This window comes from Streptomyces sp. NPDC044064 (assembly GCF_056434245.1).
Genome location: NZ_JBWKFN010000007.1, coordinates 111,718 through 169,060, shown reverse-complemented (window position 1 = coordinate 169,060; position 57,343 = coordinate 111,718). Strand labels below are relative to the sequence as shown.

Annotated in this window: 48 protein-coding genes and 4 pseudogenes (2 of these 52 running past the window's edge); 14 read left to right on the top strand and 38 right to left on the bottom strand. The window is 70.8% G+C overall.

The genetic code is table 11. The features are described from left to right. On the top strand, window positions 1-739 hold the 3' portion of the coding sequence (locus tag AC07DS_RS13980) for a glycoside hydrolase family 5 protein (RefSeq protein WP_479145025.1). Its footprint begins 299 nt before the window's first position; only the last 739 of its 1,038 coding nucleotides appear in the window; the start codon falls outside the window, past its left edge; it ends in the stop codon at window positions 737-739. Window positions 740-838: 99 nt separating this feature from the next. Here AC07DS_RS13980 and AC07DS_RS13975 read toward each other — a convergent pair whose 3' ends face one another. The 16 genes from AC07DS_RS13975 to AC07DS_RS13900 all read right to left on the bottom strand — a co-directional run bounded on the left by AC07DS_RS13975 (window position 839) and on the right by AC07DS_RS13900 (window position 20,174). Then, entirely contained in the window at window positions 839-2,506 is a 1,668-nt protein-coding gene (locus AC07DS_RS13975; RefSeq protein ID WP_479145023.1) for a glycosyltransferase family 2 protein, read from the bottom strand. Between the two features lie 416 nt (window positions 2,507-2,922). Beyond that, window positions 2,923-3,420 (bottom strand): EVE domain-containing protein, encoded by a 498-nt coding sequence (locus AC07DS_RS13970; protein WP_479145021.1) that lies wholly within the window; start codon window positions 3,418-3,420, stop codon window positions 2,923-2,925. Window positions 3,421-3,509: 89 nt separating this feature from the next. Beyond that, on the bottom strand, window positions 3,510-4,931 hold the full coding sequence (locus AC07DS_RS13965) for a phytoene desaturase family protein (protein WP_479145019.1): 1,422 nt from the start codon (window positions 4,929-4,931) through the stop codon (window positions 3,510-3,512). Window positions 4,932-5,360: 429 nt separating this feature from the next. Continuing rightward, window positions 5,361-7,745: an ATP-binding cassette domain-containing protein gene (locus tag AC07DS_RS13960; RefSeq protein WP_479145017.1), complete on the bottom strand. Its 2,385-nt coding sequence runs from the start codon at window positions 7,743-7,745 to the stop codon at window positions 5,361-5,363. Between the two features lie 209 nt (window positions 7,746-7,954). Further along, window positions 7,955-8,914 carry an SDR family NAD(P)-dependent oxidoreductase gene (locus tag AC07DS_RS13955; RefSeq protein ID WP_479145016.1) on the bottom strand — a complete coding sequence of 320 codons (960 nt, stop codon included), beginning with the start codon at window positions 8,912-8,914 and terminating at the stop codon, window positions 7,955-7,957. A gap of 53 nt (window positions 8,915-8,967) precedes the next feature. Further along, the gene (locus AC07DS_RS13950; protein WP_479145014.1) at window positions 8,968-9,732 is read right to left on the bottom strand and encodes a class I SAM-dependent methyltransferase; all 765 of its coding nucleotides are present in this window, start codon (window positions 9,730-9,732) and stop codon (window positions 8,968-8,970) included. A gap of 89 nt (window positions 9,733-9,821) precedes the next feature. After that, complete coding sequence (locus AC07DS_RS13945; protein WP_479145012.1) at window positions 9,822-11,027, bottom strand: aminotransferase class V-fold PLP-dependent enzyme; 1,206 nt, start codon at window positions 11,025-11,027, stop codon at window positions 9,822-9,824. 5 nt (window positions 11,028-11,032) lie between these two features. After that, window positions 11,033-12,352, bottom strand: coding sequence for a pyridoxal-phosphate dependent enzyme (locus AC07DS_RS13940; RefSeq protein ID WP_479145010.1), 1,320 nt, complete (start codon window positions 12,350-12,352; stop codon window positions 11,033-11,035). Further along, window positions 12,349-13,821 (bottom strand): Y4yA family PLP-dependent enzyme, encoded by a 1,473-nt coding sequence (locus AC07DS_RS13935; protein ID WP_479145008.1) that lies wholly within the window; start codon window positions 13,819-13,821, stop codon window positions 12,349-12,351. Before AC07DS_RS13935 ends, AC07DS_RS13940 begins: the two co-directional genes overlap by 4 nt. Before the next feature lie 115 nt (window positions 13,822-13,936). Beyond that, window positions 13,937-15,094: a pyrroloquinoline quinone biosynthesis protein PqqE gene (gene pqqE / locus AC07DS_RS13930; protein WP_479145006.1), complete on the bottom strand. Its 1,158-nt coding sequence runs from the start codon at window positions 15,092-15,094 to the stop codon at window positions 13,937-13,939. Next, window positions 15,091-15,363 (bottom strand): pyrroloquinoline quinone biosynthesis peptide chaperone PqqD, encoded by a 273-nt coding sequence (pqqD, locus tag AC07DS_RS13925; protein ID WP_385170054.1) that lies wholly within the window; start codon window positions 15,361-15,363, stop codon window positions 15,091-15,093. The genes pqqE and pqqD overlap by 4 nt, the downstream gene beginning before the upstream one ends. Next, a complete protein-coding gene (gene pqqC / locus AC07DS_RS13920; protein WP_479145004.1) occupies window positions 15,360-16,136 on the bottom strand; it encodes a pyrroloquinoline-quinone synthase PqqC in 777 nt (258 codons plus the stop codon). The genes pqqD and pqqC overlap by 4 nt, the downstream gene beginning before the upstream one ends. Beyond that, window positions 16,133-17,047: a pyrroloquinoline quinone biosynthesis protein PqqB gene (pqqB, locus tag AC07DS_RS13915; protein ID WP_479145002.1), complete on the bottom strand. Its 915-nt coding sequence runs from the start codon at window positions 17,045-17,047 to the stop codon at window positions 16,133-16,135. The genes pqqC and pqqB overlap by 4 nt, the downstream gene beginning before the upstream one ends. An 8-nt stretch (window positions 17,048-17,055) precedes the next feature. Beyond that, complete coding sequence (gene pqqA / locus AC07DS_RS13910) at window positions 17,056-17,196, bottom strand: pyrroloquinoline quinone precursor peptide PqqA (protein ID WP_479145000.1); 141 nt, start codon at window positions 17,194-17,196, stop codon at window positions 17,056-17,058. Window positions 17,197-17,253: 57 nt separating this feature from the next. Next, window positions 17,254-18,405: a PQQ-dependent sugar dehydrogenase gene (locus AC07DS_RS13905; protein WP_479144998.1), complete on the bottom strand. Its 1,152-nt coding sequence runs from the start codon at window positions 18,403-18,405 to the stop codon at window positions 17,254-17,256. A gap of 287 nt (window positions 18,406-18,692) precedes the next feature. Next, window positions 18,693-20,174, bottom strand: a complete 1,482-nt coding sequence (locus tag AC07DS_RS13900) for a glycosyl hydrolase family 28-related protein (protein ID WP_479144996.1) — start codon at window positions 20,172-20,174, stop codon at window positions 18,693-18,695. A 107-nt stretch (window positions 20,175-20,281) separates the two neighbouring features. Here AC07DS_RS13900 and AC07DS_RS13895 point away from each other — a divergent pair, with 107 nt between their 5' ends. Then, complete coding sequence (locus tag AC07DS_RS13895) at window positions 20,282-20,983, top strand: CDP-alcohol phosphatidyltransferase family protein (protein WP_479144994.1); 702 nt, start codon at window positions 20,282-20,284, stop codon at window positions 20,981-20,983. A 15-nt stretch (window positions 20,984-20,998) separates the two neighbouring features. Here the strand turns inward: AC07DS_RS13895 and AC07DS_RS13890 are convergent. The 5 genes and pseudogenes from AC07DS_RS13890 to AC07DS_RS13870 all read right to left on the bottom strand — a co-directional run. Beyond that, window positions 20,999-21,421 (bottom strand): annotated as a pseudogene (locus AC07DS_RS13890) (FAD synthase family protein); the annotation flags it as partial. After that, window positions 21,418-22,983: a YncE family protein gene (locus AC07DS_RS13885; protein WP_479144992.1), complete on the bottom strand. Its 1,566-nt coding sequence runs from the start codon at window positions 22,981-22,983 to the stop codon at window positions 21,418-21,420. The gene AC07DS_RS13885 and the pseudogene AC07DS_RS13890, both read right to left, overlap by 4 nt. Before the next feature lie 87 nt (window positions 22,984-23,070). Beyond that, on the bottom strand, window positions 23,071-24,612 hold the full coding sequence (locus AC07DS_RS13880) for a lipopolysaccharide biosynthesis protein (protein WP_479144991.1): 1,542 nt from the start codon (window positions 24,610-24,612) through the stop codon (window positions 23,071-23,073). After that, a complete protein-coding gene (locus tag AC07DS_RS13875; RefSeq protein ID WP_479144989.1) occupies window positions 24,609-26,201 on the bottom strand; it encodes a hypothetical protein in 1,593 nt (530 codons plus the stop codon). Before AC07DS_RS13875 ends, AC07DS_RS13880 begins: the two co-directional genes overlap by 4 nt. Continuing rightward, window positions 26,198-27,667 carry a hypothetical protein gene (locus AC07DS_RS13870; protein ID WP_479144987.1) on the bottom strand — a complete coding sequence of 490 codons (1,470 nt, stop codon included), beginning with the start codon at window positions 27,665-27,667 and terminating at the stop codon, window positions 26,198-26,200. The genes AC07DS_RS13875 and AC07DS_RS13870 overlap by 4 nt, the downstream gene beginning before the upstream one ends. A 252-nt stretch (window positions 27,668-27,919) precedes the next feature. On the opposite strand from AC07DS_RS13870, the gene AC07DS_RS13865 reads away from it, so the two are divergent. Next, window positions 27,920-28,900 carry an NAD-dependent epimerase/dehydratase family protein gene (locus AC07DS_RS13865; protein ID WP_479144985.1) on the top strand — a complete coding sequence of 327 codons (981 nt, stop codon included), beginning with the start codon at window positions 27,920-27,922 and terminating at the stop codon, window positions 28,898-28,900. Between the two features lie 11 nt (window positions 28,901-28,911). After that, entirely contained in the window at window positions 28,912-30,132 is a 1,221-nt protein-coding gene (locus AC07DS_RS13860; RefSeq protein WP_479144983.1) for a glycosyltransferase family 4 protein, read from the top strand. A gap of 194 nt (window positions 30,133-30,326) precedes the next feature. Here the strand turns inward: AC07DS_RS13860 and AC07DS_RS13855 are convergent, their stop codons facing one another. The 3 genes from AC07DS_RS13855 to AC07DS_RS13845 form a co-directional block, all read right to left on the bottom strand. Then, window positions 30,327-31,508 (bottom strand): glycosyltransferase, encoded by a 1,182-nt coding sequence (locus AC07DS_RS13855; RefSeq protein WP_479144982.1) that lies wholly within the window; start codon window positions 31,506-31,508, stop codon window positions 30,327-30,329. Next, complete coding sequence (locus AC07DS_RS13850) at window positions 31,505-32,044, bottom strand: LbetaH domain-containing protein (protein ID WP_479144980.1); 540 nt, start codon at window positions 32,042-32,044, stop codon at window positions 31,505-31,507. The genes AC07DS_RS13855 and AC07DS_RS13850 overlap by 4 nt, the downstream gene beginning before the upstream one ends. Before the next feature lie 110 nt (window positions 32,045-32,154). After that, entirely contained in the window at window positions 32,155-33,516 is a 1,362-nt protein-coding gene (locus tag AC07DS_RS13845; protein ID WP_479145298.1) for a sugar transferase, read from the bottom strand. Window positions 33,517-33,806: 290 nt separating this feature from the next. On the opposite strand from AC07DS_RS13845, the gene AC07DS_RS13840 reads away from it, so the two are divergent. Beyond that, complete coding sequence (locus AC07DS_RS13840) at window positions 33,807-35,360, top strand: M1 family metallopeptidase (protein ID WP_479144978.1); 1,554 nt, start codon at window positions 33,807-33,809, stop codon at window positions 35,358-35,360. 215 nt (window positions 35,361-35,575) lie between these two features. Continuing rightward, complete coding sequence (locus tag AC07DS_RS13835; RefSeq protein WP_479144976.1) at window positions 35,576-37,546, top strand: N-acetylmuramoyl-L-alanine amidase; 1,971 nt, start codon at window positions 35,576-35,578, stop codon at window positions 37,544-37,546. 24 nt (window positions 37,547-37,570) lie between these two features. Here AC07DS_RS13835 and AC07DS_RS13830 read toward each other — a convergent pair whose 3' ends face one another. Continuing rightward, the gene (locus tag AC07DS_RS13830; RefSeq protein ID WP_479144974.1) at window positions 37,571-39,190 is read right to left on the bottom strand and encodes an amidohydrolase; all 1,620 of its coding nucleotides are present in this window, start codon (window positions 39,188-39,190) and stop codon (window positions 37,571-37,573) included. 40 nt (window positions 39,191-39,230) lie between these two features. Continuing rightward, window positions 39,231-39,866 (bottom strand): TetR/AcrR family transcriptional regulator, encoded by a 636-nt coding sequence (locus AC07DS_RS13825; protein WP_479144972.1) that lies wholly within the window; start codon window positions 39,864-39,866, stop codon window positions 39,231-39,233. A gap of 91 nt (window positions 39,867-39,957) precedes the next feature. Between AC07DS_RS13825 and AC07DS_RS13820 the strand changes: the two genes are divergently transcribed. Then, on the top strand, window positions 39,958-41,418 hold the full coding sequence (locus AC07DS_RS13820; RefSeq protein WP_479144970.1) for a purine-cytosine permease family protein: 1,461 nt from the start codon (window positions 39,958-39,960) through the stop codon (window positions 41,416-41,418). A 19-nt stretch (window positions 41,419-41,437) separates the two neighbouring features. Here AC07DS_RS13820 and AC07DS_RS13815 read toward each other — a convergent pair whose 3' ends face one another. Further along, window positions 41,438-42,163: a DUF2625 domain-containing protein gene (locus tag AC07DS_RS13815; RefSeq protein ID WP_479144968.1), complete on the bottom strand. Its 726-nt coding sequence runs from the start codon at window positions 42,161-42,163 to the stop codon at window positions 41,438-41,440. Window positions 42,164-42,210: 47 nt separating this feature from the next. Beyond that, window positions 42,211-42,708 carry a hypothetical protein gene (locus AC07DS_RS13810; protein WP_479144966.1) on the bottom strand — a complete coding sequence of 166 codons (498 nt, stop codon included), beginning with the start codon at window positions 42,706-42,708 and terminating at the stop codon, window positions 42,211-42,213. A gap of 87 nt (window positions 42,709-42,795) precedes the next feature. Here AC07DS_RS13810 and AC07DS_RS13805 point away from each other — a divergent pair, with 87 nt between their 5' ends. From AC07DS_RS13805 to AC07DS_RS13795, 3 genes are all read left to right on the top strand, one after another. Next, window positions 42,796-43,581, top strand: coding sequence for a maleylpyruvate isomerase family mycothiol-dependent enzyme (locus AC07DS_RS13805; protein WP_479144964.1), 786 nt, complete (start codon window positions 42,796-42,798; stop codon window positions 43,579-43,581). Window positions 43,582-43,676: 95 nt separating this feature from the next. Beyond that, window positions 43,677-44,036 carry a DUF779 domain-containing protein gene (locus AC07DS_RS13800; protein WP_145885060.1) on the top strand — a complete coding sequence of 120 codons (360 nt, stop codon included), beginning with the start codon at window positions 43,677-43,679 and terminating at the stop codon, window positions 44,034-44,036. 144 nt (window positions 44,037-44,180) lie between these two features. Next, window positions 44,181-45,347, top strand: a complete 1,167-nt coding sequence (locus AC07DS_RS13795) for a phosphodiester glycosidase family protein (RefSeq protein WP_479145296.1) — start codon at window positions 44,181-44,183, stop codon at window positions 45,345-45,347. 39 nt (window positions 45,348-45,386) lie between these two features. Here AC07DS_RS13795 and AC07DS_RS13790 read toward each other — a convergent pair whose 3' ends face one another. Both AC07DS_RS13790 and AC07DS_RS13785 read right to left on the bottom strand, forming a co-directional pair. Beyond that, the gene (locus tag AC07DS_RS13790; RefSeq protein ID WP_097256038.1) at window positions 45,387-45,581 is read right to left on the bottom strand and encodes a hypothetical protein; all 195 of its coding nucleotides are present in this window, start codon (window positions 45,579-45,581) and stop codon (window positions 45,387-45,389) included. A 102-nt stretch (window positions 45,582-45,683) separates the two neighbouring features. Then, entirely contained in the window at window positions 45,684-46,547 is an 864-nt protein-coding gene (locus AC07DS_RS13785) for a phosphatidylinositol-specific phospholipase C/glycerophosphodiester phosphodiesterase family protein (RefSeq protein WP_479144962.1), read from the bottom strand. Window positions 46,548-46,887: 340 nt separating this feature from the next. On the opposite strand from AC07DS_RS13785, the gene AC07DS_RS13780 reads away from it, so the two are divergent. Further along, a complete protein-coding gene (locus tag AC07DS_RS13780) occupies window positions 46,888-47,571 on the top strand; it encodes a hypothetical protein (RefSeq protein ID WP_479144961.1) in 684 nt (227 codons plus the stop codon). Between the two features lie 178 nt (window positions 47,572-47,749). On the opposite strand, the gene AC07DS_RS13775 is transcribed toward AC07DS_RS13780, so the two are convergent. Beyond that, window positions 47,750-48,520: a transposase gene (locus AC07DS_RS13775; protein ID WP_479144959.1), complete on the bottom strand. Its 771-nt coding sequence runs from the start codon at window positions 48,518-48,520 to the stop codon at window positions 47,750-47,752. 35 nt (window positions 48,521-48,555) lie between these two features. Between AC07DS_RS13775 and AC07DS_RS13770 the strand changes: the two genes are divergently transcribed. Next, window positions 48,556-49,032 carry a hypothetical protein gene (locus AC07DS_RS13770; RefSeq protein WP_479144957.1) on the top strand — a complete coding sequence of 159 codons (477 nt, stop codon included), beginning with the start codon at window positions 48,556-48,558 and terminating at the stop codon, window positions 49,030-49,032. A gap of 24 nt (window positions 49,033-49,056) precedes the next feature. Here the strand turns inward: AC07DS_RS13770 and AC07DS_RS13765 are convergent, their stop codons facing one another. Then, window positions 49,057-50,196: an ISL3 family transposase gene (locus AC07DS_RS13765; protein WP_479145294.1), complete on the bottom strand. Its 1,140-nt coding sequence runs from the start codon at window positions 50,194-50,196 to the stop codon at window positions 49,057-49,059. Window positions 50,197-50,438: 242 nt separating this feature from the next. Next, a pseudogene (locus AC07DS_RS13760) lies at window positions 50,439-50,684 on the bottom strand (transposase family protein); the annotation flags it as partial. Between the two features lie 214 nt (window positions 50,685-50,898). Between AC07DS_RS13760 and AC07DS_RS13755 the strand changes: the two are divergent. Then, window positions 50,899-52,413: pseudogene (locus AC07DS_RS13755) on the top strand (ISL3 family transposase); the annotation flags it as partial. Here AC07DS_RS13755 and AC07DS_RS13750 read toward each other — a convergent pair. Next, complete coding sequence (locus AC07DS_RS13750) at window positions 52,412-52,858, bottom strand: SCO4402 family protein (RefSeq protein ID WP_479145292.1); 447 nt, start codon at window positions 52,856-52,858, stop codon at window positions 52,412-52,414. The pseudogene AC07DS_RS13755 and the gene AC07DS_RS13750 sit on opposite strands and share 2 nt — an antisense overlap. Window positions 52,859-53,234: 376 nt before the next feature. On the opposite strand from AC07DS_RS13750, the gene AC07DS_RS13745 reads away from it, so the two are divergent. Beyond that, a complete protein-coding gene (locus tag AC07DS_RS13745; protein ID WP_479144955.1) occupies window positions 53,235-54,563 on the top strand; it encodes a hypothetical protein in 1,329 nt (442 codons plus the stop codon). A 110-nt stretch (window positions 54,564-54,673) separates the two neighbouring features. Here AC07DS_RS13745 and AC07DS_RS13740 read toward each other — a convergent pair whose 3' ends face one another. From AC07DS_RS13740 to AC07DS_RS13725, 4 genes and pseudogenes are all read right to left on the bottom strand, one after another. Next, a complete protein-coding gene (locus AC07DS_RS13740) occupies window positions 54,674-55,015 on the bottom strand; it encodes a transposase (protein ID WP_479145290.1) in 342 nt (113 codons plus the stop codon). Between the two features lie 9 nt (window positions 55,016-55,024). Continuing rightward, window positions 55,025-55,342 (bottom strand): annotated as a pseudogene (locus tag AC07DS_RS13735) (transposase); the annotation flags it as partial. A gap of 123 nt (window positions 55,343-55,465) precedes the next feature. Further along, a complete protein-coding gene (locus AC07DS_RS13730; RefSeq protein WP_479144953.1) occupies window positions 55,466-56,548 on the bottom strand; it encodes an acyl-CoA dehydrogenase family protein in 1,083 nt (360 codons plus the stop codon). Further along, window positions 56,545-57,343 carry the 3' portion of an acyl-CoA dehydrogenase family protein gene (locus tag AC07DS_RS13725; protein ID WP_479144951.1) on the bottom strand. The gene runs 419 nt beyond the window's last position, so only the last 799 of its 1,218 coding nucleotides appear in the window; its start codon lies off the right edge, out of view; its stop codon occupies window positions 56,545-56,547. Before AC07DS_RS13725 ends, AC07DS_RS13730 begins: the two co-directional genes overlap by 4 nt.

Sequence of the window (57,343 nt, the reverse complement as noted above, 5' to 3'; positions counted from 1 at the left end):
GCGGGTCGCGACGTATGCGCGCCAGGGCGGTTACGAGGCCGATCCGAAGCGCTTCACCGACCTGGTGAACCGGCTGATCGACCGGGCGAGCGCCCGTGGCATGTACGTCATCGTGGACTGGCACATGCTCAACCCGGGTGATCCCTATGCGGACCTCGAGAACGCGAAGAAGTTCTTCAAGGACATCGCGGAGCGGAACAAGAAGCGGCCCAATGTGATCTACGAGCTCGCCAACGAGCCGCACAATGTGAGCTGGCCGACCATCAAGAGTTACGCGGAAAAGCTCATTCCCGTGATCCGCTCCCAGGACCCCGCCGGCGTGATCCTCGTTCCGACGCCCGGCTGGTCCACGTTCAGCGCCTCCGAGGGTTCCGACGAGCGAACGGTCGTCAATGATCCCGTGGCCGCGAAGAACATCATGTACACCTTTCACTTCTACGCGCGAGTAGCTGCCGAGGGGTACATGGAAATCCTGCACCGTGCCGCGACCAAGGTCCCGGTTTTCGTCACCGAGTGGGGTATCGCGTCCTGGACGGGGTACGGCAGCGACCACGTCATGGCACAGAAGTGGGTCGATCTCATGGCGAAGGACAAGATCGGTTGGACGAACTGGAGCCTGTCCGACAACGACCGGGAACACTCGGTCTTCAAGCAGGGCACCTGCAAAGCAGGGACCTTCTCCCGCTCCGGCTCCCTCACCTCGAACGGCGCCTGGATCCGGGAACGGATCAGAGGCTGAGGCCACCGTCCCCGCCGGGGTGACGACGAGAGGTCCGTGGGGCCCGGATCCGGGCTCCACAGACCTCTTCGTGTCGCACGCTCCCCCGAGACCCTCGTTTCACACTCCTCCGGCACTCTTCGCGGGTTCCATCAGCTTCCTCGGCGCGATGACGGGCACACGCGCCGCGGTGACGGTCCGCGGCGGGACGAGGACACGGCCGACGATCACGGCGTAGAACAGGCCGGATGCCAGCACCAGGCAGAAGTCCGGCGGGTACAGGGTGACGGTCCGCCAGAGCGCGGCGCTCACCCACACGACAGCCGTGCCGCCGTTCCAGACCCAGACACCGATCCAGAAACGCCGGTTCGTGGACCGGCCCGCGGCCGCCGAGCCGGTGGGCCGCCAGGACTGGCGCCTGCCGCGCACGATGTCCCAGATGGCGAACAGGTGCGCCCAGCCGTACAACAGGCGCACGGCCCAGGCTTCGAGCCGGTAGCGGCAGCGGTGCCACCACGGGAAGATCAGCACCGTGTAGACGACGCTGGGCAGGACCAGCAGCGCGTTCTCGGCCCTGAGCTTCTCGGGCATGGCCACCAGCAGGACCACCGGGATCAGCGGCGCCACGAAGGTGAACAGTGCCGTGTGGAGGTAGTAGAAGAAGCCGGAGACGTAGCAGAGCCGGGTGGTGAGCCGGAGCTTGGTGTCCCAGAACTTCCTGCTTCCCAGCAGGCTCATGGATCCGGAGCACCAACGGTACTGCTGGTGGTAGAACGCGCTCACGTTGTCGGGGCAGTTGCCGGTGGCGAGGGGGATCGGCACATAGCGCAGGCTCCAGCCGAGGCGACGCAGGTCGAAGCCCGTGTGCACGTCCTCCGAGTGCTCGATCAGCGTGGTACCGCCGTTGGCCTCGAGCGCCTTGCGCCGGTACACGGCGCAGCTCCCCACGCAGATGGCGCCGCCGTGCCGCTGACGGGACACCTGGACCACCCGGTAGAACAGCTCCTGGACGGAACCCGCACCGCGCTCGATCCACGTCTGCCGGCCGAGCACTCGGAAGTACTGCGGTGACTGGACGATGCCGACCTCCGGGTCGTGCTCCAGGTAGGGCAGCAGTTCCTCCAGAAGGTCCGCCCGGGGGGCGAAGTCGGCGTCGAGGATGAGGATGTACTCCTCGTCGGAGATGCCCAGCCCGTAGTGCAGGTTGCCGGCCTTCTTGAACCAGCCACGGTTGGGCCGGCTCCCGTAGACGAAGCCGAACCTCTCGGCCAGGGCGGCGAGTTCCGGGTTCGCGGAGTCGTCGAGCACGTACGGGGTGGCCCTGCCGGGGTAGCGGTCGGCGAGCCGGCGCACGTGCGTCCAGGTGTTCTCCAGTACCTCCACGGGCTCACCGCACACGGGCAGGAAGACCGCGACCGTCGGGTGTGCCTTCGGGCGCCAGCCCTGGACGAGCCGGCGGTGGGCCTCCAGGTCGAAGTCGGCGGTGAAGGCGTTCACCCGCATCGAGGTGACGTAGTACAGGACCGTGAAGCCCAGACACGGCAGCAGGACGATCAGCCAGAGCGAGGAGTGGAGCAGTCTGAACTGGCTGTAGACGAGACAGCCCATGCTCACGAGCGAGGCGGTCGTGAGCACCCAGAGGTGACGACGGACGTAGGAGTACTTCTCCTTGTCGTCCGGGGGTTCCGGGAGTACGTGGTTGCCGGTCTGCCCGGACCGAGGAGCTGTCTGCCGGGCGACCGTCGGCGGGATCTGGCTCGCGATGGTCTCAGGTGAATCGAGACTCATCCGATTTTCCTTGAAGTCTTGGTCACGTCCTTGCTGTAGCCAGCCCGGGCACGAGGATCGCGTTCGGATGGGCCGATTGCTGCACGAGTCGCTCGAAGGAAGGATGCGGGGCGGCCGGGCAACCGCCAAAGGGGCGCAGGTGCTGCACGAGCCTTCGGCCAGGACTGCTTCTCAACAGGCCTTTTGCGTCCGCCGGCCGTAGCCGACGGGTCAGGCGGTGACCTCCGGTGCCGTCTCGACGACCGCGCATCAGCGGGCCGGGACAGCGCCGATCGGGTTACCGTAGGGGGCTCGGCCGCCGGGCTGCGCTGCGAACCCTGCCGGATGCTGCTACTCACCAGGGTGGCCACCGGACAGACCGGTCAGGCCGTCGGACAGGCCCGGGCCGCCGTAGGGGGTCCTTCGTACCCTCGCCCTCATCGCCCCATCGCGACGCGGAGCAGCTCGAAGTCCTCGACGGCCAGCGGAACCAGGCCGAAGCGCAGCCCGTATCCCCAGTTCGGCTGCTGGGTCAGGAGCAGGTCGGCGGCGACGGTGCGCAGGTCGGCGGCGTGCACGTCCTCGAAGTCGACGGTTCGGCGCCATGGCCGTACGGTCCCTCTGGCGCCCATGTTCATGACCTCGTCGGCGAGATGGGGCTCGTCGTCGGCGATGACTCCGAGCGCCGTGAAGGCGCGCAGTCGCGCCCTGTCGCCCATGCGCTCGGTGGGCGAGTAGAAGACGAACCCGTCGCCCCGGCGCATCCGGGCGAGATTGCGGCGGTCGCCGTGATTGAGCTGGATCCAGCCGTGCCTGCTCGCATGCCGGGCGTGCTCGGCGGACACCACGCCGAGCCAGGCCCGCTCGGGCGAGCCGGACGCGTTGCGCGAGAGGTCTTCGCCTTCGGTGGAGAAGAGCGTCGGGTGGCTGTTCATGGGCCCTCCTGAAGCCGTGGGACTGCCGTTCGGAGGAGCCCAGTCTCAGGGCAATACCTGACATGGAGCGTCATGTTTTGGCGATGGCGTCATGCATGGCCGATGCCGTCGCTCATGGCGCGTACGGCGGCGTGATGGCCGCACATGCCGTGCGCCCCGGGGCCCGGCGGGGTCGCCGCCGAGCAGAGGTAGTGGCCGGGGAGCCCGGTGGCGTACGGATCGAGGCCGAGGCGGGGGCCGAAGAGGAGTTGGGGGATGTTCTTGGCGCCGGTGAGGATGTCACCGCCGACGTAGTTCGGGTTGTGGGCGGGGAACGCTGAGGTGGGGCGGGTACTCATGCCGATCACGCGGTCCCGGAACCCGGGGGCGAACCGCTCGATCTGGGCGATGATCGCCTCGGTGGCGTCGCCGTCGTAGCTGTGCGGCACATGCGCGTAGGTCCAGACGGGGTGCACGTCACCGACGGAGCGCTGCGGGTCGGCCAGGTACTGCTGGCCCACCAGGACGAACGGCCGCTCGGGCATCCGTCCGGCGGTGATCTCCCGTTCCGTGAAGGCCACTTCGGAGAAGGGGCCGCCGACGTGCACCGTGCCCGCCCGGCGCGCCGGCAGGGCGGACCAGGGCACACCGCCCTCGACCGCGAAGTCCACCTTGAAGGCGCCCGGGCCGTGCCGGAACCGCCGGTAGGCGCGGGCGACGCGCGACGGCAGGCGGTCGCCGAGGATGTCGGCCACCGCCCCGGGCGCGAGATCGAACATGGTCACGTCGGCGGGCGGGAGGTCCGTGGCCGACCGGACCCGCACCCCGGTCTCGATCTTGCCGCCGAGATCTGCCAGCAGGGCCGCGAGGGCGTCGGTGATGGCGCGGGAGCCGCCCTCCGCGACAGCCCAGCCGTGCCGGTGCCCGGCGGTCAGGATGCCGAGGCCGATGCTGGAGCTCATCGGGTGGTGCAGCGGCTGGAAGGCGTGGGCCGCCACTCCGCCGAACAGTGCGCGGGCCTCCTGCGTGGCGAACGTGCGGGCCAGTGCCGCGGCGGGGAGCAGGGCCGGCAGCCCGAACCGGGCGAGCCGGACCGGGTGCCGCGGCACCCGGAGCAGCGGACCCATGACGTCCTCCGCCAGGATGTCGAAGGCGGCGGAGGGTCCGTCGAACAGCCGCCGCCATCGCGCTCCGTCGCGGCCCAGCGCGGCCGCGGTGTCGCTGACGGAGCGGTACAGGACGCCGGCCGACCCGCCGTCGAGCGGATGCGCGCAGTCGATGTCCGGCAGCCGCCACCGAAGGCCGTAGCGGCCCAGGTCCAGCTCGCGCAGGAACGGCGAGCCGACCGCCATGGGATGCACCGCGGAGCAGTGGTCGTGCAGCAGTCCGGGCAGGACGGCCTCGCCGCTGCGCGTGCCGCCGCCGATTTCGTCGGCGGCCTCCAGGACGGTGACCCGCAGCCCGTGCCGGGCCAGGGTGACGGCGGCGGCCAGCCCGTTCGGGCCGGCGCCGACCACGATCGCCTCGCTCATGAGCCGCCACCGGTGCGGGAGTCGCCGCCGCGCTGTGCCGGCGTACGCGGACGGCCGGCTCGTGCTCGGCAGGCCGGGGCCTCCGGACCGTCATGTGAGTGACGGTCGCACAGCCCTCCTCGATCGGCCCCGTGGCCGTCCACGGGCGGCAGTGCCGGCACTGCCGCCGCATCGGCTGGGACTTGGGAAACGATCACACGCAGCTCGCCCGGTTCGTGGTGGCAGCGCTCCTGGACCGCGCGCAGCAGCTGCTCTCGTGCAGATGGCCGGCGCCGAAGCTTCGTCCGAGGACGGCGCGGGCCACGGTCTCTCCGTCGCGGACATCGTAGGTGTCCATGTCGCCGGGGCCAGGGGCGGCGGACCGTCGAGGGCGCGCCCAGCGCTCCGCCGGTACCCGCCACGGACAGCCCGAAGCCCCGGGGTGCACGGTCAGGCTCCGACGTAGGCCGCGAGGTGTTCGCCGGTAAGGGTGGAGCGGGCCGCGACGAGGTCGGCCGGGGTGCCCTCGAAGACGATCCGGCCGCCGTCGTGGCCTGCTCCGGGGCCGAGGTCGATGATCCAGTCGGCGTGCGCCATGACCGCCTGGTGGTGCTCGATGACGACGACCGACTTGCCGGAGTCGACCAACCGGTCGAGGAGGCCCAGGAGTTGCTCGACGTCGGCGAGGTGGAGGCCGGTGGTCGGCTCGTCGAGGACGTAGACACCGCCCTTCTCGGCCATGTGGGTGGCCAGCTTGAGCCGCTGCCGTTCGCCGCCGGAGAGGGTCGTCAGCGGCTGGCCGAGGGTGAGGTAGCCGAGGCCGACGTCGGCGAGCCGGCCGAGGATGCGGTGCGCCGCCGGCGTACGGGCCTCGCCGTCCGCGAAGAACTCGGCGGCCTCGGTCACCGGCATCGCCAGCACCTCGCTTATGTCCCGGTCGCCGAGGCGGTACTCGAGCACCGAGGCGTCGAACCGCCGTCCTTCGCACTCCTCGCAGGTGGTGGCGATGCCGGCCATGATCGCCAGGTCGGTGTAGATGACGCCGGCGCCCTTGCAGGTGGGGCAGGCTCCCTCGGAGTTGGCGCTGAACAGAGCCGGCTTGACGCCGTTGGCCTTGGCGAACGCCTTGCGGATCGGGTCGAGGAGTCCGGTGTACGTCGCCGGGTTGCTGCGCCGCGAGCCGCGGATCGCGCCCTGGTCGACCGACACGACACCCTCGGTGGCCGGGATCGACCCGTGCACGAGCGAGCTCTTGCCGGAGCCGGCGACGCCGGTGATGACCGTCAGCACCCCGAGCGGGATGTCGACGTCGACGTCCTGCAGGTTGTTCGCCCGCGCGCCGCGGATCTGCAGCGTGCCGGTGGCCCCGCGCACCGTGTCCTTGACGGCGGCCCGGTCGTCGAAGTGGCGGCCGGTGACGGTGCCGCCGGCCCGCAGTCCCTCGACGGTGCCCTCGAAGCAGACGGTGCCGCCCGCCGTACCGGCGCCGGGGCCGAGGTCGACGACGTGGTCGGCGATCGCGATCACCTCGGGCTTGTGCTCCACGACGAGCACGGTGTTGCCCTTGTCCCGCAGGCTCAGCAGCAGGTTGTTCATCCGCTGGATGTCATGGGGGTGCAGGCCCGTCGTGGGCTCGTCGAAGACGTAGGTGACGTCGGTGAGCGAGGAGCCGAGGTGGCGGATCATCTTGACGCGCTGGGCCTCGCCGCCCGACAGCGTGCCCGAAGGCCGGTCCAGCGAGAGGTAGCCGAGGCCGATCTGCACGAACGAGTCCAGGGTCTCCCCCAGCGCCGTCAGCAGCGGCTTGACCGAGGGTTCGTCGAGACCACGGACCCATGCCGCCAGGTCGCTGATCTGCATCGTGCAGGCGTCGGCGATGCTGATCCCCTCGATCTTCGAGGACCGGGCTCCCTCGCTGAGCCGGGTGCCGTCGCAGTCGGGGCAGGTGGTGAACGTCATCGCCCGCTCGACGAAGGCGCGGATGTGCGGCTGCAGCGAGTCGACGTCCTTGGACAGCATCGACTTCTGGATCTTGGGGATCAGACCCTCGTACGTCAGGTTGATGCCCTCGACCTTGATCTTGGTGGGCTCCTTGTGCAGGAGGTCGTGCAGCTCCTTCTTGGTGAACCTGCGGATCGGCTTGTCCGGGTCGAAGAAGCCGCAGCCTTTGAAGATACGGCCGTACCAGCCGTCCATGCTGTAGCCGGGGATCGTCAGCGCACCCTCGCTGAGCGACTTGCCGTCGTCGTACAGCTGGGTCAGGTCGATGTCGGTGACCGTGCCCCGGCCCTCGCAGCGCGGGCACATGCCGCCGGTGATGCTGAAGCTGCGCCGCTCCTTGACGGTCTTGCCGCCGCGCTCGACCGTGACAGCGCCCGCGCCGCTGATCGAGGGGATGTTGAAGGAGAACGCCCGGGACGAGCCGATGTGCGGCTGCCCGAGCCGGCTGAAGAGGATGCGCAGCATCGCGTTGGCGTCGGTGGCGGTGCCGACCATGGAGCGGGAGTCGGAGCCCATCCGCTGCTGGTCGACGATGATCGCGGTCGTCAGCCCTTCCAGGACGTCGACGTCGGGGCGGGCCAGCGTGGGCATGAAGCCCTGCACGAAGGTGCTGTAGGTCTCGTTGATCAGCCGCTGCGACTCGGCGGCGATCGTGTCGAACACCAGGGAGCTCTTGCCCGAGCCGCTGACGCCGGTGAAGACGGTCAGCCGGCGCTTGGGTATCTCGACGGTGATGTCCTTGAGGTTGTTCTCACGTGCGCCGTGCACGCGGATCAGTTCGTGGCTGTCGGCAACGTGCGGCGCAGGCGACTGCGTGTCCGTCCTCTTGGTCATGCTTCTCGTCACTCCGTCCCTCGGGCGGGCCCGCCTTCACGGTCTCCACCGGTGCCGCCTGGCCGGATCCGACCGGCTTCGAGCGCAACGTCCGATTTTCCTGCGTCGGACGGCACCCTTCGGCGGCCACGGTAGCCGCGGATCCGCGACCGGCGCTTCTCCATTCCTGACCGGTCCGGTGGCGACCGCGAGGCGGGCCTGCGAGGGATCTAGGGCGCGAACGCGTCGACGCCCGTCAGCTCCGCCGAAAGGGCCCACAGACGGGCCGCCTGCTCCGGGTCCGTCGCCCAGTCCCGCACGCCCAGGCGCTCGCCCTCGGGGGCGGGCTCGGCGATGTCGCAGTCCTCGAGGTAGACGCCGCCCAGGCCGTCGAGCTGGGGCGAGGTCGCCGCCCACACCTGCGTCCCCGCACCCTGCTGCGGGGACTTGAAGCCCTCGGGGTTGAGCGCGTTGCCCTGCTCGTCGATCCAGCCGCGCTCCACCATCTCCTCCTTGGGCAGGTGCCGCTGGAGCGGGGTGAGGATGCCGCCGGGGTGGAGCGCAAAGGCGCGCACCCCCTTCTCCCTGCCGAGCCTGTCGAGGTGGACGGCGAACAGGACGTTCGCGGTCTTGGCCTGGCCGTAGGCCTCCCACTTGTCGTAGCCCCGCTGCCAGTGGACGTCGTCCCAGCGGATGCCGGAGAAGTGGTGGCCGCGGGAGGAGACGGAGACCACGCGGGCGCCGCCGGGTTCGATCGCCGGCCACAGGCGGTTGACCAGGGCGTAGTGGCCGAGGTGGTTGGTTGCGAACTGCGCCTCCCAGCCGGGTCCGACCCGGGTCTCGGGGCAGGCCATGATCCCGGCGTTGTCGATCATGAAGTCGACGGTGCGTCCGGAGTCGAGGAACCGCTCGGCGAACGCCCGCACGCTGTCCAGGTCGCCCAGATCGAGCTGGTCCACCTCGACCCCGTCCAGACCCGCGAGCGCCTCCCGCGCGCTGTCCGGACGCCGCGCCGGCACGACGACCTCGGCCCCCGCCCTGGTGAGGGCCCGGGTGGTCTCCAGCCCGAGCCCCGAGTAGCCACCGGTGACGATCGCGAGCTTTCCGCCGAGGTCGATGCCTTCGAGAACGTCGTCGGCCGTACTGTCGGCCCCGAAACCCGAACCGATCTTGTGCTGTGCAGTGCTCATGCCCGAAACGCTACGAATTGGAGCACACTCGAAGTCAAGCCGGACCAGGCTGATCAGCGGATCGCCACGACCACATAGCTGTCGCCGTACTGCCAGACGGGCCCGGCGTGGCCGAAGCCCGCCTGACGCAGGAGTCGCAGGTGTGCGGACAGGGAGAGCCGGGCGGCGCTGTCCGTTCCCGTCGGGGGACGACGGGCCCGGTGCTCGGTGTAGAGGTCGGCCATCTCGGGGTCCTCGGCGATCGCCGTCCACCAGGAGGACCAGTCCTCGTGCGCGAAGGCCCGCCGGCGTTCCGCCCGGCGGTGTCCGATGTGCCCGGCGATCTCGGCGAGCCGGGCGTCGCCCTGGGGCAGGTGGTCGCCGTTGACGAGGATGCCGCCGGGGCGCAGGAGCGAGGCCAGCCGGCCGTAGGTGCGGCGCAGCTTCTCCGGGGTCAGGTAGTGCAGGGCCGTCGTCGAGACGGCCGCGTCGAGCGGGCGGTCGAGGCCGAGAGCCTCGGTCCAGCCGTGCTCGCCGATGACCGCGTCCACGTAACGCGCCGCGGCCGCGTGGTGGGCGCGGGCCAGCTCCAGCAGGAGCGGGTCCCGGTCCACCGCAACGATGTCCGCCTCCGGGAGCCGCCGGGCCAGGCGGGCCGCCAGCGATCCGGGGCCGCAGCCGAGGTCGACGATCAGCGGCCGGTGGGCGGCGCTTGCGGCGATGTGCTCGACCATGTCGGCGATCACCGTGAAACGCTCCTCACGGTCGACGGCGTACCGCTCCTGCTGCCGCTCCCACCGCTCCACCCATCGCTCGGCCGTTGCCAGACTCAGCCCCATACGGTCGTGCCACCTTGCCGTCTCGCCCCTGGTTCCTTCGCCGAGGCTACAGCTGACAACGGTTTCCATTCCCTGATCGGGGGCCGATATCACCCGAGGGTGGCAAGGACCGACAGGAGTCTGTCGATCTCCTCCATGCTGTTGTAGACATGCAGGCTCACCCGTACCGAGTCGGCCTTCTCCCCCGCGCCGCCCTGGCAGTGGCTGTCGGAGCGGACCATGAAGCCGTGGCTGAAGAGGATGAACCCCAGGTCGCCCGAGTCGATGTCGCGGTGCCGGAAAGTGACGATGCCCTGGCGCTGCTGCACGGGTGAGCCGGCGGCGACGCTTGTCCGGCAGCCGAGGATCTCGTAGGCGTCCAGGTGGCGCAGCCGGTCGGTGAGCCGGGCCGCCAGGGCCACGGTCCACCGCTCGATCCGGTCGGGCCCGGCCGCCTCCAGCCAGTCCAGCGCCGCGTGCAGGGAGGCGATGCCGACGGTGTTGGGCGTACCCGGCCAGCCGCCGGGGGCGAACGCCGGTCCGCGTGCCTGGCGCGCCCAGAGCGCACCCGAGCCGGGCAGCGCCATCGCCTTGTGACCGGAGAACACGACGAAGTCGACGTCCAGCCCGGCCACGGACACCGGCAGATGACCGACACTCTGGGCCGCGTCCAGGCAGATGACGGCGTCCGGGCCCACCGCCTCGCGGATGCGGTGGATGTTCATGTTCCCGCCGTAGACGTGGTGCACATGGGTCACGGCGACGAACCGGGTGCGCGGCCCGGCGAGGGACGCCAGCACCGTGTGTTCGTAGTCGCCGGATGCCTGCTGGTACGGCATCGGCAGGACGCGGACCCGCACGCCCTGGCCGGCCAGCTGCTGCCGGACCTCCAGCCAGGGTGAGATGTTGGCCTGGTGGTCGGCGACCGGGACCACGATCTCGTCGCCGTCGGCGAGGAGCCGGGGAAGCCAGTCGCGGGCGATCGCTCGCAACCCCTCGGTGGTGCCGCTCGTGAAGTGCACGGCGGACCGCGCCGGATCCGGGTCGCCGAGGAACCGTTTGACGCGGTCCCGGGTCTCCTCGACCAGGGCCGTGGTCCGGTTGGCCCAGGTGTAGGTCCCGCGCCCGGCGTTGGCGTTGGTCGTGGTCAGGTAGGCCTGGACCGCGTCGAGTACGGCCTGTGGCTTCTGCGCGGTGGCCGCGCTGTCCAGGTAGGCCAGCTCCGGGTGCCCCGCGATGATGGGGAACTGGGCGCGCAGGGCGCTCAACTCCGCACTGCCCGACTCCCCTTGAGAACGGATCCCGGCTGCCGTCATGCCGCTCAGTCCCGTACCAGTGGTGCGCCGGCGTCGCGCCAGGCGATGATGCCGCCGGTCAGACTGCGGACCTCCGGGTGCCCCATACGGGTCAGCAGCGCGGCGTAGCGGGCGGACTTCTCGCCGACCGGGCAGGCGAGCAGCACCGGGCGGTTGTGACTGAAGGGCAGGCCGCCATGGACCAGTTCCTCGAACAACTCGTCGACGATGTTGACCGAGCCGTCGATGTGCAGGGCGGCGTAGGCGGAGGGGCTGCGCAGGTCCACCACGAGCGGCCGGCCGGTGGCGATCCATGCCTGGGCCTCGGCGACGCCGACGGCCGGAGCCTCGCGCACCTCGGTGTCGGACACATCGGCCGGTGAGTTCCTGCGGCTGGGACGGCCGAACAGGTCCGGACGGCGCCGGCGGACGTAGCTCAGGTAGCTTTCGACGCGGTCGCAGACGATGAAGACGGCCGACTGGCGTTCCGTCAATTCATCGTCGGCCGACCGCAGTCGGCGCAGGGCACCGAAGTAGGCGGCTCCGCCGGTGGGGCCGGCCATGATGCCGCACCGGCGGTTCAGCGTCAGCATGCCCTCGATCGCGTCGTCGGCGCTCACCGCCTCGATCGTGTCGTAGGTGTCCGGGTCGAACAGCCCGACCTCGCGGGCCTCGTCGATGGTGCGGATGCCGGGGATGAAGTCGGACTTGTCCGCGACCAGTCCGACGACCCGTACGGCGGGGTCGTGTTCGCGCAGTACGCGGGCGACGCCGGAGGAGGAACCGGCCGTGCCCACACAGGCGATGAACCAGTCCGGGGCCCGGCCGTCCAGGTCCTTGACGATCTCCGGGCCGGTGCCGGTGAGATGGGCCTCGGTGTTGCGCGGGTTGAAGTACTGGTCGGTGTGCAGGAAGGCGCCGCCGGGTTCGGACAGCGTCCGGTGGAAGAGGGTGAGCGGGTCGTCGGTGGCGGTCGGGTCCAGGCACTCGCTCTGGCCGGGCAGCTCCTCGATCTCGGCGCCGAGCAGCAGCAGGAGGTCCTTGATCTCCGGGATGCGCATCCGGTTGGTGACGCTCTTGAAGGTCAGGCCGTGCATCCCCGCGAGGACGGCCAGCGCCTTGGCGGTGTTGCCGCTGGACAGCTCCACGACCTGCCTGCCGTCCGCGGCCGCGGCCTGCAGGTGGGGGCGCGCCATGTTCCAGGCGGCCCGGTCCTTGACCGATCCGAACGGGTTGAGCAGTTCCAGCTTGGCGTACAGGTCGATGTGGGTCAGACCGTGCACGGCCGGGTCGATGCGCACGAGCGGAGTGTTGCCGATGGCCTCGGTGATGCTGTCGTACCTCACTGCGCTCCTCCCACGGAGGTGGTCGGCCAGTACTGATCGTCCAGGCACCAGCGCCACGAACCGCCGTCCTGCCAGGCGGCGACCTTGCGGGCGACGGGCCGGCGCTGGGCGCGGGTGGCGTGGAAGTCCATGCAGTAGGCGGCGGTGTTGACGAAGGCCAGCAGGTCGCCCGGTTCGGGGCGGCGGGGCAGGAACACCGTCCGCCGGGTGATCAGGTCGGTCTCCAGGCACAGGCTGCCGAAGAGATGGACGGCGACCGGCTCCGCGACGGGGCCGGCGCGGGCCGGGTCCCGCGGGAGGACCAGGGGGTCCATGAGGACCCCGTGCTCCTCCAGGGCGATATCGTCGGCCTTCGCCTCCAGCCGTACGAGAAGCTCGCCGCCGGCCTCCTGGGTGCGGACCTCCAGCACCCTGACGAGCGTCAGCCCGCACTGGTCCAGCAGAGCCCGTCCGGGTTCTGTGTGCAGGTCGTAGAGGTGCTCCAGCAGCAGGTCGGCAAGCGGGCGGCCGTCGAACGACGCGGCCGGGTGCGCGAGGAGTTCGTCCAGGTACCGCGCCCCGGCGACCGGCCGGTGCGCGGGGTAGAGCCCGAGCGCGCCACGCAGGGTGCCGGCCTCGTTGCGCAGCCCGTAGCCGTGCCCGCCCCAGGTCAGGGGTGCCCGGGTGCCGAGGACCGCGGCGGTCAGCTCGGTCGTGTACCGCTCCCACTGCTCGCGGTCGGCAAGGTAGTTGACGCCGAATCCGCCGCCGATGTCCACGGCCGTCGGCCGCAGTCCCCGCTCCCGGCACTCCTCCAGTACACGCAGGCAGCCTTCGAGCGCCGCGGCCTTCTCGTCGAGGCTGGTGGTGTCCAGGTGGTACGCCACTCCCACCGGGTCGAGGACGTCGTGGTGCCGCTCGACCGCCTTCAGCAGCGGATCCAGCTCCCGTACGGGTACGCCGAATCGGCTGCGCCGGCTCAGCACCCGCACCCCGGCGGTCTCGAACCCCGACAGCCGCAGCAGGACGCGGGCCCGGGGCAGGGCGTGCCGGCGTACGAGGGCGGCCAGCTGCTCCAGCTCGTCACGGCCGTCGACGCTGACGGTGACCGCCGTTCGGGCGGCCAGCCAGAGGAACTCCCTGTTCTTCGGTCCGGTGGCGGTGATGCGGTCGGGGGTGAATCCGGCGCCGAGCGCGTGCTGAAGCTCGCCCAGGGAGGCGACGTCCACGCCCGCGTCCGTGGCGGCCAGCCGCCTCAGCAGGGCGCTGGACCGGTTGGCCTTGTGGGCGAAGAAGACCTGGCCGATGAGGTGATGGCCGCGGTACACCGATCGGAACCGCTCCAGATTCGCGGCGATCTGGTCGGGAACGACCGCGTGCAGCGGCGACCCGAGCGCGCCGACGAGCGTGTGCAGCAGCTCGCCGGAGTCCGCGAGTGACCGCAGCCGCGGTTCCAGCCGCGGACGGAGAAACAGGGGCTGCCCGCCCATGCCTGGTGCCTCCCCCCGAACCCAGGCCCGGCATCCCGGGCACGGCCGGCCACTCCCCGCGGCTTGCCGTATGACCCTCTTCCCCCATCCGGTCGGTTTACGCCCCGTACCTCCTCTAGTGGGAGCAGGTCGGCAGGTTTTCGCCGGAGCCCGGTCCTGGGAGCCCCGCACGTGCGGGTGCCGCCCCGGGCAGCCGGTAGACGTACGGCGGCGGCTCCACCGTGCCGCCGTCGGCCAGCTCGCGGACGAGGTGGTGGTCCGGCGACAGCGCGCACGCCGGGTCGGTGCGGGCGGCGTCGCCGGTGAGTGCGAACGCCTGGCAGCGGCAGCCGCCGAAGTCCTCCTCCTGGCGGGGGCAGCCACTGCAGGGGCCCGTCATCCACTCGGTGCCGCGGAAGCGGTCGAAGGCCGGGGACTGCTCCCAGATCCAGGCCAGCGGGTGGTCACGGACGTTGGGCGGGTCCAGGTCGGGCAGGGAGGCGGCCGCCGGACAGGGCAGGGCGGTGCCGTCGGGTGCGACGGTGAGCGAGACCGCTCCCCAGCCGCCCATGCAGGGCTTGGCGACGCCGTCGAAGTAGTCGGGCACGACCCAGACCAGGTCGACGCGGCCGGCGAGCCGCTCCCGCCAGTGTTCGAGGGACTCCCGGGCGCGGGCCAGCTGCTCGCGGGTGGGCAGCAGCGCGGTGCGGTTGAGCAGACCCCAGCCGTAGAACTGCGTGTTGGCCAGCTCGATGCGGTCGACACCCCAGTCCACGCCCAGTTCGACGAGGGCGTCGAGGGCGTCGAGGTTGTCGCGGTGCAGCACGACGTTGAGGCCGAGCGGTAGCCCGGCCCGGCGGACGAGGGCCGCGGCCCTTTCCTTCGCGGCGAACGAGGACCGGCGGCCGGCGATCCGGTCGTTGGCCCGCGGGTCTGCGTGCTGGACGGAGAGCTGGACACTGCGCAGCCCGGCCGTGGTGAGCGCGGCCAGCCGGGTCTCGTCGAGGCCGGTGCCGCTCGTCACCAGCTGGGTGTAGATCCCGGCCGACTCCGCGGCGGCGACGATCTGCTCCAGGTCGGGTCGCAGCAGGGGCTCGCCACCGGAGAGGTGCGTGTGCACGACGCCCAGCTCGGCGGCCTGACGCAGCACGTCCGCCCACTCCCCGCCGCTCAGCTCGCTCGAACGGCGGGCGAGTTCCAGCGGGTTGGAGCAGTACGGGCAGTGCAGCGGGCAGGCGTGGGTGAGTTCGGCGAGCAGGGCCCAGGGGCGGGCGGGATTCGTGGCAGCGGTCATTTGAGCCAGCCCTCCTGTCGCAGCCGGCCGAGGAAGGAGGGGACGGTGGTGGCCACCGGGGCGCCGGGGAACCGCTCGACCAGCTCGTCGACGATCCCGGGCACGGTGCGGGTGCCGTCGCACAGGCCGACGACCATGCCGGCGTGTCCCTCCAGGACGACCACGCGTTCCGGCAGGACCAGCAGGTCGGCGCCGCGCACGGTGTCGTGCCGCAGCATCAGCGAGGGGGCGAGCGCGGGGCACCAGGTGTTCTCGGGCTCCGGGATCACTTCGGCTCCCGTCGGTCGTCCTGCCCGAGCCTGCCGGTCCGGCCGGGGCCGCCCGCCTGCTCGGACTGTCCCGCGTACTGCACGGCGTCGAGCAGGGACCACAGCACGTCGCACTTGAAGGAGAGCGCGGCCAGCGCCTTCTCCTGGTCCGTGCGGGTGCGGGACCACTGGAGAACCAGGTCGAGCGCCTCGGTGCTGTCGCGCCGGCCCTGGTCGACGCGGGTGCGGAAGTAGCCGAGCCCCTCCGCCGCGATCCAGGGGTAGTGGCGCTCGAACGCCTCGATGCGCCGGCGCATGAGGTCCGGGGCGGTCAGTTCGGTGAGCGAGGCGGCGACGGCTTCCAGGGTCGGGCGGAGACGGCAGAAGTTGACGTAGCCGTCCACCGCCATCCGTACGCCGGGCAGCACATCCTCGCCCGACAGCAGGGTCCGGCGGTCCAGGCCGGCCGCCTCGCCGAGCCGCAGCCAGCGCTCGATGCCGCCCTCGCCCTCGCTGCGTCCGTCGTGGTCCTCGATCCGCCGCAGCCACATGCGCCGCAGCCGCGGCGAGTCCAGCTTGGCGGTGATCAAGGCGTCCTTGACCGGGATGTGGCGCTGGTAGTGGAAGCGGTTGGTGATCCAGGAGCGCACCTCGGCCTGGGTCAGGTCGCCCTGGTGCATGCGGATGTTGAAGGGATGGCGGTCGTGGTAGCGCGCCTCACCCACCGCGCGCAGGCGGGCCTCGAACTCGGCGGGGCTCCAGGGTTCCGTCAGCGGGGCAAGTGTCGTGGTCACAGCTCGATCACCATTCCGTCGTCGGCCACCTCGATGCCCAGCCGGGCGAGCTGCTTGTGCTGCGGCGCGGCGGGGTCGACGAGGGGGTTCGTGTTGTTGAGGTGCGTGTAGAGACAGCGGGCGGACAGCGTGGCGAGGATGCCGGCGGTGCCGTCCGGTCCGTCGACGGGCAGGTGGCCCATGCCCGTCGCGGTACGGGCCGAGATACCGGTACGGCGGGGCTCCTCGTCGTCCCAGAAGGTGCCGTCGACGATGACGCAGTCGGCCTCGGCGGCGGCGCTGTGCAGCGCGTCGGACCAGGTCGCCACGGCGGGGGCGTAGAGGGCAGACCTGCCGGTGGCGGGGTCGTACAGGCGCAGCGCGACGACCCAGGAGTCGTGCGCGGGGTCGTCGGCGGCGTATCTCGGACGCTTGTCCGAGACGGGTACGGCGCTGATCCGTACACCGGATGCGGTCGGGCCCGCGGCGTCGGCGCAGAGCGGCTGCGCGCCCCGGGGTTCCAGTTCCCGCCAGGTCAGGGTGGTGTACGGGTCGAGCACCTCGCCGAGGTGCAGGCGGTCCTCGAGTGCCTGGCGGACCGGAGCGGTGGTCAGGAGTTCCAGGCCGTCCGCCTCGCGCAGCCGCCAGATGCCCAGCGTGTGGTCGAGTTCGGCGTCGGTGAGGACCACTCCGGCGATCGGCGTCTGCCGGGGGCCGGGCCCGGGGTGGAGGGCCGGGTGGGCCTCGATCTGGTCGCCGATGTCGGGGGTGGCGTTGACGACGTACCAGCGGCTCTCGTCGGCACGGACGGCCAGCGAGGCGTGCCTGCGGCGCCGCACACAGTGGGCGCGTGCCCCGGAGCACCCGGGGCACGCGCAGTTCCACTGGGGGATGCCGCCGCCGGCGGCGGTGCCGAGTACCTGCAGCAGCATGCCGGCGGCTAGCGGACGCTGAGCGAGTAGGCGGTGACCTCGAGCGCGGTGTCGACGATCGTGTACCCGGGCGTCTGCCACTCGGTCCGGCCGGCTTCCTCGGTGGTGGTCGCGGCCGGCTGTTCGATGTGTTCGATGGCTTCGTTCATGGTGTGTGCCTTCCTTTCGGCAGAGGTGAGTTCGCCCCCTTGTTCAGCAGGGGGTCGTCACTTGATGGTCACTTTGAGGAGGAGGTCCTTCGCGATGCCGCGGTCGCTCGTGCCCAGCCAGAGCTGGTCGGCGCCGGGTACCTTGGCCAGCGCCCGCAACCGGCCGTAGGCGCCGTTGTAGTACGCCGTCGCCGGCAGTACGCCTTCGCCGGAGGAGTCGATCGGGATCCGCCACAGCCGCTTGCCGCTGAGCGTCGCGGCGTAGATGACGTTCTTGACGATCGCGATCTGGGCGGGCACGCCGCCCTGGTCCGGCCTCCAGACCATCTTGGGGTTCTTCATGCCCGCGACGGAGCAGCCGCCCTCGCACTTGGGCCAGCCGTAGTTCCCGCCCGGCTTGATGAGGTTGAGTTCGTCCCAGGTGTCCAGGCCGATCTCGGTCTCCCACAACCGTCCGTTGCGGTCCCAGGCCAGGCCCTGCGGGTTGCGGTGGCCGTAGCTGTAGACACGGGTTCCGAACGGGTTTCCGGGGGCGGCGGCACCGGTCCTGGTGATCCGCAGGATCTTTCCGTTGAGCGACTTCTTGTCCTGGGCCAGCTGCGACTGCTGCGCGTCGCCGGTGGTGACGTAGAGGTAGCCGTCCGGACCGAAGGCGATCTTTCCGCCGTTGTGCTGCGTGTCCCTGACGATTCCGGTGAGAATCGGGGTGTAGCCGCTCAGCGAGGTGCCGTTGAAGTTCATCCGGACCACGCGGTTGTCGACGGACGTGGTCTCCATGAAGAACACGGCCTTGTCCGTGGTCCCGTTCCAGCCGGGTGACGCGGCGACACCCAGCAGGCCGCCCTTGTCCTGGGTCGCCTGGCTCCACACCGCGTTCGGGACGGTGCCGACCTTCTTCTTGGACCCGTCCAGGGCGACCTTCCAGACCGCTCCGGTGTCGCGTTCGGTCACCAGCGCGGACTTCCTGCCCGGCAGGAACGAGATCCCCCAGGGGGTCGTCAGCTTGTCCGAGAGCGTGCTGATACCGGACGGTGCCGCGCCCTGACGGTGTGCGCCGGATCCGCCGTCCTGCGCACGAGGGACGGACGGTGGTACCGCGGCGGTCGCGGTCGACTGGCCCACGCCGACGGCCGCCACAGCGGCGACAGCGGTGATCGCGACCAGGCCCGGACGGACCCGGTGCAGCGCCGAATGCGCCAAGCGTGACATCCACATGCCTTTCCTGTCATGGGACGCGACCGCGTGATTGCCCACGGAGAACGGCGCGCCCGACTGCGATACACGGGGTGGTGCTCATTACTGCGCCGCAGCGTGGTGAACCCGGTGAAAAGGGCGGGACCGAAGCGTGGCAATGACTCCTTTATGGAGTATCAGACGCTCACTGAATCTCTGGCCACCCGGATCCCCCCATCCTGCTGAAGGTCCGTAAAGTCCCTCCCACGGGTGACCCGTCGTCATGGCAGGTGACGGGGCTGCCGAAGCCTCCGCAGCCGGATCTATCTTTTGGCGCAGCCGGCCGGGTCGCTGTCGGCACGGGTCGGCGAATCCTGGGACGCAGAATTCGCCGAAGGAGTCGTCGCGGGGCTCGGCTCGGGCGTCGCGGTGGGCGTCGGGCTCGGGGACGAGGTCGGCGAGGGGGCCGGGGACGAGGTCGGGCCGATGCAGGGCGGCGCGGTCGTGGGGGATGCCGGCTGGGGCGAGTCACCCGCGTCGGGATGGTCGACGCAGTCGACGAAACGCACGAAGCGGGGCCGCTCGGTGCCGTCGGCGGGCACCGCGAAGTCACCGGCCGCGTGGCTGCGGAGCAGGCACATGTCGTAACGCGCGAGCGGCGGGAGGGTGTCCTGCGCGGCGGTGGTCCGGTACTCGTGGCGGCCCACCAACTGGCAGGAGTCGTAACGGATCAGCGGTCCCCGCGGACCCACCGCGTAGCGGTGCGGGCGGACTTCGGCGGAGAAGTCCCGGTAGCCGAAGGCGGTGTCGTCGCAGTCACTGAAGTGGACCGTTCCGCTGTTCCACACGCAGTCGATGACCCGCACATCGGGATTGCGCACCTCGAAGCGGATGTCCTCGGCGTGGAACCGCTGCACGGAGTCATGGTGCACGTTGACGGGAAAGCGGAAGAACGTGCTGGTGGTGCCGTATTCCGGGGTGCTCTCCGGGCGTTTGCCGGTGATGATGTACGAACCGCCGCGGCAGGTGATCGAACCTCCGTAGGGGAACTCCAGGAAGTTGCCCCAGTCGTATTCGACCTTCATGTCGGTGAACCAGTAGTTGAGGAACTGGTCCTGGTCGTTCGGACGGTCCTTCCCGCGCTCCGAGAGTCCGGAATACAGAAATGCCCGGCGATAGCTGCCGCCGACCCGGCACGCCTCCCACCGCATCTCCGAGTTGGTGTCCGTGCCGTCCAGGGCGAGCCCGTACTCCCATTCCCCCATCCATTCGCACTCGGAGAAACGGTAGTCCTGCGCCTGCCCGGTCGAGTACGAACTGAAGAAGGAGGCGCCGGGCGTGTCCGAGCGGAACTGCATGCGTTCGAAGGAGAGATTCGACCAGGCGTCCTCGTTGCGGCAGAGATAGGAGCCGGGGCCGGTGTCCGGGCGGAACACGAGGGTGGTCATCCGCTTGCCCGCTCCGGCGAAGCGGAGGCCGTTCGCGGGCCGCGGCGGAGCGACGCCGTTCAGCAGTGCGTTCGGACGGGTGATGAGGAAGTCGCCGGCGGGGATCTCGATCACCACGCGGCCGACGCCCTGGGAGACGCGCGCGGCGGCGAAGGAGTAGGCGACCTCGAACGCCGCACTGGCGTCGGTCCGCCCGTCGCCCACCGCACCGAGGTCGGCCACGTTGACCACGGTCGCCGTGTCGGACCTGGAACGTCCGCGCCCGGGAGGGGCGCCGGAGGCGGCCGCCTCGGCCCTGCCCCGCGGGCCGGCGACGGCGGGCGGGGTGTAGGTGGACAGAGCCGTCGCCGCCAGCACCGACGCTCCGCCACGCAGGAGATGCCGACGGCTGACACGGGACCTTTCACCACCCGTTTCTGCCATAATCTCCTTCTTTCCAAGTACTTACACCAATAAGGTGGAAAATGACCGAGTTCGCCCAAGTGCTCAGGCAGTTGTCGTCGGCACAGAAGCCCACGAAGGGAACGTCGGTCTACACCGAGTTCGTCAACCGTCCGGCCGGCCGGGTACTGGCCGCGGTGGCCTACCGGATCGGGGCGACACCGAATCAGCTGACGGTGCTCGGCGCCCTGTTCACTTTTCCGGCCCTGGCCGCCGTGGCCCTGCTGCCGCCCGCTCCGGTGATGGCGGCCTGTGTCGGTACGGCCATGGCCTTCGGGTTCGCCCTGGACGCGGCGGACGGTCAGCTCGCGCGCGGCCAGTGCTCGGGCAGTGCGTCCGGCGAGTGGCTGGACCATGTGCTGGACTGCGTCAAGCTCGTCACCCTGCACCTCGTGGTGCTGGTGTCGTTCTACCGGTTCTTCACGCTGCCCGGTCCGGCCTTCCTGCTGGCGCCGATGATCTTCCAGCTCGCAGCCGTGGTGATCTTCTTCGCCGGGATCCTGACGGAGAAGCTCAAGCGGCGGACGGCGGACGCGGGACCGGCGAGGCCGGCCCGGGCACTGTGGTCCGTGTTGCTCCTGCCGGTCGACTACGGCATGACCTGCATCAGCTTCCTATTCCTGGGAAGTCAGCACATCTTCCTTGCGGTGTACTGCACTCTGCTGCTGGCCCATGTCCTGTTCATGGCGGCCTTCCTGGTCAAGTGGTTTCGCGAGCTGCGCTGAGGGGATCGCGGGTGGCGGCTGCGCGGTGAGCAGTTCCAGGGCACCACGCAGCAGGGTGCTGGAGGTGTGCATGGTGTACGGGAAGTAGACGACTTCCACGCCGACCTGCGCGAAGCGCCGCTCGAGCACTTCCCACTTGGGCGTTCCCCGCCAGTCGTCGCCTTTGAAGATGACGTGGAAGCCGATCCGCTTCCACACCTCCAGCTTGTCCTCCTCCAGCTCGACGACGGCCGCGTCGACGCAGCGCAGGCCGCGCACGATCGCCGCGCGTTCGGAGACCGGGATGACCGGCGACCTGCCCTTGAGGCGCATGGTCAGGTCGTCGGAGGTGACTCCCGCGACGAGGTGGTCACAGTGCCGCCGCGCATTGCGCAGCAGGTTGAGATGCCCGATGTGGAACAGGTCGTAGACGCCGGGCGCGTATCCGATGCGTGTCATGTGTGCGCGTCACCCGCCGCCCGGGCATCGGCCTTCGCGGGGACGGTCACCTTCAGGAAGTGGGACTTCGGCGAGGTGTTCGTCCCGTCCGTGACCTCGATCCGGTACCGGTGACGCGTACCGGCGCCCACGGAGTCGGTGTAGCTCATCCACGGGCGGTCCCAGTAGGTCGACGACGACGTCTGCCGCGAGACGATCCGCCCGTCCCGGTAGAGCCGGTAGGTCAGCGCCGCGGTGGTCCGGTCCCAGGAGGCCTGCCAGCGGAGGGTGACCGTTCCGGGGCTCTCGGCGGAGACCGAGAGGGCGGGTGCCTCCGGCGCGACGGTTCCGGGACCGGCCCCGAAGCGGGTGAGACTCTGCTGCGGCCGGTCGTTGACCTGGCCGAACTCGCCGCCCACCCAGAGGATTCCGCGCGCGACGGCCAGGGCTCGGGGCCCGACCCCCGCCACGCCCTTCCCCGCCCCTTCGTCGGTGTCGGGGAACCAGTGCAGGATCGTGCTGTCCTGCGGTGACTGGGCCAGCAGGTGTTGCCGGTCGTGCCGGTCGGGGAAGCCACCGGGCGTGGCGGCGCAGTCGTGCGCGTGCGAGGCACTGTAGAGGACGCCCTTGTAGGGCAGGACGGCCTGAGTCGCGCCGAGGCAGGTGTCCTTCCACACCATGGTGTCGTCACTGAGCCGGCCCGCGATGCGGCCGTCGAAGACGCCTTCGCCGCTGCCTTCGGCGGCCACGTAGAAGTTGGTGCCGTCGTGCGCGATCGACTTCACCGCGGACTTGGGCGGCAGCCAGAACGGATAGGTGTGCGTCAGTTCGCCGGTGGTGGGGTTCAGAGCGGCCAGCGAGTGGACCAACTGGTTGTCGACGCGCTCGAACTCGCCCCCGACGTAGAGCTTTTCGTGTGCGGGTACGACCGACAGGGCGCGCACCGGAGCATCGATGTCCGCCTCGAACGGCAACAGCGTGCCCCCGGGCGTGAAGGCGGCGACGTGTTTCCTGGTCCGGCCGTCGACCACACCGAAGTCACCGCCGAGATAGACCGTCCGGTCCGTGGTGTCGATCGCCCGGACGGTCGAGGACACCGCCGGCCGGAAGTCCTTGCGCAGGGTGCAGCCCGCCGTGTTCAGGGCTACGGCGCTCGCCACACCGGTGGCCCCGACGTGGCTGAAGGAGCCGCCCACGTACAGCACACGGCCGTCCGGCGAGGCCTTCAGGGCGCGTACGGTTCCCTCGCCACCGGTGAACGACGGCGCGCAGGGCAGCAGGGCCCCGGTCACGGCGTCGAACGCGGCGAAGTTGTGGCGCGGGATCTCCTTGGCGCCGGGTGCGGCACCCGGCGGCCGTACCGACGTGAAGGTTCCCCCGGCGTAGACGACACCACCCGCGGAGGCCAGTGACCAGACGATGCCGTCGGTCTGCCAGGTCGCCAGCGGATCGGCGCTGAACGCGGGCTTGGGCGCCGTGCCGGCGGCCATGGCGAAGGAGGGGTCGAGCAGGGCGGTGGAACAGCAGAGCGTGACGACGACAGCCCTGGTGGCCGCCTTCGTCGGGAGCTTTCTCAGGCGCAAGGGACACCCCGGATAGCAGTGCTGTGGGCGGCACGCGGGGAATGGGGCGGGGCTTCCCTGGCCCGGACCGTGCGCCCCTGCCTGGGCTCATGCGGCGCGACGGCGCAGCACTCCGACCAGCTCGCTCACTCCCAGCGATCTTCGATACCACCACAAAGTAGTACCGAATACACACATTCCAAAGGTCATCCCCACGGCGAGTCCTGACGGGGTGTCACCACCCAGCAGACGCACGGCCGCCAGCACCACCGAGACGGCCAGGGCGACGCCGAGGGCAGTGGTGTAGCCGCGGTCGACGGTCGTGAAGCCGAGGCGCAGGCGGATGAGCAGGGCCGCCGAGAGGTTCTCCACGATGATGGCCGCGCCCCAGGACACGGCGGCACCGAGGACGCCCCACACCGGCACGGCGAGAATGCCGACCGTCAGCTGCACCGCGAACGCCAGGGCGGTGATGGCCAGGTGCCACGAGCTCTTGCCCGCCATGAGGAGCACGGTCTGGGCGTTGCCGACCGCGACATTGATCAACGAGGCCACGCACAGCACGACGAGGGCGGGTGCGCCGTCGACGAACTCCGGGCCGAAGACGGAGAGGACGGTCCGGGGGTAGCCGGCGACGAGGACGAACAGCGGCCAGGAGAAGAGCACGATCCAGCAGGTCGAGACACGGTGCAGATGGCGGGCCTCGCAGATCTGGTCGACGGCGAGCAGCCGGCTGATCTCGGGTGCCACGGCGAGCCGGACGGCGAGTTGCAGCAGGGTGCCCGCGGTGACCACGCGGCCGATGGCGGTGTAGACGCCCGCCTCGGTGCTGGTGGCCAGTGCCGACAGCAGGATGACGCCTACCCAGACCGCGCTGATGTCGAAGATGGAGGAGACCGCGCGTGGTGCCGCGAAGCTCCAGAAGGAGCGCCAGGGCGCGGCCCCGCGCTCGGCGGGATGTTCCGTGCCGCGCAGCGCACGGCAGCGGCGCAGGGACAGCCAGGCGGCCACGGTTCCGGCCGCCGCGGGCAGCAGCCAGGCCGCGGCCAGGGGCAGCATCCCCGGTGCGTAGTACGCCACCGGAACGGCGATCAGCACCCGCAGTACGGGCTTGCCGATCTGCTCGACGCCGACGAACGGCACCACCGTGCCGTGGCCCTGGGTGGCGCCGAGCAGGACCAGTCCGACGGTGGCGACGGGCAGGAACAGCGCGAAGAGCCGGACCAGCGTGATCGCGTCGGCCGGCCGCAGATGGGGCAGGAGGGTGGTGGCCACCGCCGGGAACAGCAGCAGCGGCAGGGCGGCCGCGGTGCTGGCCACGGCCGCCGGTACGACGGCGGCGCGCAGCAGGGCGCCCACCGATCGGCCGCCGTTGACGGCGAGGTCGCGCGAGACGCAGCGGACGAGCCCGGTGTCGGAACCGAGCTTGCAGGTGTTGCTGAGGATGGTGAACAGGGCCACGCCCGTGAAGACCGCTCCCGCTCCGTTCGCTCCGGCGGCGCGGGTGATCAGGCCGACGAGGAGGAAGGCGAAGACGGCGTTCGCCGCGGAACCCGCCACACCCCACCAGCCGCCCCGTGCGGCAGCGGCGACCCCGCTCGGGGCGGTGGCCCCGGCGGGGGTGGGAGCGGTGGCGTCGGAGGCGGTCACCCGCGGTTGGCCGTGAGTGTGTCGTCCTGCGCAGGGAGTTCCACGATCGGCGTGGCGGGCTCCACCGTGGGACGGTGCTCGGGACGGCGGCGCAGGGCGGCGCGCAGGCGGCCGCGAGCGCGGCCGGCGTCGAGCACCACGCCGAGGAGGTTCCCGCCCGAGCAGCCGATCAGCTCGTGCGCCCGCCTGAGGTCGTCGCGCCGCGTGGCCGCGAGGTGGGTGACCAGGAGGACGCCGTCGACCCGCTGGGCGACCGCGAGCGCGTCGGCGTGCTCCAGGAGCGGCCGGGTGACGACGACCGCGGATCCGGAGCCTGCAGCGGGCAGTACCCGGTGGACCGCGGCGGACACGCCCGTCCGGACCTGTGAACCGGTGCTGCCGCTGGAGCGGCAGACGAACCGCCCGGCGGTTCCGGCGTCGACGACGAGGCTCCCGTCGGGCAGGGCCTCCTCCTCGGTCGTGCGGGCGTCGTCCGGTACGCGCGGCAGTCGGGTCGCGAGGCCGGGCGTGCCGGGGTCGGCGTCCACCAGCAGCACCTCGTCGCCGCATTCGGCGAGGGCCGCGGCCACGTTCGCGGCGACCTCCCCGGCGGCCGCACCGCGCCGGGGGGCCACCACGAGCAGGCGGCCGGCGCCGTCCGGAAGCCCGGTCCGGCGCAGCCGGTAGGCCAGGGCGCGGTAGGCCTCCGTGCGGTCACCGCCACTGCGGCCGACCGTCAGCAGAGCCTCTTCCCCACGGTCCCCGGCGGGCAGCATGCCGAGTACCGGAGCCCGCAGCGCGGCGCGGACCTCGTCGGCCGACCGGACCCGGGAGTCGAGTGCGGAGCGCAGCCAGGCCAGCAGGATGCCGAGGGCGAGACCGCTCGCCAGTCCGAGCACGAGCAGGGTCGGCAGGCCCGGCCCCGAGGGCTTGGTGGGGGCCTCGCCGCTGCGCACGACGTCACCCCCGGTGGTGTCACGGGAGTTGATGTCGGAGACCCGCTTGTGCAGGGCGGCGATCTCGCTCTGCGCGGCGGAGTCCGTGGAATCGCCGTCCTCGTCCTTCTTCTTGGCCGCCTGCTTGGTCACCGCGGCGATCTGCTGCTCCACGCCCTGGGTGGCCCGCTGTACGGCGGCGTCGTTACGGCCCTTGCGGTCGGCCAGGTAGGCATCGGCGAAGGCGTTGGCGCCGCGCGCCGCGCGCCCGGGGCTGCCGGCGGTGAACTCGAAGCGGAGGACCTGGGACTTCGAGGGGTTGGTGACCCGCAGCCGGTCCTGGAGCGCGCCCGCACGGCTCGCCGGCTGTTTCAGGGTGTGCGCCGCGCGGATGGCGACCGCGGCGCTCGCGGCGATCTGCTGCTCGGTGCTCATGCTGACCTGGTTGTCCGCGGCCACGGCGACCGTACCGAAGGGGTCGGTGGTGGAGCGCACGAGGACTTCGCTGGTGGAGGTGTAGGTGTGGGCGCGGGCCTGCGCCAGGGCCGCTCCGCCGAGCAGTCCCAGGACGATCCCCAACGCGATCACGGCGCGGTGGCGCAGAAGTCGGCGCAGTTGGTCGCGTAGCTGGTCCGGCTCGTCGTACCGGTCGTCGAGGTGGAAGGGGCCGGTCACGAGTGCCCTCCTGTTCCGGGGATCGATGCGTGACGGGTGGGTGCGGTCGACATCGCCGCTGGGCGGAGCCGGGATGCCCGGGCCGTGGGGGTGGTGATGAGCAGCGGAACGGTCATCAGCAGCATCAGCGGGCCGACGATGCCGAGCAGGCTGCCGCGCAGGAAGATCATCTGATAGAAGGCGAAGGCCGGGACCAGCAGTGCAGCGAGGGTGCCCGGCCGGTCGCGGAGCCGGTGCCGCACGTCGTCCATCCGGCGGCCGGCCGCGCCGAGCAGGAAGAACACGACGGCGACCGCGGGCGGTCCGGCCCACAGATAGCTCTCGATCCACAACGGCGCGGAGAGATTGAGGAAGTCGTAGCCCGCGTACCGGGCGAGGGTGATCCCGGTGTCCTCGGGCTTGTCCGGCCACACCGAGCGCGGGACCAGGAACAGCGGGGGCCCGAGCGCGCTCTGGGGCGAGAACCCCTTTTCCCGCGCGTAGTCGATGCCGGTCTGGATCTGCTGGAAGGCGTCGTAGTCGCCGTTGGTGGTGAACTGCTCGGCGAGGGAGACGACGGCGATCTGCTCCCGGTCGCTGTAGCGGAAGTAGTCGCTGTAGGGGAAGACGAGCAGCACGGCCGTCATGAGGGTGGCCGCGACGGCGCGGAAGGCGCGGGGGCGGCACAGCCTGGGCACGGTGAACAGCAGGGTCAGCAGGACCGTGCCGGCCCAGAACCTCGGCTTGCTGACAGGGTTGTTGACGACGACGTTCAGGGCCAGGAGCAGCGGCAGCAGCAGCCTGCGGACACCGCGCAGCAGCCGGTCGCCGCCACGCAGCCGGGGCACGTGCAGCAGACCCAGCAGGGCCCAGAACGCGGGTACGGACAGCGACCAGTTGCGCAGGGCCATCACAAAGGCGTCCTGCGCGTTGTCCATGGCGCCGGCTTCGCGCAGGGCCTGACGGCTCGTGAAGTAGGCTGCCGGGCCGCCAGGTTGCGTGGGAATCAGCAGCACCGCGAGGGCGAGGGCGAGTCCGCAGAGCGCGATGAGGCGCCAGGGCGCCAGGCGGCGGGACAGCAGCCGTTCCACGACTCCGGGTGAGGTGACACACGGGCGGGCGGCGAGCGTGCGCTCCCGGCGGGCGGCGAAGGCCGTCCCCGCGCTGTGGGCGAGGAGCCCGAGTTCGATGACGGCCACGGCCGTGAGGGCGGTGCCCTCACCGGCCCGGTAGGCCCACGGGTACGTGTCGGTGGCGAGCATGGCCAGGGGTGCAAGGCCGAGCCAGATGTAGGCGAAGACCCAGAAGCCGAGGGCGACGAGGCGCACCGTGGTCGCGGTGAGCACGCGGGTGAGCGCCACACCGGTGTGCGTCACGACGACGGCCTGCAGGGCGAGAGCCGCGGACAGATGCGCGCCGTTCGACTGGAGGATCAGGCCCGGCAGCAGGACGATCAGCGCCACGGTCCAGAGCGAGACCGCAGCCACGCCGCGGACGCCGGCGTCCCGCGTCCCGACTTCTGCGCCACTCGCACATTCCAACTGAAACTTCATCAACAGCTTTATAACGCCCATTTACCCGTATTCCGCACAGGCGCGCGCGAATCCACAGCTCCGCAAAGCCGTGCGCGAGCCCAGTCATCGGGTGACGAAGGCATTCGAAGCGGCGCGCCATTTACCGCAAATCGGGACAAATGTGTATTGCTTATCGGACCAGAATCCGGGACAGAGGAGTTGCCGATGAGCAAGCAGGTGGACGTCGTCGTTGCCGGTGGCGGGGGATTCATCGGCGGCCATCTAGTGGGCGACCTGCTGCACCAGGGGCTGACCGTCCGCTCCATCGACATCAAGCCCCTGCAGGAGTGGTACCAGGTCCACGACGCCGCGGAGAACGTGATCGCCGACCTGTCGCTGCTGGAGAACGCGCGCGCGGGCGTCCGGGGCGCGCGACAGGTGTACATGCTCGCCGCCGACATGGGCGGCATGGGCTTCATCGAGAACAACAAGGCCGCCTGCATGATGTCGGTGCTGACCAGCACGCACATGTTGCAGGCCGCACACGAGCACGGCGTGGAACGGTACTTCTACTCGTCCTCCGCCTGTGTCTACGCCGCCGGCAAGCAGACCGACCCGAACGTCACCGCGCTGCGGGAGGAGGACGCCTATCCGGCGCAGCCGGAGGACGGCTACGGCTGGGAGAAGCTCTTCTCCGAGCGCATGTGCCGCCACTTCACGGAGGACTACGGGTTCACGTCACGCGTCGCCCGCTACCACAACGTGTACGGCCCGCACGGCACATGGGACGGCGGCCGCGAAAAGGCCCCGGCCGCGGTCTGCCGGAAGATCGCCGAGGCGGTCCTCTCCGGGGACCACAGCATCGAGATCTGGGGCGACGGTCTGCAGACCCGCTCCTTCATGTACATCGACGACTGCCTGCACGGCACGCAGATGATCATGAACGGGCACAGTGACGTACCGGTCAACCTCGGTTCCTCGGAACTGGTGACCATCAACCAACTCGTCGACATCGTCGAGGAGATCGCGGGTGTCCGCTGCGAGCGCAGCCACCGGCTCGACGCTCCGCAGGGCGTGCGCGGCCGCAACTCCGACAACACCCTGATCCGCGAGATCCACGGCTGGGAACCGTCGATCTCCCTGGCCGACGGTCTGGAGAAGACCTACGCCTGGGTCTACGACCAGGTCAAGCGCTCCCACCAGTGAGCCCCGACCACGTGCGAGGGCACGAAGAGCAGATGCGGATCCTCGTCCACGACTACAGCGGCCATCCGTTCCAGGCCCAGCTGAGCCGGGAGTTGGCGCGCCGCGGTCATGATGTCGTCCACTCGACGTGTACGGCCTACGTCTCCGGCAAGGGCAACCTCGCCGGAGACTCCCCCGGACTCCGCTTCGTCACCATCGGGGACACCACCCGGCTGAGGAAGCAGGCCTACTTCCACCGGCTGCACCAGGAGACCCGGCTGGGCCTCGAACTGGCCCGGCAGGTACGGCGCGAGAAGCCCGACGTGGTGCTGCTGTCCAACCTGCCGATCCCGGTGCTGGTCGTGACCGCGGCCGTCCTGGGCAGGCTGCGCATCCCCTGGGTGCTGTGGCACCAGGACGTGACCGCGGTCGCGTTGAAGAGCTTCGCCGCCGCGCAGGTCGCGAAGTCGATGGGCCTCGCCGCCAAGGTCTTCGGGGCGGGCGAGAAGTGGTCGGCTCGCCAGGCCTCGGCCGTGGTCGTGATCGCCGACTCCTTCGTGCGGGTCCACGAACGGTGGGGCACCGCCGACAAGGTCACCGTCATCCCCAACTGGGCACCGCTGGACGAGATCACCCCGGTGGCACGGGCCAACTCCTGGTCGGCGGAGCACGGTCTGAACGACGTGCGGACGGTGCTGTACTCCGGCACGCTGGGCCTCAAGCACAACCCGGTGCTGCTGGTGCAGCTGGCCGAGCGACTGCGGGAGCAGGGTGATCCGGTGCGGCTCGTCGTCGTCAACGACGGTCCTGCCGTGCCCGTCCTCAGGGAGGCCGCCGCGGCCCGCGGGGTCGACCTGGCCCTGCTGCCCTTCCAGCCCTACGAGCGGCTGCCCGAGGTGCTGGGCACGGGCGATGTCCTCGTGGTCCTCCTCGGACCGGACGCGGGCCAGTTCTCGGTCCCGTCCAAGACCCTGTCGTATCTCTGTGCCGGACGGCCGGTGCTCGGTCTGATGCCCGCCGACAACCTGGCCGCGCAACTGCTCCGTCAGGCGGGGTCGGCGGTCCTGCCGCCGGAGGAGTCCGCGCTGGACGGTGCGGCCTCCTGGGTCCGGAAGGTCCTGGCCGACCCATCTCGCGCGGAGCGGCTGGGCAAGGAGAGCCGGGCCCTGGCCGAGCGCGAGTTCGCCCTGGAGAGCTGCGCCTCCCGCTTCGAGGACATCCTCCGGAGGGTGAGCGCCGCCCCGGCCCGCTGAACCGGCCGTGTGGACACACGTGCCGAATGCCACGGTCCGCGCCGCTGTCCATCCGCGGCGCGGACCGTGGCGACGACCGGCCGGCCCGCAATCGGACGGCCTACGAGCAGACCGCCGGCGACCGGACGGCGGCGACCGGACGGCCGACGATTCGGTCACTGCCGATCGGACGGCCGACCCTCCGACACCGACGGTCAGACGACCGGCCTCGATGCGGCCGGCTCCGCCTCCCGCCGAGTGTGGTCGGCACGATCCGAACCGGTCCCGCTCCCCCGGTAGTTCTCCTCCAGCCGGTCCACCACGGCGCCGATGGAGTAGACGTCCTCGACCACGCGCCGGCCGGCCTCCGCCAGTTCGGCGCAGAGGTCCGGATCGCCGAGCAGCCGGCGGACCGCGTCCGCCATGGCCTCGGGACTGCCGTCGGTGACGACCGCGGCACCCCGGCGCGCCAGCTCGTCGGCGATGCCGCAGGTGTCGGTGAGGACGACGGGCGTGCCGACGGCCATCGCCTCGATGACGGTCATGCCGAACGGCTCGTTCACGCTGGCCAGCACATGGACGGCCGCCGTCCGGTAGGCCTCGCGCGCGTCGGCGGGATCGAGCGCCCCGCCGTAGCGGACCACGTCCGTCAGCCCGTCGGCGATGAGCCGGCGTACGGCGGGCAGCGATCCGTCGTCCGGGCCGTACAGCGTGAACCGGGTCCCGGGCAGCTCCTTGTGGACCAGCGCGGCCATCTCCACGAAGGCTTCCGGGCGCTTGCGCGGATGCAGCCGGGCCAGGAACAGCACATGAGGGTCGCGCTGCCGCCGGGGACCCGGTTCGGGCGGGCCCGGCCGGATGCCGTTGGGCAGGATCCGCAGCGGCGGGCCGTCCGGTCCGAGCACCTGGGCCACCAGCCGGCGCTCCTGCTCGGTCAGGACGAAGCAGGTGCGTGTCCGGCGCAGCAACGGCAGGTACAGCCGGTCGAACAGGCGGACGGGGAGCGCGGTGCGCGGCTCGACCATGCCGTGGGTCTGCGCCACGCACGGGACGCGGCGCAGGGCGGCGACGGCGAGCGCGGTGAGGGAGACCAGATCGCGTCCGGCGTGCACATGCACGACGTCGGCGTCGCCCATGGCCCGCCACAGGTCGCGCACGAGCAGGGGATGCAGCAGGCCGATGAAGCCCTGTCCCGGCAGCAGCGTACGGGCCGGCCGGGAGCGGAGCCGGACGGGGCCGATGCGGTCCGGGCCCCGGCCGCTGCCCCGCCACAGCGACATCAGCGTGACGTCGTGTCCGCGTGCGACCAGTTCCTCGGCCTGGGCGAGGGCCACGCTCGGCGGGCCGCCGAAGGCACCGTCGTCGCTGACGAGCGTGACCACGTGGAGCAGTCTCATGCGCAGACTCCCTTCGTCGTCAGGACCGCGCCGGCCGGGAGGTCCCGGTGGGCCACCACACCCGCGCCCACCACGCCGCCCCGGCCGACGGTGACGCCACGCAGCACCACGGCACGGGCCGCGACCCAGCTGCCCGGTTCCAGCCGGATCGGCCCGTTGTCGAACTCGAAGGTGGCGGAACGGCGGCGATGGCTGCCCGTGCACAGCAGCGCGCTCTGGGACACACAGCAGTCGCTGCCGATCGTGACCGGTTCCAGGTTGAGGATCCAGGCGCCCTCGCCGATCCACACGTCGTCGCCGATCTCCAGCTTCCACGGCCAGTGCACCCGCACTCCGTGCCGGATCAGCACCCGTGCTCCGACCCGGGCTCCGAACGCGCGCAGCAGCCCGGGCCGCCAGCGGGCCGGGAACCACCACTTGACGAAGAACAGATGGAGGGCGGCGAACCAGGCGGCCTGGACGAGCAGGGGCCGTCCCTTGTCGTATCCGGCACCGGTGAAGCCGCGCAGGGATCGCGCGACGACGGTCTGCGCCATGAGAGTGTCCCTTCCCGAGGACTCAGGCCATGGTCGCGATCTTTCCCGCCCCGGGAGCCGCGTCGCCCGCGATCACGGCGTGTTGGCGGCAGGCCTGCCCGGATGGCGGATCAGTAGGCGCCCTGGCCGCTCAGCACGGCCCGTACGGTGCGGGCGAGCACGTTCATGTCCACGGCGAGGGACCAGTTGTCGACGTAGCGCAGGTCGAGGGCGACCGTCTCGTGCCAGGACAGGTCCGACCGTCCGCTCACCTGCCAGAGCCCGGTCAGGCCCGGCTTGACGCTGAGCCGGCGCATCTCGACCGGGTTGTACTTGACGACCTCCTCGGGCACCGGAGGGCGTGGGCCGACCAGGGACATGTGGCCGAGGAGGACGTTGAACAGCTGGGGCAGCTCGTCCAGGGAGTAGCGGCGCAGGAGGCGCCCCAGGGGCGTGATCCGGGGGTCGCGGCGCATCTTGAACATGTGGCCGTCGTTCTCGTTCGCGGCCTCCAGCTCGCTCTTGAGCCGGTCCGCGTCGACCACCATCGTGCGGAACTTCCACATGGGGAACGGAGCGTTGTTCCGGCCCACCCGCGTCTGGCGGTAGAAGGCCGGTCCGGGCGAGCCGAGCCGGACGGCCAGGGCCAGCAGGAGCAGCAGTGGCGCGAGCACGACGACCAGCAGCAGGGCGCCCGCGCGGTCCAGGACGGACTTGAGCAGCGTCGGCGTGCCCCGGCGCAGCGGCGGCACGATGTGCAGCATGGTGAGTCCGGCCGCCGAGGTGAGCCGGACCCGTCGGCGGGTGACGTCGACGATGCCGGGCAGCACGACGAGCGCGCACCCGCGGTCGTGCAGCGCCCAGGACAGCCGGCGCAGCCGCTCGCCCGACATGTGCGGGCCCGGCACCACGAAGACCAGGTCGGCCGAGAGCCTGTCGGCCGCCCCGAGCACCACCTCGGCGTCCTGCTCGGGGGTTTCGGGCGCCGCGCGGGGCAGCCGCAGGTCCACGGGTACGCCGGAGAGCACCTCGTCGTCCCCGACCGGGCAGGTCCCGACGATCACGTATTCGTGGTCGGTGCGCTGGGCGAGCTGCTCGACCACCGCGTCGACCGTCGGGCCCTCGCCGATCACCAGGACGTGCCGCAGTGCGTGGCCCCTGCGGCGGGCGGCCCGCAGATGACGGTGAATCACCTTCTGGCAGGCCGCGGTGAGGACGAGGGCGGGGATCAGCGCCGTGAACGCCTCGGCCGGCACGCTGCCCAGTCCGCACACCACGCGCAGCGTCGCCAGGGCGCCGACCAGCACCAGCCAGTCCCGGACGACGGCACGCAGGCCGCCCCCGTCACCCCAGGCGGCGAGCGTGTAGCGCTTCCCGGCCACTCTGATCAGCGGCCACAGCACGACGGCCACGGCCGCCAGCCGCAGCGGATGGGGCTCGCGGACCTCCACGATCGCGGCCGCGACGGGCAGCGCCGCGCCGGCCAGATCCACGCAGACCGACAAGGGCCCGTACCAGCGCGCCTGGGTGCCCTCCGGTTGGACGGGCCGGCGCGGCATGGGGACCGGCACCGGTCGGGATGCCGCGATTCTGAACGGCCGCATGCCTCTCCTTCGAAGGCCCGATCTTCAGAAGGCCCGATCTCGGACAACGGGCGCGGCCGCACGGTCCGCTGGGAGGGGATGGCCACACCTTGATGTGATCTTTATACCAAGCTATATATCCCCATAACGGAATTGATGGTCATAACGCATTAATGATTTTTTAATGCCATAGTTCCGCCATGGACTTCACGACTGCCGGCATCCGACGCGGTATCCGTGCCCGCCGTGCGGCCCTGGCCCTGGCCGGCGCCGTCGGCATCGCGGGTGCCGCCGTCCTCACCGTCGTCCTCCCCGACGAGGAGCACCGTGCGCCGGACCGCGCCGGGCACCCCGCCCCCGGCTCCTCCCCCGGCTCCCCCGGTGAGGCTCCCTCCCCCGGTGCCCGCGGACTCGGCGACCCGCTCGCGCCGCTCGACGGCAACGGTGGCTACACGGTCCGCCGCTACACCCTCGACTTCGACTGGCGCGCACCCCGCACGCCCTTCGCCGCGACCACCACCATCCGGGCCACCGCCACGCAGGCCCTGTCCCGCTTCGACCTCGACTTCGCGGGCAACGCACTGCACGCGGTCACCGTCGACGGCACACCGGCGAAGGCCGTGCGCGACGGCGACGAACTGGTCGTCACCCCGGCGAAGCCGATCGCCCGCGGAGGTGCGTTCACCGTCCGGGTCGCCTACACGGCCGACCCCACGCAGCGACGCCACCGCGACGACGCGATCCAGGACTACGGCTGGGTGCCCACGGCCGACGGCACCCTGCTGTCGCTCCAGCCCGACGGCGCCAGGATGGTCTTCCCGGCCGACGACCACCCCGGCGTGCGGGCGCCGTTCACCTTCCGGATCACCACCCCGCCGGGGCTGACCGCGGTGGCCAACGGCCGGCTCGTCGGGCACGTGCGGCAACCCGACGGACGCACCCGGTGGACCTACGACTCCGAGGAACCGGTCGCGGCCCAGCTGGTCCAGCTGGCCATCGGGAGGTTCTCCGTCGTGGACGGCACGGGCCCGCGCGGACTGCCCGTCCGGGACGTGGTCCCCGAGGACCTGGTCACGGACACCGAGGCGTACCGGTCGCTGACCCCCGAGCACCTGGCCTGGCTCGAACAGCGACTCGGCCCCTATCCCTTCCGCCGCTACGGCGTGCTGGTCGGGGACACCGACCTGCCGGTGGCCCTGGAGACCCAGTCGCTGTCCGTGGTGCCGAGCGCCGATCTGTCGGGGGATCAGGTCGGCGCCGAGCGCAACCTCGTGCACGAGCTCGCCCACCACTGGACCGGCGACAGCGTCGCGATCCGGCGGTGGTCCGACCTGTGGCTGAGTGAGGGACACGCCCGTTTCTACGAGCTGCTCTACTCCGACACGCACGGCGGCATCGACCTGGAGGGCATGATGCGTGCCGCCTACGAACAGCACGACCAGTGGCGGCACGACGACGGCGCACCCGCCGAGCCCACCGCGTCCACCCTGTTCCGCCAGATGCGCTACGACGGCTCGGCGCTGGTGCTCTACGCGCTGCGGGAGAAAGTGGGCGAGGACACGTTCGACCGGATCGAACGCTCCTGGGTGACGACGTACCGGGGCCGGGCCGCCGGTACCGCGGACTTCGTCGGGCTCGCGTCCCGCGTGGCCGGTGAGGATCTGACGCCCTTTCTGACGCCTTGGCTGTACGGGCCGCACACGCCGCCCATGCCGGGACACCCCGACTGGCAGGTGGACCCGGTCGAGGACTGATCCCTCCGCAGGGGCGGGCAGGGTGCCGCCGACCGGGTGGCCTGTGCCCGACGGCTGGTCCACGCCGGTGACGCTCGGCGCGACGCGGCGCGCGAGGCACGGAAACGTACAAGGGGTGACGCGAAGGGCAACCCCCTTTGCCCTGAAGGGCAGTCCACTGTGCCCTGGTCGCATCTGTCCTGGCCACCACGCTGAACCTCGTCGGAGGCACCTTCATGAAAAAACGCGTCGCCCCCCGCGTCTCCAGTGCCGTACGCGGGCACCGGCGGATCATCTGTGTGACCGCTTCGGCGGCGCTGCTGGTGCCGTTACTGATCGACCGCTCGGGGGAGGTGGCGCCGTCCGACCAACGTCTCCAGGACGACTACAAGGCCGCCGCGAACGAGTACCACGTCCCCCGGAGCGTGCTCATGGGCGTCTCCTACCTGCAGTCGAGGTGGGACTCGCACCAGGGCGCGCCGAGCGTCGTCGGCGGCTACGGTCCGATGCACCTGGTGGACGCGCCCCAGCCCCCGCAGGCACCGCAGCCCAAGAAGGCACGGCCGCGCGCGGGGGCGGCGGGATCGACCTCCGCGCGCACGCCGGCCCCCGCGGCGGACCTGCGCCGGGCCGCACGCCTGACCGGGCTTCCGGCCGAGGAGCTGCGGACGGACGACGCGGCCAACGTACGCGGCGGGGCGGCACTCCTCGCGGCCACCCAGCGACAGCTCGGCAAGCCGCTCAGCTCCAATCCCGCGGACTGGTGGGAGACCGTGGCCACCTTCCCGGGGGCCGCCGACCGGGCTTCGGCGGAGACCTTCGCGGACGATGTCTTCGACGTGATCCGCCGGGGCGCGCACCGCATCACCGACGCGGGGCAGCGGGTCACCCTCGCGGCGAGCCCCCGTGTCCGACCGCACCGCCCCGCCACCACCGGCGCGCCGCACCCCAAGGAGGTCGACTGCCCGCCGGAGCTGGCCTGCTCCTGGCTCAGCGCGCCGTACGTCCGGATCGACGACGACGAGTACGGCAACCACCAGCTGGCCGACCGGCCCAAGGACCAGCGGATCGACTACATCGTCATCCACGACACCGAGGCGCCGCTGGCGTCGATGCTGCAGACGATCCAGGATCCGGAGGAGGCGTCGTGGCACTACTCCATCCGCTCCCGTGACGGCCACATCACCCAGCACATCAAGATCAAGGACGCGGCCTGGCACTCCGGCAGCCAGTTCGTGAACGCCCGCTCGATCGGGATCGAGCACGAGGGGTTCCTGCGGCATCCCGACGCCTGGTTCACGGAGACGATGTACCGGTCCTCGGCCCGCCTGGTGAAGTACCTGGCGAAGAAGTACGGGGTTCCGCTCGACCGGCAGCACATCTTCGGCCATGACAACGTGCCGGCTCCGACCGAGGACTCCATCCCGGACATGCACGACGACCCGGGCCCCTTCTGGGACTGGCGGCACTACTTCGACCTGCTCGGCGCGCCGCTGAAGGCGACGGCCGGGCCGGACAGCGACGTCGTGATGATCCTGCCGGACTACCCCACGCACAACCCGCTGTTCACCGGCTGCACCAAGAGCGGTGTGAAGTGCGCGCCGCACGGCTCCAGCGCGGTGCGCCTGCGCACCGACCCGTACGACAAAGCTCCGCTGATCCAGGACCCGGGCCGGCACCCCGACGGCGCGGACTCCACCGTGGACGTCAACGACCTGGGGTCGCGGGTCTCCGCGGGCCAGACCTTCGCGGTCGCCGACCGCAGCGGCGACTGGACGGCGATCTGGTTCCAGGGGCACAAGGCCTGGTTCAGGAACCCGAAGAGTCACCCGACGGCGGTCGGTGCGCGCGGCCGGACGGTGACCCCGAAGGAGGGTCTGAGGGAGGTCGAGGTGTTCGGCCGCGCCCTGCCGGAGGAGGACGCCTATCCGGAGGGGACGGACGAACAGCCCGAGGAGTCGCCGCTCCCGTACACCATCCGTGCGGGCCAGCGGTATGTGACACAGTCCCGCGTCCTCGGTTCCTACCTGGAGAAACCTTCCTCCGACGACTCCCCGTCCCCCGTGGTGCAGGGCCAGGAGGAGTACTACGAGATCCAGATCGGCCACCGGCTCGCCTATGTCCGGGCGAGTGACGTCGACGTGATCAAGTCGGCGTCCGCGGCGGCGGGCCCGCCCGGACAGGCGGCGCCCGTTCCCCAGCGCTGACCCGAGGGGCACCCGGACCGTCGGCTACAGGCCGGCGGCCCGGTGCGTGGGCCGGCCCGCCAGCACCGTGAGGACGACCGGCAGACGGGCCAGCTCGGTGTCGGGGACCTCCAGCGGGTTCTCGGCCAGCACCGTCAGGTCGGCGCGCCGGCCGACGGTGAGCCGGCCGGCGAGGTCCTCCTGTCCGGCGGCCCAGGCCGCGTTGACGGTGATGCCCTGCAGCGCCTGCAGTGCGGTGAGGGCCTGGCCGGGCCCGTGCGGGGGCAGGGAGAGGTCGGCGGGGCGGCGGTGCCGGGCACCGGCCATGACCTGCAGCGGCGGGTACGGCGCGATGGGCCAGTCGGAACCGAGGACGACCCGGGCCCCGGCCGCCCACAGATCGCGGCAGCGGAAGGCGCGCCCGGCCCGCTCCTCGCCGAGCCGGCGCGACCAGTTGTCGGTGTGGTCGGCCCGGGTGAACTCGCAGCAGTGGGTGGGCTGCATGGACGCGGCCACACCGAGCAGTGCGAAGCGCCGCACGGTGTCGTCGGGCACCGTCTCGATGTGCTCGACCCGGTGCCGTACCGGGGCCGGGTGCCGCGCACGGACCTTCTCGACCGAGTCGAGCACGTGCCGTACCGCCGCGTCGCCGATCGCGTGGGTGGCGGTGGGCACACCGGCCCGGTGGAGGGCCTCGATCACCTGGGTGTAGCGCTGCGGGTCGGGCCAGTAGGCGTGGGCCGACTCGCCGTGGCAGTCGGGGACTTCGAGCCAGGCGGTGCCGTTGTCGATGGTGCCGTCCATGAACAGCTTCACGCCGGCGACCTGCCACAGCGCGCCCCCTGTGCCCTGCAGCCGGACGAGTTCGGCGACGGCGTCGTCGTCGGCCTCCGGCCGGCACCAGGGGGCGACCCGCAGCCGCAGGGGCAGGGCGCCCTCGGCCTCCAGGGCGGCGTACACGGACAGGCTCTCCCCGTTGGCGTCCATGGCGTGGCCGCCGGTGAGGCCCGCAGCCGCCATGGCGTTCAGGACCTCCGCGGTGCGGGCCCGTACCTCGGCCTCGGTGGGCCGGGGTGCGACGGCCTCGACCAGTTCGCAGGCCGCGTCCTCCAGCAGCAGACCGGTGGGCCGCCCGTCGGCGTCGCAGACGATCTCGGAACCCTGCGTGAACTCCCGCGGGCCGTCGACACCCGCCAGTTCCAGCGCCCGCGCACCGGCCAGCACGGAGTGTCCGTCGAACAGGTCGAGGAGCGCGGGTACGCCGTCGAGGACCGGGCCGAGCGCGGCCGCGCCGACCGGCTCGGTACCGAAGGCGTTGGGGTCCAGGCCCCAGCCGCGCAGCCAGGCCCCCGGCCGCAGGGTCCCGGCGGCCTCGGCGAGCGCCGCTCGTACGGCGGGCAGGTCCCGGCAGGCCGTCAGGTCGACGCCCATGGTGCGTTCGGCACCGGAGACCGGGTGCAGATGCCCGTCGGTGAAGCCCGCGGTCACCACCGCTCCGCGCAGGTCGACGACCGTGGTGCCGGGCCCGGCGAGGGTACGGGCCGCCCGGTCGTCGCCGAGGAAGGTGATCAGCCCGCCCTCGGCGGCGAGCGCGGTGTGCGGAAGGAGTCCGCCCGTGCCCGGGTCGAGCAGCCGGGCGGAGAGCAGGACGAGATCGGCGGGCACGGGGTCCTCCGGTGGTTCAGGGGGCGTACTTGATGTCGGGTCAGTCGGCCGTGCGGTCCAAACTCCCTGCGGGAAGGCGGAGTTCGCGCTCGGCGAGGGTGACGGCCATACGGGCCACGGCCCGCGGCCGCTCAGGGGTCACGGTGTTGGCGTGGGCGCCCAGGCCGTCGAGCACGACCAGGATCTGGACGGCCGTCACCAAAGGGTCGTCGGTGTGGAACTCGGCTGCCGCCACACCCTCCCGGACCAGCCCTTCCAGCCGTCCCCGCCAGGCAGCCTCCTGCTCGGAGACCCGGTCGGCGAGGACCGGCCGGTAGCGGCTGAGATGGCGCGCGTTGATCCACAGCCGGCTGATGGCGTCGTACGACTCGCCCGAGGTGCGGGCGAAGAACCGGGCCAGACGCACGGTGGGCGTGCCCTCCGGGCGCCCGGCCGGGAGGAGGCTGTCGAGCTCGCCGCTCGCCGCGCTGCCGAAGGCCTCGGCGACGAGCTCCTCGGCCGAGGGGAAGTAGTGACTGATCAGCCCCGGGCGGACGTCGAGCTCCTCGCCGATCCGGCGCAGCGTGATGCTCTCCAGCCCCTCGGCCAGGGCGATGACGGCGGCCGCCTCGACGATTTCGGCCCGCCGGGCGGCCGGGTCCTTGCGGACCCGCTTGCGCTGAACGCTTGACGACATGCCGGAGATGCTATTGAGTGTGCGACCAATAAGCAACTGGTCATGCGACCAATAAGCGACCAGGCCGATCCCACCGCCCCCGGAGGGCCTCATGGCGTCCACGCTCCCCGACCCGCATCCCGACGAGCGCCGCACGGCCGCCGACGGGATCGCGACGTCGTCCCCCGCGTCCTCGACCCCCGGGCGGACCGGCGGCATCGAGTCCCACGGCATCGACCACATCCCCGACTCCGAGCGCCGCGGCCGCCCCCGGGAGCTGTTCCCGGTGTGGGCCGCAGCCAATGTGAACTACCTCAGCCTGGTCGTCGGCGGCGCGCTGGTACTGATGGGGCTGAGCCTGTGGCAGGCGGTGGCCGTGATCGTCGTGGGCAATGCGTTCTGGCTGCTCACCGGCCTGCTCGCGGTCTCCGGCCCGGCCGCGGGCGCGCCCAGCGAGGTCGTCACCCGCGCGATGTACGGCATCCGCGGGAACCGGGTGAACAACGCCGTGACCGGCTGGATGATCTCCGTCTGCTACTTCGCACTGAACCTGGCCGCCGCGGCGACCGCCGCCTTCTCCCTGGTCGAGCGGACCGGCCTGCCGGTGAACAACGCGGTGAAGGCGCTCGTCGTCGTACTGATCGCCGCGGTCACCCTCGCCATCAGCGTCTACGGCCACGCCGCGATCATCCGGCTCTATGTGCCGGTCACCCTCGCCCTCACCGCCGTCTTCGCCGTGCTGGCCTTCGCCGTGGTGCGGCAGACCGACTTCGGCTACGTCCCGGACCGCCCGCTGACCGGCAGCGCGCTGTGGGCGACCGCGCTGGCCGGCATGGGGCTGATCGCGTCGGGCCCGCTGTCGTACACCACCAGCGCCGACTTCTCCCGCTATCTGCCCCGCAGTACGTCCGCGAGGTCGGTGGCCGGCTGGACGGCGTTCGGCGGGTTCCTGCCCGGCACCCTGGTCTGCTGTCTCGGCGCGTTCGCGGCGACCGCGGTCGACATGAGCGACCCGCAGGGCGCGCTCGAGGGGCTGCTGCCCGGCTGGTTCCGCCCGCTGTTCCTGCTCGCGCTGGTCCTCGGCACCGTCGCCCTCAACGCCCTGACCGCCTACAGCGCCGGTCTCGCCCTGCAGGCCGTCGGCATCCGCATCCGGCGCTCGCTCAGCGTCCTGGTCGACGGAGCCGTCTCCGTCTCGCTGACCCTCTACGCGCTGCTCGTGTCCGACTTCCTGGACACGGTCGGGAACGTCCTGCAGCTGACGGTGGTCCTGCTCGGCCCGACCATGGCCGTCTACGCCACCGACATCCTGCTGCGCCGCAACCGCTACGACGGCCTCGCCCTCGCCGACGAGACCCCGGGCAGCCCCTTCTGGTACACCGGCGGGGTCAACTGGTCCGGCGCGCTGGCCCTCGCGGCGGGCGTCGCCGCCTCCGCCGCGTGTGTCGACACCGTGTACACCGGGCCGGTGGCCGCCGCCCTGGGCGGCATCGACCTCGCCCTGCCCGTGGGGATTCTGGTGGCTTCCGGGGTGTACGCGGTGTCGATGCGCGCCCTGCGCCGGCAGGGGTGAGCGGTCGGGTGGCGGTGCCTCAGACCTCGCCGAGGAAACCCGGATCGGCCGGGCCCAGCTGCCGCGCGAAGTCCGCCGCCACGCCCAGGACTTCGCGCATCGCCACGGCCCGCCGGGTGGTGGCCGCAAGGTCCTCCTGCGCCTCCTCGGACCACAGGAACGGGTAGACGGTGATGCCCTGCGAGAGGTCCAGGGCGGCGGCCTCCTCGCGCCAGCCCGGCGGGCGCAACCCCTCGTAGAACGTCTCCAGCCGGCCGGACAGGAGCCACCACACCCAGGTGGAGTGGCCCATGTCCAGGGCCTCCCACTCCAGGGTGTCGGGAGCGAAGTACGTCATCCGGCCGGGATCGCCCGGGCGGCCCGCTCCGGCCGGGTCGTGGCCGTTGAGCGCGAACACCCCGCCGAGCACGTCGTGCCCGACGACCAGACCCGAGGCGGGGCGCCAGGCGGGATCGAACTCCTGCGGGAAGCCGTTGACCCGGCCCAGACCGGGCAGACCGCCCGTCGCCGACGAACCGCCGCCATACACCCGCAGCCACCCGTCGTCCAGGACGAGCCCACCGCAGTTCAGCGCGAGCGCGCCGAGCGTGGAGCGCGCGGTGACCTGCATCTGCAGCAGGCACCGCCGGCCTTCGCCGGGGTCGCCCGGCAGTACACGCACCGGCACGGCACTGGCCGCGAGCTGTTCCCGGAGCTCCGGCCAGGCCGGGTCGTCCACCTGGGCCAGTTCGTCGATCTCGCGCATCCGGGGATCATGGCACGCCCGAGGAGCCGGGCCCCGGCCGCCCCCGGTCAGCCCCGCCCGCTGTTCCTGCGGCGCTTCCGGTTCGGCCGGTGCGGGCGCTGGAGCGTGTCCAACTCGCCCACGGCCGCACGGATGTGCGGCGGGTCCTGCGGGTCCGTCGTACCGGCGCACCACCACGACGGCCGGCCGGACGCCTCGCGTACGTGCATCCCCAGGTCGTGCACGGAGCAGACCGGCCACGCCTGCCACAGGCGCTCCGAGACCGTCTCCTGCGCGGCCTCGGCCACCGACACCAGGACGTCGGCGGCGGTTCGCGGGTCGGCCCACAGGGGGTTCCCGTGCCACTCGCCGTTGGCGAGGGCGACGTAGACCTGGTCCGGTTCGCCCTCCTCCCAGGGTATGGCGAAGAGGCACAGGGGCCGTTGCTCCGGCAGCGTCACCGCCAGGTCGCGGTTGACCGCCGCCAGGGCCTCGTCCCAGAGGGGGTGTTCACCGGCGTGCACGAGGCGCGGTTCGGGCCGGTCGAAGGGCGAGTGGTAGCGCATGGGGTCATCCTCTCCCAGGCACCCGCCCACCCGTCATCTCCTTGTCTCTGGGATGCTCTTGGCGGACGTCTGGGCCCAGGAGTGTGCATGAACGTTTCCCCTGCGATGGGCGCGGCCGACGTCGACGCCCTGATCGATGGCGTCGCCCGCTCGGCGGACCGGCTCGCGCAGACCATGGACGGCCTCGGCGACGCCGGGTACGGGGCGCCCTCCGGACTCGCTCCCTGGAGCCGGGGCCAGGTGCTCGCGCACATCGCGGGCGGCGCGGACGCCTACGTGTGGCTGCTGCGGCTGGCGCGTACGGGCTCCGCGCCGGGACCCCGGCAGGATGCGGCCGCCCTGGCCGAGGCGGCCGGGCGGACCGCCGCCCTGCCCGCCGACGCGCTGGCCGACCGGACACTGCGGGCCCTGGATCTGGTCGTGGCGGAGGCCCGGGAGATGCCCGCAGCCAGGTGGGACACCCTGGTGTCGGCACTCGCGGGCTGGCGGCACCCCGCCTGGTACACCCTGCTGCGGTGTCAGCGGGAGCTGGAGCACCACCATCTCGACCTGGGCCTGGGGTACGGAACCGCCGACTGGCCGGCGTCGTACGTGTCCTGGGCGCTCGACGAGACCCTCGCCGCTCTGCAGACCCAGGGCCATCCCCTCTCCCACGTCGAGGCGGTCGACCTGGGCCGCCGCTGGCGCCTGTCTCCCGGGGGCCCTTCGATCGCCGGGCCCGGGCACCTACTGCTCGGCTGGCTCAGCGGGCGGACTCCGGCCACGGGCCTGGTCCTTGACGGTCCGGCCGAGACCCTGCCCGCTCCCCCGCGGTGGCCGCAGCCGCCGACGCCCGGGTGGGGCCGGACCGACGAGGTCCCCGGTCGGGGCTGACCCCACGGTCCGCTCGAAGAACGCGTGCTGGACGCACCGCTGACGAGCCGTGAGACTGGGACATCTGCCACGCCCGGCTCTCCAGGACGGTGACCATGGAAGTGGAAGTCCCCCGCGTCGAACTCACCCCGCAGGCCGCCGAGCTGGTGCGCAGGCTGCGGTCCGAGCACGGTCCGCTGATGTTCCACCAGTCCGGCGGCTGCTGCGACGGCAGCGCGCCCATGTGCTACCCGGACGGCGAGTTCCGCACCGGCGACTCCGACGTGCTGCTGGCGGAACTCGCGGTGGAGGGCGTCGAGGAGCCCGTGACCTTCTGGATGTCGAGGAGCCAGTACGAGGTGTGGAGCCACACCCGGCTGATCGTCGACGTGGTACCCGGACGGGGGAGCGGATTCTCACTGGAAGCACCCGAGGGGGTGCGTTTTCTCACCCGTTCTCGCGTAGTCGACGCCTAGCTCCCCCGCGCGCCATCGCCGTCTGCTGCACTTCCCTTGAGTCCTGGGACAGTTGACGAGACATCAGGGGGCGCAGTGGCGCACGATCGGCGGCAGACGACGGCAGGCAGATCGGTTCTCACGGTTCTCACGGCGTTCGGCGTACTGGCCGGTGCGGCCCTGGCGGGGGCGGGACCGGCCGGTGCCGTACCGCTGGGCAGACGGGTCGCGCCGGGTGTCGCCTACCGGCAGTTCGACATCGAGGAGGCGGCGGGCAAGGCGCACGCCCATCTGCTCACCGTCGATCTGAACAATCCTCATGTGCGACTGGATCTGTTGTACCCGGGGTCGGTGGCGGCCCGGGCGACCGTCTCCAAGCTGGCCGACTCGGCCGGCGCGGTCGCGGGGGTCAACGGCGACTTCTTCAACATCAGCGAGACGCAGCACCCGGGCGTGGAGGCGACGGGCGCGAGCGTGGGACCGGCGATCGCCGGCGGGCAGGTGCTCAAGGCGGCGGTGCCGAAGGGCCAGCGGTTCGGGCCCTCGCTGCCGCCCGGGACGACCACGACGGACGTGCTCGGCGTGGGCACCGACGGACGGGCCCGGCTGGACCGCCTCACCCTCAGCGGCTCTGTCGGCACGCCGGACGGGGCGTTCCCGCTGAGAGGCCTCAACCAGTACGCGCTGCCGCAGAACTCCGTCGGCGCCTTCACCGCACGGTGGGGCAGCGTCTCCCGGGAGCGTGCCACCTGCGGCACGGACACCGACCGGGCGGGGGCGTGCAGCAAGGACACCCACGAGGTGAAGGTGCGGGACGGTGAGGTGGTCTCCGTCTCCGACGCCCCGGGCAGCGGCCCGATCCCCGCGGACACCACGGTCCTGGTGGGCCGTGAGGAGGGCGCGCAGCAGCTGCGCAAGCTGTCCGTGGGCGACGAGGTGACCGTCACGCACGGCCTGGTGGCGGCCACGGCCAAGGTCCCGTACAGGTTCGCGATCGGCGGCTACCCGGTCCTGCGGGGCGGCAGGCCGCTGTCCGGGCTGGACGACAGCACCTCGGCCGTGCGCACCGTGGTGGGCCTCGCGGACGGCGGGCACAGGATGCTGCTGCTCGCGCTGGACGGGGCCGCGGCCTACCGGACGGGCATGACCATCGCCGAAGAGGCCGACCTCATGGCCGACCTGGGCGCGTCCGACGCGTTCAACCTCGACGGCGGCGGCTCGACCGAGATGGCCACCCGGGACACGGGAGCGGGCAGCGTGACGGTCCGCAACCACCCGAGCGGCGGCGCCGAGCGCCCGGTCGCGAACGGCATCGGGGTCTTCTCGTCCTGAGCGCGACGACGCACAGGCCCAGGGCCTGCCGGACAGGTCCTAGGGCCGCAGGCTGCCCACCAGGTCGGCGGTCGCGGTGAGGCCGCTGTGGATCGTGGGCGCCATGCTGGTGCTGGCCAGGTAGAAGCCGAGCAGCATGCAGACCAGGCCGTGCGAGATCTTCAGGGCGCCGTTGCGCATGAAGATCACGACAATGATCAGGAGCAGCAGCACCACAGAGATGGAAACGGCCATCGGAAACCTCCTCCGCCACGCCCCATGAACGGCGTTCGGCCGCAAGTGTGGCGTAGCGGGGGGTTCGTCCGGGCGGCTGACATGTCCTCCGATCGAGTGGTCTTACCCGGACGGGTGTGCGTCCAGGAAGGCCTCAAGGCCGGTGAGATCGTCGGTGTTGAGGTGGTCGACGCCGCCGGCGAGGAGTTCAGTCCACAGGGCGTCCCGGGCAGCGCCCGCCGTGTCCGGGGTCGCCCAGAACCTGATCCGCTGCCCTCGCGCGTGGGCGGCAGCGGTGATACCGCGCAGCTTCTCCCGCTCGGCGTCCGGGAACGGGCCCTCGCCCAGCCAGGTGAAGTTCAGGGTCCAGTTGTCGCTGATCAGCGGGACGAAGGAGGCGGGGGCCGGACTGCCGAGGTCGGTGAGCCGACCGTCGTAGAAGGCCCGGCGCTCGGCCTGGGCCTCCATGGGGACACGCGCGGCGCGGTCACCGGAGACGACGGCGGTGACCGGACCCCGGTGGACACAGCCGTGCGCGTAGCGGGTGAACAGCTGCGGGTAGCGCCGCAGGTGCCGGTCGAGTTCGACGTACGTCGAGGATCCCTCGGTCTTGATGTCGATGAGGAGCTGCAGCGGCTGCCGCCAACCCCGGTACACGCAGCCGTGGTTGGCCTTGAGGCGGGCGGCGAGCGGGTCGAGGTAGAGGGACTCGAGGGTGCGGGTCGGGTCCAGCTCGGAGCTGTCGTGTCCGACGAGCAGCTGGTCGCCGACGAGGAAGATGTCGGCCTCGACGCTGCCGAAGCGGTGACCGAGGGCATCGAACAGGGGCCGCGGGTGCTCGTAGTCGTTGTGGGCGTGCGCGTGCCACAACGGGCGCGGGCCACGGCGGCCGCCGCCCGCCCGGGCCTGGCCGGCGGGCAGGGCGACCGCGCCCGCGAGGGCGGCGCCGAGGGTGGTGAGGGCTCTGCGACGGGTGGTGAGGGCCATGCGCTGCCTCCCTTGAGGGGCCGGAGGGGACCGGGGAGAGTATGCGTGCGCCCACCTCTCAAATGGCCCTGCCCTGCGGGGAGTTGGCCGGACTGCTGCCCTCTGTTCACTTGCCGGCGGGGGTGGGCACGAAGAAGCCCGCCCCAGGTGGATGCTGTTGGCTAATTCGCGCCGTCGGGTTTGTCCTTGGCAGTGATGGCGCTCGTTGAAAGCGGCTGTGGCGGATATTTCGTGACGGCCACTGTCGGTTCTCACATCAGGCGTGTCCCATCCAATCCCGTCTCTGGCCTTGGCCGGTCAGGCACTATGGCGCTGATGACGGGATTCGGAGGAGGGAGCTGTGGGGTCGCGTCGACTCTGGTTGCGAGCTGGTGCCGTCGGTTTGTTGCTTGCCGCGGTCGCTGTGGCTGTCGCAGTGCCGGGAATCGGCAAGTGGATTGTGGCAGCGGTTCTCGCGGGCCTCGCCTCCGCTCTCGGCGGGCTTGTGGCCCGCGGCGCGGATAAGGCCATCACGCGCGGCCGAGAGGCCGTTCTGCCTCCCACGCCACTGCCCCCCATCACGGTGGAGGCTTACCAGTACGGCCTCATGTTCGGAGGCACCGAGAATCGGTCCGAGATGAACGTGCATCTGAATGCAACTACTGTGGATCTTGTTGTCGAGGCCACCGTCGATCGTGCCGTGATCCTCAGCCAGCTGGAAGTACGTGTGGAATCACGGGGGACCCCGCCCCACATCTTTAACCATAAATCCTTTGCTCGCGGGCATATGGAGATCCGTTCCTTTTATGTGGACCTCGCCGAGCCGACGCCTGAAGTGAGGCCAGCAGACGGTTCGTCGGACTTCCCGTATACGGTCTCCCATCTTGACCCTGAACGCTTCATCATCGAGGTGACTTCCAGCACTCCTGGAGACTTCACCTGGCGCTTCGACCTGCACTGGCTCTGTCAGGGCCAGTCAGGCGTCATCACTGCCAACCAGCAAGGACCGCCTTTCCGGCTCATCGTCGACCCCCGTCTGCATTGATCACCACACTGGTCCAACGCGGGCAGAAAATGGGGAGGCCAGACTTGTTGGCCCTGCGTGAGACTGGGATGAATGGTCGAACGGGTTCCTTGAGAACCGCAGTCACGGCGGCTGAGCCAGGACTAAGGGCTGTCCCGTAAAAGATCTCCGGAGTGCTGGTTACCAGTCCGCTGCTTGGTCACCCAGCCAGGGTGAGGTTGTGCAGGCGGGCGATGCCGAGCATTGCGTGATGGACACCGTCGCCTTTCAGGCGGCAGTCGCGGAGGATCTTCCATCCCTTCATCCGCGCGAAGACGTGCTCGACGCGGGCGCGGACTTTGCGGTGCGAGGTGTTGTGTTCCTCCTTCCAAGCTGGCAACTCGGACCGGCCGCGCTCGCGGCGGTGCGGGATGACCAAGCCGGTGCCCCGGTAGCCGCCGTCCGCAATGACCGTCGCCTTGCCGACGGCGTCCTTCGCACCGGACAGCTCCCACGCCTTGCAGTCGTTGCGGTTGCCGGGCACGGGTCTGCCGACGGCGACGACCCGTCGGGTGTCGGCATCGGTGACGACCTGATGATTGGTCGAGTAGCGGTAGTTCTTCGACTGCTCGGCGACCGTGTGGTCACGGGTGGGCATCAGGGTTCCGTCCACGATCAGCACGGTGTCCTTGCGGAACCGCCGTCTCGGCTGCAGAACGAGCGACGGCGCGAGGTGGTCGATGATCCGGTCGGCGGCTGACTTCGACACCCCAAACAGTGGCGCCAGTTGGCGCAAGGTCAGGTTCGTCCGCCAGTACGCAGCCACCAGCAACACCCTGTCTTCCAGCGGCAGGCTCCATGGTCGGCCCTTGCGGACCGGATCCACCCCCTGGCGCTGTAGCGCAGTGACCAGCTTGCCGAACTGACGTGGGCTCAGCCCGGTAAACGGGACTATCCAGGACGGCTCCGACGCCTTGATCACAGCAGCCACAGCTGGATCGTCCCAAAGATCGACAGCATGAAACGATGACCGCCATGTCAGGTCAGGTCTGGGTGTCACTCATATCCGTGGGCGGCGTTGTCCTCGGCGGTCTGTTGTCCTACCTCGTCCAGCACAGGACTCAGCTTTCGGCAGAACGCGCAGAACAGCAACGACAGCAGATCACCTTGTCGGAAGCCAGGCGCGCGGAACGGCTGGCGTTGCTGGAGCGGTTCATCGAGGTGGGGGCCGAAGCCGAACGCGCCGCGTTCAGCCGGCCTGACGAGTGGGACGACACCCACGACTGGTACCTGACGACCCAGGACGCCATGAACAGGCTGTGGGTCGCGGAACGACTCATCCGCATCCAATTCCCCCTGCCCGTACACGACTCGGCACGCGCGTACTTCCTCGACCTCAACCGGACCGTGTGGGAAGGGCTGCCCGACGGCGAGAGCGTGCGGGACTACCTGGAAAACAACCGGCTGGCGTTCCTCGACGCGGCCCGTGCGGTCATGGGATAGCGACCGCCAGCCTCCGAAGATCTTTTACGGGACAGCCCTTAGAGTCCTCAGCAGCGCGAAGGAGGCCCGGCCGTATGACCGCCGTTTGATCAGTTCAATCCGCGTGACCTGGCCTTCGACGGCACCGGAGCTCCATGGCATGGTGAGGCCGTTGACGACGGCGTCCCAGTCGTTCTGGAGGAAGGCGGCGAAGCCCTGGACTGGCTGCGGTCCGTGATCGAGGGCGCGGGTCATCCAGTGGATGAGGTCGTGGCCTCGGCGTTCTCGGGTGATGGTGCTGAATTCGTGGGCGAGGTCGCGGGCGATGGCCAGGTCGGGGCAGGCGTCCAGGATGCGGTTGAGCTGATCGCGCTGGCTGTCGGTCAGGCTGTTGGGGTGTCGCATGATCCAGGTGGTGATCCGGCGGGGGCTGGGGATCGGCTGTGCTGGTTCGGGGTCGGCTGTGCCGGCGCGGAGGGTCGCGATGTACTTGGTGACCACCACGCGGCTGCCGCGGTAGCCGCGTTCCCGGATCTCGCGGAAGAGGGCGGCGGCGTTCGTCGCGCCGCCGCAGAATCGGTGTTGCAGGTAGGGCTTGAAGCGGTTGATGTGGCCATTCGGGCGGCGTTCGCGTGCCGATGCGAGGATCTGGTCGAGGTCGGTGGTCAGGTAGTGGCGGACGGTCTTGCGGTCCCGCCCGAGACGGTCCGCGATCGCGCTGATGGTCCAGCCGCGCTCGCGCAGTTGGTGGATGTCTGCGTGCCACTGGCGGACGCGGGCGAGGAGCTGGCTGTCGGGTGGGTCGTTCGGTTCCGGTGGTCCGATCAGCACCGCCAGTCCCAGTGGGTCCGACGTCTCCTGGGGCTGGTCCGGATCGTCGGTCTCGGTGTCTTTGCGCAGGCAGGCCCGGTGTTGGTGGGCGGTTCGTTCGACTGCGCGGGCGAGTGAGTGCAGCAAATGCCACCTGTCGGCGACTTCGATCGCATCGGGTGCCGCGCGGGCGGCGGCCTGGCTGAAGGTGCTGCACCGGTCCCGGCAGATCACCTTGATTCCGGGGTGTTCGGCGAGCCAGGCAGCGACCGTGTCCGCAGTGCGGTCGGGCAGCAGATCGATCGGCCGCCGTGTCTCGACGTCGATGAACACGGTGCCGTAGGTGGCACCCCTACGGAACGCGAACTCGTCGATCCCACGACCGTGACCTGGCCGGATGTCGGGTCCGGGAGCTTCCGGACTTCCCGCAGGATCACGTCCCGGCTCGCCCGGACCGGAAGGTAGTCGGCAAGCCGGGCGCCAGTCCGCCTGCCGACGACCAGCCCAATCGCCTGCACCATCCGGCCCACTGCTCGGGTGCGACGCCGGTACGGCGTCGTCAGGTACGGCACCTGCTCAGCCATGGTCCGGCGGGAGCACAGCTCGTTGTCGCAGAAGAATCGGCGGATCCGCAGGCGCAGCAGCACCCGCCGACCGCCCAGAGGATGATCCGCCAGCCGCCGCCTGTACGTGCTGTGCACGCGCGACGCCGATACACCGCACGTCGGGCACGTCACCGTCGGCTGCCGGGCATGCAGGTCGATCCACACCACGTCCCCGACGACTTCCACGGCATCGATGACCAGTCCCTTGACGTCAGGCCACACCAGATCCCAGAAGCGTTCGTCCCCCACGTACACCATGCTGGACAAGCAGCATCTCGGGACATGACGGATGTTTAGAAGTGACCATCACGAAATGTCCGCCACAGCCGTTTTCAAGGCTCTGTCCGCAGTTCCGTGAATCCCCAGGTCAGCGCCAGGAATGCGGGATCGTTTCGCCAACGTACTTCCTGCCGTGGCGAGCAAGACGATTGAGGATGTGCTGTTTCCCGGGATCGATGTGCGGGTGGTGGGAGTGAGCGACTCCTCAGACGTCCTGGTGGTGGAGGCGGTGTCGACGGCCCGCCCAGGACGGTGCCCGAACTGCCGCAAGCAGGCCCGCCGCGTACACAGCACGTATCAACGCAGCCTGGATGAGCGGCCGTTGGGCTTGTGCCGGGTCATCGTCCGGCTGCGGGTGCGCCGGTACTTCTGCGATCGTGGGAGCTGTTCCCGCGCGACGTTCGTCGAGCAGGTGGCGGGGCTGTCCGCACACTACCGCCGTTCCAGCACCGGGCTGGCGGGCTGGCTGCGGTCGATCGCGATCGAGCTCGGCGGCCGTCCTGCCGCACGCCTGTGCCGCCGGTTGCGGCTGACCGCGGGCCCGACGCGGCTGCTGACAGCGCCGACGGTGCCGGACCGTGCCCCGCGGGTGCTGGGGGTGGACGAGTTCGCCTTCCGTAAGGGCTGCACCTACGGCACCGTGCTGGTCGACGTCGAGGCCGGCCGGGTCGTGGACGTACTGCCGGACCGCACCTCCGAGACGTTCGCGGCCTGGCTGAAGGAGCATCCCGGCGCGGAGATCATCTGCCGGGACCGGGCGACCGCCTACACCAAGGCGGTCAGGGAAGCCGCCCCCGATGCCCTCGAAGTCGCTGATCGCTGGCACCTGTTGCAGAACCTGTCCGCCGCGGTGGAGAAGACCTGCCACCAGCACCGCGACTGCCTGCGCAAACGCGCCGAGGAGGAGGCGGTGACCGAAGTACCCGAGGTGGCCCCGATGCTGTTACCGCCCACGGAACTGCCCCGCACGCAGATCATCGAGCGCACCCGTCACCGCTACCAGGACATCCACCGCCTGCTGGAGAAACGCTGGACGATCAGCGCGATCGCCCGACGTCTGAATCTCGACCGCAAGACCGTGCGCCGCTTCCGCGACACCGACCTCGACGAGTTGCTGGCCTCGGCCCGCGAGCGTCGCCCCAACGGCGTCCTGGAACCGTTCAAGGCGTACCTCAACGCCCGCTTCACCGAAGCCCAAGGCCAGGTCAGCGGCACACGCCTGTTCCTGGAAATCCAGGCTCGCGGCTACCGAGGCAGCCGCCAGGTCGTACGCAAACACCTCGCGGCCCTCCGCGCGGGCACCGCCGAACCGGTCCGGGCCGACATTCCGAGCCCTCGCAAGATCACCTCGTGGATCATGCGGCCCCGAAAGACGCTCACCGAAAGCCAGGAACAGCGACTCCTTCAAGTCCAGCTCGCCTGCCCGGACATCACCCGGGCCTGCGATCTCGCTCGGGTGTTCACTGACCTGGTCCGCCACCAGCGCGGATACCTGCTGCTGGAGTGGATCCGGCAGGCTGAGCAGGACGCGCCCAAGCCGATGAAGGGCTTCGCCGGTTTCCTCCGCCAAGACCTCGACGCCGTCACCGCCGGCCTCACCCTCCCCTGGAGTTCCGGCGTCGTAGAAGGCCATGTGAACCGGGTGAAAACCCTCAAGCGAGCCATGTACGGCCAGGCCTCGTTCGAACTCCTCCGCACTCGCATCCTCACTCAGCCGACGATGCCCCTTCAGCGGGCCTCTGGTGGTGAGGAAGGTCGAGCTGTTCATGCAGGAGAGCCGCAGCCTGGAGGTCATTGGTGACCATCACCTGAGCCAACCTGCCCGCGACTGCGATCACGTTGCCCCAGGCTGGAGCGTCTAGGTAGACCTCGTCCGGGGCACCGCGACCTACTTCTTCCTGCACGGTCGAGTAGACCTCGCCCAGCTCCTTCATGAGCGCGACTTCCTCCTCGGTCCGCAGGCTCTTGCCCAGCCACGGCGCGGGATCATCTGCGTTGCAGAAGTCGTCGAACAGTACGGTGACCACGTAGTCCAGGTCCTCGAACCCCTCCGGCCGCAGCCAGACATCGCGCTGCCACGACGGACTCGCAAGGGCGAGAACCGCTGGCACAACATGAAGTCGGAAGACCGGGAACTCGATGCCGTGATCCATCACGTCGCGAGCCTACTGACAGGGTGAGGGACACCACCCACTGACCAGTGTGCTGTTCACGGAACTGCGGACAGAGCCTTGAAAGCGGTCACCCCCCGCTCGGAGTGACCCCACGCCCGCTCAGTGGATCTCCTCGCCTATGGGCCACCTGGCCTACGCCTCACGCTTGAAGTGCCCGGCGAGCGCCCCCTCTGTGACACCTGCCTGGAGGTGGCGGACTGGCCGCGTCAAACGAGGTGACCGCCAAGGTGCGCAGCTCACCTTGACGTCCACTACCCCACATGCGCCCAAAAGTTCCCATTACGATCATATGTTCCATAGCGTTCTATTCGGCGGGAGCGGCCCGCTGAAATGCGATGCCCACTGGAGAGCGCGCGTGATCACACAACGGTACGGAGACCTGGAAGTCGGCTTCGTCACCAACTGGCGACCCGTCCCGATCCTCAGCTGGTTCGCCACCGCGGAGCCGCCGAGCGGCTGGTACGCACCGGGAAGTGTCTGTGGAGCCGGCAAGGGCAAGCCCTGGGCGGAGTACGGAGCCCTGGTCCTCAAGGACCGCTCATCGAGCGGGGACCTGCTCAAGCCGCCGGCCGACTACAAGGTGCTCCACACGATGGGCTTCTACACGGTGTGGCGGCCGGTCCCGCCGGCCGGGTACGTGGCTCTCGGAGACGTGATCTGGCCCCGCGGGGACAAGCCGGGGGCTGACGCGCGGATCGCCTGTGTGAAGAGGACGCACGGCGGACGCGACTACGCCCGCAGGGCCGAACTGAGCCGGGAGCCTCTGATGACGGGAGAATCCGACTCGGGCAAAAGCTGGAGCTACCGGGCTGTCATGCCCCCGCTGTACCCCGACGGGGACGACGCGGAGCGCCTGCTGCTGCTGGCCGGCACCTGCAGTTTCGGCCCCAGAGAAGAACACGCCCCGACCGAGGTCACGTGGATCCTGGATGTGCCGGCGGTGGTGGACAAGGCGGACTACCGGCCCGAGCTGAAGCTCACCAGCTACGAGGCGCCCCCGGAACTGACCGTCGTCGTCGACCGCACGGTGACCGTGCCCTACAGCATGGTCATGGACACCGGGCGCCCGGAGACGTGGAAGGTGGCCGAGTCCCCCTTCTACAAGTTCCTGCGCAAGCGGCACTACAAACTGGTGCGGCACGTCGACTACCGCGGCCATGGAAACGGCGCGATCGTCGAGGCGATCGAGCAGGGCGTCACCAAGGAGGAGAGCGAGGAGTTCTCCAGGGTCACCGGTATCAGCACGTCCTTCACCACGGGAGTGGAGGCCGGCGGTAGCTTCCTCGGCATCGGTGCCTCCGCCAAAGTCGAGTCCTCGGTCAGCACCTCTGTCGAACTCGGCTACTCCTCCCGTTACAGCGTGCAGACCTTCGAGTCCAAGACGGTTTCCGTAAGCTACAACGTGCCTGCCGACCACGCCGGCGCACTGTGGTCCGACACCCACGAACTCACACCCGTGCGCGGCGACGGCGTCATCGTCACCAAGGAAAGACTGCTGGTGCACAGCGGCTCCTACATCGGCCGCACCTACCCTGACACCGACGGCGTCGCGCCCAACGTCAGCCTCGCACCGAGCAGCGAACAGATCGAAGCCGCGAAGAACGCCGGCATCGACCCCGAGGAACTGCCCAAGCTGATGGCCCAGGCCGAAGCCGAACGCTTCGCCACTCCCCACACCCACTGAACCCGCAGGGACCCGGCCTTCAAACCCTTGCTGTCCGGGCCCCTCATCACCCCGTTCAACGTCGGCTCAAGTGAGCGACGAGTACCCCTGGCCGAATTCGGAGATCCTCATCAGCGGGGCGAAGTACTGCCAGATGGAAGGTGCGGGTGCGGGATCGTGGCCTGTTGGTGGTCCAGTCGTCCAGCCGGGCCGCGTAGCGTTCTCGCCGCTCGGGGTCCCTCTTCCCTGCGTGCCTGCTGGGTGGCTTCGTGTTCGGCACGGGGTCGGAGGGTGATCTGCCGGCGTAGCCGGGTGGCGGAGTCGATGCACTGGGGCCGGGACAGGCAAGGACGACAGTCCCTCTGCGAGAACTGGATCCGTATGACGGGGGTACCGCGGTGCGAGAGCGAGTCGCTCCACTGGCTGGCGGTCTTGCCGTTCGGACAGGTCACGGTCCTGTTGTCCCAGTCCACGGTGAACGCGTCGAAGCCAGGATCGGTCAGTTCCAGGCCCAGGGCGTACTTCCAGTCCATCCGGGCCCGCACTGACAGCTCCGCCTGCCGGTCCGGCATTCTCTCGGCGTACTGAAGCACCGACACCAGTGCCAGCCGTCCCGGCGACCGGCGACCACGCCGGCCTGCCCCGGGCCGGGAACCGGGCCGCGAACTGCTCGTCCCGGAAGAGCACTCCCAGCTCGTCTCGCAGCCGGATCGCCAGGCTCTCCTTCGGGGAACGCCGCCCCGAGCCACCCGCACCGTCTCCGCGGGGATCTCCCCATCCCCGGCAGGACGCATCGACATCTGCACCCACCCCATACGACAACATCGGTCTCCACGACCACAACCGGGTCGTGGAGACCGACGTCACGCAGGCCCTGAATTCGCCAGCAGCATCCAGGTGGGGCGGGCTTCACGCGCCGTGGGTCAGGGCGCCCGGAGGTCGACCAGTTCGGCCAGGGCCTCCCGGTGGGCGCCCGCGGTGCCGTAGGCGATCGAGTCGGCCTTGGCCCGCTTCAGGTACAGGTGGACCGGGTGTTCCCAGGTCATGCCGATGCCGGCGTGGAGCTGCACCGCCTCCTCGGCCGCGTGGACGGCGACGGGCGCCGCGTACGCCTGGGCCACGGCGACCGTGACGTCGGCGTCGTCGCCCGAGGAGAGCGCGTCGGCGGCGGCGCGGGCGGCGGCCCGGAGGTTGACGACCTCCAGCCACAGCTGGGCGAGCCGGTGCTTGAGCGCCTGGAAGCCGCCGACCGGCCGGTTGAACTGCTTGCGCTCCTTCAGGTACCGGACGGTCTCGGTCAGCGCCCAGTCGGCGACGCCGAGTTGCTCGGAGGCGAGCAGTCCGGCGGCGCTGCGCAGGGCCCGTCGTACGGCGGGTTCCGCGTCGCCGACACGGCGGCCGGGCGCGCCGTCGAGGGTGACGGTGGCGAGCGGGCGGGTCAGGTCCAGGGAGGTCTGCGGGGTGACGGTCACGGCGTCGGCGGAGACCGCGTACAGCCCGCCGTCGTCGGCCGGGACGAGCAGGACGTCGGCGGCGGCCGCGTCCGCGATGCCCGTCAGCTCCCCGTGCAGGGTGCCGTTCTCCAGCCGTACGGTTTTGACGGCGGCGCCCGGTGCCGAGTGCAGCCCGACCGCGAGGGCGCCGATGACGCGCCCGGAGGCCAGGCGGCCCAGCAGCTCCTCGTCCGCGCAGGCCAGCAGGGCCTCGGTGGCCACCACCGCGCTGGTGAGGTACGGGACGGGCGCGACCGCCCGGCCCAGCTCCTCCAGGACGACGGCCACTTCACGGTGGGTGGCGCCCTGGCCGCCCTGCGCCTCGGGCACGAGCAGCCCGGCGAGGCCCATGCCGTCGGCGAGGGACTTCCACAGGGCGAGGTCGTGCGGGGCGTCCGACTCGGTGCGGGCGATCACGCCGGCCGCGTCGCAGTGGTCCGTGAGCAGGTCGCGGACCGCGGCGCGCAGCGCCTCCTGCTCCTCGGAGTAGAGCAGATCCGGCTGTGTGCTCATCGGGCCAGGTCCTTCCATGCGACGTCCTTGTCGGTGCGCGGCTCGGCGGGCAGGCCCAGGACGCGCTCGGCGACGATGTTCAGCAGGACCTCGCTGGTCCCGCCCTCGATGCTGTTGCCCTTGGAACGCAGGTAGCGGTAGCCGGCGTCGCGGCCGACGAAGTCCACCAGTTCGGGGCGCCTCATCGTCCAGTCGTCGTAGAGGAGCCCCTCCTCGCCCCGGAGTTCGACCTCCAGGCCGCTGATCTCCTGGTTGAGGCGGGCGAAGGCGAGCTTCATGCCGGCGCCCTCGGGGCCGGGCTGGCCCGCGACGAGCTGCTGGCGCAGCCGCTCGGCGGTGAACCGGGCCACCTCGGAGTCGACCCAGAGCTTCAGCAGCCGCTGATGCAGGTCGTGGGTGCGCAGTCCGGGCCGTTCCCGCCAGGTCCTGGAGACCGGGCCGATCATGCCGCCCTCGCGGGGCAGGCGCATGCCGCCGATGGCGACGCGCTCGTTGTTGAGCGTGGTCTGGGCGACCCGCCAGCCGTCGCCGACCTCGCCGAGGCGGCGGGAGTCGGGGATGCGGACGCCGGTGAGGAAGACCTCGTTGAACTCGGCCTCGCCGGTGATCTGGCGCAGCGGCCGCACGTCGACGCCCGGGTCGGTCATGTCGCAGATGAAGTAGGTGATGCCCGCGTGCTTGGGCACGTCCGGGTCGGTGCGGGCGATGAGGATGGCCCAGCGGGCGATGTGGGCACTGGAGGTCCACACCTTCTGCCCGTTGACCACCCAGTCTCCCCCACTCTCGGCTCCGCTC

Bases quoted from the DNA above. Each gene is read 5' to 3' on its own strand.
- AC07DS_RS13975 (WP_479145023.1), bottom strand. From the start codon at position 2,506: ATGAGTCTCGATTCACCTGAGACCATCGCGAGCCAGATCCCGCCGACG.
- AC07DS_RS13970 (WP_479145021.1), bottom strand. From the start codon at position 3,420: ATGAACAGCCACCCGACGCTCTTCTCCACCGAAGGCGAAGACCTCTCG.
- AC07DS_RS13965 (WP_479145019.1), bottom strand. From the start codon at position 4,931: ATGAGCGAGGCGATCGTGGTCGGCGCCGGCCCGAACGGGCTGGCCGCC.
- AC07DS_RS13960 (WP_479145017.1), bottom strand. From the start codon at position 7,745: ATGACCAAGAGGACGGACACGCAGTCGCCTGCGCCGCACGTTGCCGAC.
- AC07DS_RS13955 (WP_479145016.1), bottom strand. From the start codon at position 8,914: ATGAGCACTGCACAGCACAAGATCGGTTCGGGTTTCGGGGCCGACAGT.
- AC07DS_RS13950 (WP_479145014.1), bottom strand. From the start codon at position 9,732: ATGGGGCTGAGTCTGGCAACGGCCGAGCGATGGGTGGAGCGGTGGGAG.
- AC07DS_RS13945 (WP_479145012.1), bottom strand. From the start codon at position 11,027: ATGACGGCAGCCGGGATCCGTTCTCAAGGGGAGTCGGGCAGTGCGGAG.
- AC07DS_RS13935 (WP_479145008.1), bottom strand. From the start codon at position 13,821: ATGGGCGGGCAGCCCCTGTTTCTCCGTCCGCGGCTGGAACCGCGGCTG.
- pqqE (WP_479145006.1), bottom strand. From the start codon at position 15,094: ATGACCGCTGCCACGAATCCCGCCCGCCCCTGGGCCCTGCTCGCCGAA.
- pqqB (WP_479145002.1), bottom strand. From the start codon at position 17,047: ATGCTGCTGCAGGTACTCGGCACCGCCGCCGGCGGCGGCATCCCCCAG.
- pqqA (WP_479145000.1), bottom strand. From the start codon at position 17,196: ATGAACGAAGCCATCGAACACATCGAACAGCCGGCCGCGACCACCACC.
- AC07DS_RS13905 (WP_479144998.1), bottom strand. From the start codon at position 18,405: ATGTCACGCTTGGCGCATTCGGCGCTGCACCGGGTCCGTCCGGGCCTG.
- AC07DS_RS13895 (WP_479144994.1), top strand. From the start codon at position 20,282: ATGACCGAGTTCGCCCAAGTGCTCAGGCAGTTGTCGTCGGCACAGAAG.
- AC07DS_RS13865 (WP_479144985.1), top strand. From the start codon at position 27,920: ATGAGCAAGCAGGTGGACGTCGTCGTTGCCGGTGGCGGGGGATTCATC.
- AC07DS_RS13855 (WP_479144982.1), bottom strand. From the start codon at position 31,508: ATGAGACTGCTCCACGTGGTCACGCTCGTCAGCGACGACGGTGCCTTC.
- AC07DS_RS13850 (WP_479144980.1), bottom strand. From the start codon at position 32,044: ATGGCGCAGACCGTCGTCGCGCGATCCCTGCGCGGCTTCACCGGTGCC.
- AC07DS_RS13840 (WP_479144978.1), top strand. From the start codon at position 33,807: ATGGACTTCACGACTGCCGGCATCCGACGCGGTATCCGTGCCCGCCGT.
- AC07DS_RS13835 (WP_479144976.1), top strand. From the start codon at position 35,576: ATGAAAAAACGCGTCGCCCCCCGCGTCTCCAGTGCCGTACGCGGGCAC.
- AC07DS_RS13825 (WP_479144972.1), bottom strand. From the start codon at position 39,866: ATGTCGTCAAGCGTTCAGCGCAAGCGGGTCCGCAAGGACCCGGCCGCC.
- AC07DS_RS13820 (WP_479144970.1), top strand. From the start codon at position 39,958: ATGGCGTCCACGCTCCCCGACCCGCATCCCGACGAGCGCCGCACGGCC.
- AC07DS_RS13815 (WP_479144968.1), bottom strand. From the start codon at position 42,163: ATGCGCGAGATCGACGAACTGGCCCAGGTGGACGACCCGGCCTGGCCG.
- AC07DS_RS13810 (WP_479144966.1), bottom strand. From the start codon at position 42,708: ATGCGCTACCACTCGCCCTTCGACCGGCCCGAACCGCGCCTCGTGCAC.
- AC07DS_RS13805 (WP_479144964.1), top strand. From the start codon at position 42,796: ATGAACGTTTCCCCTGCGATGGGCGCGGCCGACGTCGACGCCCTGATC.
- AC07DS_RS13800 (WP_145885060.1), top strand. From the start codon at position 43,677: ATGGAAGTGGAAGTCCCCCGCGTCGAACTCACCCCGCAGGCCGCCGAG.
- AC07DS_RS13790 (WP_097256038.1), bottom strand. From the start codon at position 45,581: ATGGCCGTTTCCATCTCTGTGGTGCTGCTGCTCCTGATCATTGTCGTG.
- AC07DS_RS13785 (WP_479144962.1), bottom strand. From the start codon at position 46,547: ATGGCCCTCACCACCCGTCGCAGAGCCCTCACCACCCTCGGCGCCGCC.
- AC07DS_RS13770 (WP_479144957.1), top strand. From the start codon at position 48,556: ATGACCGCCATGTCAGGTCAGGTCTGGGTGTCACTCATATCCGTGGGC.
- AC07DS_RS13750 (WP_479145292.1), bottom strand. From the start codon at position 52,858: ATGGATCACGGCATCGAGTTCCCGGTCTTCCGACTTCATGTTGTGCCA.
- AC07DS_RS13730 (WP_479144953.1), bottom strand. From the start codon at position 56,548: ATGAGCACACAGCCGGATCTGCTCTACTCCGAGGAGCAGGAGGCGCTG.